The 57671-nt window shown below is 45.4% G+C and carries 52 protein-coding genes, 3 tRNA genes and 1 riboswitch (1 of these 56 running past the window's edge); of the genes, 43 read left to right on the top strand and 12 right to left on the bottom strand.

Going from position 1 to position 57671, the window contains the following annotated elements; translation table 11 throughout:
• The 3 genes from CD05_RS16730 to CD05_RS20805 all read right to left on the bottom strand — a co-directional run.
• On the bottom strand, positions 1–552 hold a 552-nt coding region (locus CD05_RS16730), incomplete at its 3' end, for a sigma-70 region 4 domain-containing protein (protein WP_278244785.1).
• Positions 553–628: 76 nt separating this feature from the next.
• Positions 629–958 carry a sigma factor gene (locus tag CD05_RS0100070; protein WP_028508784.1) on the bottom strand — a complete coding sequence of 110 codons (330 nt, stop codon included), beginning with the start codon at positions 956–958 and terminating at the stop codon, positions 629–631.
• Positions 909–1079: a hypothetical protein gene (locus tag CD05_RS20805; protein WP_198021554.1), complete on the bottom strand. Its 171-nt coding sequence runs from the start codon at positions 1077–1079 to the stop codon at positions 909–911. Before CD05_RS20805 ends, CD05_RS0100070 begins: the two co-directional genes overlap by 50 nt.
• 936 nt (positions 1080–2015) lie before the next feature.
• Here CD05_RS20805 and CD05_RS0100075 point away from each other — a divergent pair.
• The 21 genes from CD05_RS0100075 (at position 2016) to CD05_RS0100180 (ending at position 25591) form a co-directional block, all read left to right on the top strand.
• A complete protein-coding gene (locus CD05_RS0100075) occupies positions 2016–2309 on the top strand; it encodes a helix-turn-helix domain-containing protein (protein WP_028508785.1) in 294 nt (97 codons plus the stop codon).
• 229 nt (positions 2310–2538) lie between these two features.
• Positions 2539–2886 carry a plasmid mobilization relaxosome protein MobC gene (locus CD05_RS16735; RefSeq protein WP_242841211.1) on the top strand — a complete coding sequence of 116 codons (348 nt, stop codon included), beginning with the start codon at positions 2539–2541 and terminating at the stop codon, positions 2884–2886.
• The gene (locus tag CD05_RS0100085) at positions 2835–3914 is read left to right on the top strand and encodes a relaxase/mobilization nuclease domain-containing protein (RefSeq protein WP_084262050.1); all 1080 of its coding nucleotides are present in this window, start codon (positions 2835–2837) and stop codon (positions 3912–3914) included. The genes CD05_RS16735 and CD05_RS0100085 overlap by 52 nt, the downstream gene beginning before the upstream one ends.
• 143 nt (positions 3915–4057) lie before the next feature.
• Positions 4058–5254 (top strand): tyrosine-type recombinase/integrase, encoded by a 1197-nt coding sequence (locus tag CD05_RS0100090; protein WP_028508787.1) that lies wholly within the window; start codon positions 4058–4060, stop codon positions 5252–5254.
• Positions 5255–5922: 668 nt separating this feature from the next.
• Positions 5923–6063, top strand: coding sequence for a hypothetical protein (locus tag CD05_RS20460; protein ID WP_156947229.1), 141 nt, complete (start codon positions 5923–5925; stop codon positions 6061–6063).
• Positions 6050–9454, top strand: a complete 3405-nt coding sequence (locus CD05_RS0100100) for a sigma-70 family RNA polymerase sigma factor (protein ID WP_028508788.1) — start codon at positions 6050–6052, stop codon at positions 9452–9454. The genes CD05_RS20460 and CD05_RS0100100 overlap by 14 nt, the downstream gene beginning before the upstream one ends.
• Positions 9451–10104 carry an ABC transporter ATP-binding protein gene (locus tag CD05_RS0100105; RefSeq protein ID WP_028508789.1) on the top strand — a complete coding sequence of 218 codons (654 nt, stop codon included), beginning with the start codon at positions 9451–9453 and terminating at the stop codon, positions 10102–10104. The genes CD05_RS0100100 and CD05_RS0100105 overlap by 4 nt, the downstream gene beginning before the upstream one ends.
• A gap of 109 nt (positions 10105–10213) precedes the next feature.
• Positions 10214–10732 carry a sigma-70 family RNA polymerase sigma factor gene (locus CD05_RS19270; RefSeq protein ID WP_051588727.1) on the top strand — a complete coding sequence of 173 codons (519 nt, stop codon included), beginning with the start codon at positions 10214–10216 and terminating at the stop codon, positions 10730–10732.
• A 6-nt stretch (positions 10733–10738) separates the two neighbouring features.
• Positions 10739–11419: a DUF4367 domain-containing protein gene (locus CD05_RS0100115; RefSeq protein WP_028508790.1), complete on the top strand. Its 681-nt coding sequence runs from the start codon at positions 10739–10741 to the stop codon at positions 11417–11419.
• Positions 11420–11516: 97 nt separating this feature from the next.
• Entirely contained in the window at positions 11517–12596 is a 1080-nt protein-coding gene (locus tag CD05_RS0100120; RefSeq protein ID WP_028508791.1) for a hypothetical protein, read from the top strand.
• Between the two features lie 16 nt (positions 12597–12612).
• Positions 12613–14787, top strand: a complete 2175-nt coding sequence (locus CD05_RS0100125) for a hypothetical protein (RefSeq protein WP_028508792.1) — start codon at positions 12613–12615, stop codon at positions 14785–14787.
• Entirely contained in the window at positions 14759–15862 is a 1104-nt protein-coding gene (locus tag CD05_RS0100130) for a hypothetical protein (RefSeq protein WP_028508793.1), read from the top strand. The genes CD05_RS0100125 and CD05_RS0100130 overlap by 29 nt, the downstream gene beginning before the upstream one ends.
• Positions 15863–15958: 96 nt before the next feature.
• Entirely contained in the window at positions 15959–17107 is a 1149-nt protein-coding gene (locus CD05_RS0100135) for a hypothetical protein (RefSeq protein ID WP_028508794.1), read from the top strand.
• A 16-nt stretch (positions 17108–17123) separates the two neighbouring features.
• Complete coding sequence (locus tag CD05_RS0100140) at positions 17124–17984, top strand: ABC transporter permease (RefSeq protein ID WP_028508795.1); 861 nt, start codon at positions 17124–17126, stop codon at positions 17982–17984.
• A gap of 1 nt (position 17985) precedes the next feature.
• Positions 17986–18861: a hypothetical protein gene (locus CD05_RS0100145; RefSeq protein WP_037322695.1), complete on the top strand. Its 876-nt coding sequence runs from the start codon at positions 17986–17988 to the stop codon at positions 18859–18861.
• Between the two features lie 10 nt (positions 18862–18871).
• Positions 18872–19507, top strand: coding sequence for an ATP-binding cassette domain-containing protein (locus CD05_RS0100150; RefSeq protein ID WP_028508797.1), 636 nt, complete (start codon positions 18872–18874; stop codon positions 19505–19507).
• A gap of 125 nt (positions 19508–19632) precedes the next feature.
• Positions 19633–20742, top strand: coding sequence for an FtsX-like permease family protein (locus CD05_RS0100155; protein WP_028508798.1), 1110 nt, complete (start codon positions 19633–19635; stop codon positions 20740–20742).
• 1 nt (position 20743) lies between these two features.
• Entirely contained in the window at positions 20744–21883 is a 1140-nt protein-coding gene (locus tag CD05_RS0100160; protein WP_028508799.1) for a hypothetical protein, read from the top strand.
• Positions 21880–22554, top strand: a complete 675-nt coding sequence (locus tag CD05_RS0100165; protein WP_028508800.1) for an ABC transporter ATP-binding protein — start codon at positions 21880–21882, stop codon at positions 22552–22554. The genes CD05_RS0100160 and CD05_RS0100165 overlap by 4 nt, the downstream gene beginning before the upstream one ends.
• 106 nt (positions 22555–22660) lie before the next feature.
• On the top strand, positions 22661–23110 hold the full coding sequence (locus CD05_RS16745) for an SMI1/KNR4 family protein (protein WP_051588728.1): 450 nt from the start codon (positions 22661–22663) through the stop codon (positions 23108–23110).
• A gap of 495 nt (positions 23111–23605) precedes the next feature.
• On the top strand, positions 23606–25591 hold the full coding sequence (locus CD05_RS0100180) for a hypothetical protein (protein ID WP_028508801.1): 1986 nt from the start codon (positions 23606–23608) through the stop codon (positions 25589–25591).
• A 116-nt stretch (positions 25592–25707) separates the two neighbouring features.
• On the opposite strand, the gene CD05_RS0100185 is transcribed toward CD05_RS0100180, so the two are convergent.
• Positions 25708–25848: a hypothetical protein gene (locus tag CD05_RS0100185; protein WP_156947231.1), complete on the bottom strand. Its 141-nt coding sequence runs from the start codon at positions 25846–25848 to the stop codon at positions 25708–25710.
• A gap of 47 nt (positions 25849–25895) precedes the next feature.
• Positions 25896–26249 carry a hypothetical protein gene (locus CD05_RS0100190; RefSeq protein WP_028508803.1) on the bottom strand — a complete coding sequence of 118 codons (354 nt, stop codon included), beginning with the start codon at positions 26247–26249 and terminating at the stop codon, positions 25896–25898.
• A gap of 99 nt (positions 26250–26348) precedes the next feature.
• A riboswitch (Fluoride riboswitch) is annotated at positions 26349–26430 on the top strand.
• Positions 26431–26470: 40 nt separating this feature from the next.
• Here CD05_RS0100190 and CD05_RS0100195 point away from each other — a divergent pair.
• Complete coding sequence (locus CD05_RS0100195) at positions 26471–27673, top strand: cation:proton antiporter (protein WP_028508804.1); 1203 nt, start codon at positions 26471–26473, stop codon at positions 27671–27673.
• A gap of 33 nt (positions 27674–27706) precedes the next feature.
• Here the strand turns inward: CD05_RS0100195 and CD05_RS21250 are convergent, their stop codons facing one another.
• On the bottom strand, positions 27707–27841 hold the full coding sequence (locus CD05_RS21250; protein ID WP_278244755.1) for a hypothetical protein: 135 nt from the start codon (positions 27839–27841) through the stop codon (positions 27707–27709).
• Positions 27842–27937: 96 nt separating this feature from the next.
• Here CD05_RS21250 and CD05_RS21255 point away from each other — a divergent pair, with 96 nt between their 5' ends.
• From CD05_RS21255 to CD05_RS0100235, 7 genes are all read left to right on the top strand, one after another.
• Entirely contained in the window at positions 27938–28072 is a 135-nt protein-coding gene (locus CD05_RS21255; protein ID WP_278244756.1) for a hypothetical protein, read from the top strand.
• Between the two features lie 537 nt (positions 28073–28609).
• A complete protein-coding gene (locus CD05_RS0100215; protein ID WP_028508805.1) occupies positions 28610–29467 on the top strand; it encodes a phosphoribosylaminoimidazolesuccinocarboxamide synthase in 858 nt (285 codons plus the stop codon).
• Positions 29468–29553: 86 nt separating this feature from the next.
• Positions 29554–29697, top strand: coding sequence for a hypothetical protein (locus CD05_RS20465; protein ID WP_156947233.1), 144 nt, complete (start codon positions 29554–29556; stop codon positions 29695–29697).
• Between the two features lie 97 nt (positions 29698–29794).
• The gene (locus tag CD05_RS0100225) at positions 29795–30019 is read left to right on the top strand and encodes a helix-turn-helix transcriptional regulator (protein WP_028508806.1); all 225 of its coding nucleotides are present in this window, start codon (positions 29795–29797) and stop codon (positions 30017–30019) included.
• 49 nt (positions 30020–30068) lie between these two features.
• Positions 30069–30144 (top strand) — tRNA-Leu (locus CD05_RS20470).
• Positions 30145–30147: 3 nt separating this feature from the next.
• A tRNA-Glu gene (locus CD05_RS0100230) sits at positions 30148–30223 on the top strand.
• Between the two features lies 1 nt (position 30224).
• Positions 30225–30298 (top strand) — tRNA-His (locus CD05_RS0100235).
• Positions 30299–30362: 64 nt separating this feature from the next.
• On the opposite strand, the gene CD05_RS0100240 is transcribed toward CD05_RS0100235, so the two are convergent.
• Positions 30363–30812 carry a low molecular weight protein-tyrosine-phosphatase gene (locus CD05_RS0100240; protein WP_028508807.1) on the bottom strand — a complete coding sequence of 150 codons (450 nt, stop codon included), beginning with the start codon at positions 30810–30812 and terminating at the stop codon, positions 30363–30365.
• Positions 30813–31122: 310 nt separating this feature from the next.
• On the opposite strand from CD05_RS0100240, the gene CD05_RS16750 reads away from it, so the two are divergent.
• The 5 genes from CD05_RS16750 to CD05_RS0100260 all read left to right on the top strand — a co-directional run bounded on the left by CD05_RS16750 (position 31123) and on the right by CD05_RS0100260 (position 38486).
• Positions 31123–31419: an isochorismatase family protein gene (locus CD05_RS16750; protein ID WP_084262051.1), complete on the top strand. Its 297-nt coding sequence runs from the start codon at positions 31123–31125 to the stop codon at positions 31417–31419.
• An 86-nt stretch (positions 31420–31505) separates the two neighbouring features.
• Entirely contained in the window at positions 31506–31841 is a 336-nt protein-coding gene (locus CD05_RS16755; RefSeq protein ID WP_242841212.1) for an isochorismatase family protein, read from the top strand.
• On the top strand, positions 31834–32223 hold the full coding sequence (locus tag CD05_RS0100250; protein WP_028508808.1) for a hypothetical protein: 390 nt from the start codon (positions 31834–31836) through the stop codon (positions 32221–32223). The genes CD05_RS16755 and CD05_RS0100250 overlap by 8 nt, the downstream gene beginning before the upstream one ends.
• 18 nt (positions 32224–32241) lie before the next feature.
• Positions 32242–32664, top strand: coding sequence for a DUF3592 domain-containing protein (locus tag CD05_RS0100255; protein ID WP_028508809.1), 423 nt, complete (start codon positions 32242–32244; stop codon positions 32662–32664).
• A 59-nt stretch (positions 32665–32723) separates the two neighbouring features.
• On the top strand, positions 32724–38486 hold the full coding sequence (locus CD05_RS0100260) for a DUF3320 domain-containing protein (protein WP_028508810.1): 5763 nt from the start codon (positions 32724–32726) through the stop codon (positions 38484–38486).
• Between the two features lie 84 nt (positions 38487–38570).
• Here the strand turns inward: CD05_RS0100260 and CD05_RS0100265 are convergent, their stop codons facing one another.
• Positions 38571–39347, bottom strand: a complete 777-nt coding sequence (locus tag CD05_RS0100265; protein WP_028508811.1) for a putative ABC transporter permease — start codon at positions 39345–39347, stop codon at positions 38571–38573.
• A gap of 167 nt (positions 39348–39514) precedes the next feature.
• On the bottom strand, positions 39515–39826 hold the full coding sequence (locus CD05_RS0100270; protein WP_028508812.1) for a diguanylate cyclase: 312 nt from the start codon (positions 39824–39826) through the stop codon (positions 39515–39517).
• A gap of 168 nt (positions 39827–39994) precedes the next feature.
• Here CD05_RS0100270 and CD05_RS0100275 point away from each other — a divergent pair, with 168 nt between their 5' ends.
• The gene (locus CD05_RS0100275) at positions 39995–40960 is read left to right on the top strand and encodes a bile acid:sodium symporter family protein (protein ID WP_028508813.1); all 966 of its coding nucleotides are present in this window, start codon (positions 39995–39997) and stop codon (positions 40958–40960) included.
• 92 nt (positions 40961–41052) lie between these two features.
• On the opposite strand, the gene CD05_RS19275 is transcribed toward CD05_RS0100275, so the two are convergent.
• A complete protein-coding gene (locus tag CD05_RS19275; protein WP_051588729.1) occupies positions 41053–43137 on the bottom strand; it encodes an ABC transporter ATP-binding protein in 2085 nt (694 codons plus the stop codon).
• A gap of 29 nt (positions 43138–43166) precedes the next feature.
• The gene (locus CD05_RS0100285) at positions 43167–43970 is read right to left on the bottom strand and encodes a biosynthetic peptidoglycan transglycosylase (protein WP_028508814.1); all 804 of its coding nucleotides are present in this window, start codon (positions 43968–43970) and stop codon (positions 43167–43169) included.
• A 103-nt stretch (positions 43971–44073) separates the two neighbouring features.
• Here CD05_RS0100285 and CD05_RS19280 point away from each other — a divergent pair, with 103 nt between their 5' ends.
• From CD05_RS19280 to CD05_RS0100330, 8 genes are all read left to right on the top strand, one after another.
• Positions 44074–44874 carry a D-alanyl-D-alanine carboxypeptidase gene (locus CD05_RS19280; protein WP_028508815.1) on the top strand — a complete coding sequence of 267 codons (801 nt, stop codon included), beginning with the start codon at positions 44074–44076 and terminating at the stop codon, positions 44872–44874.
• 152 nt (positions 44875–45026) lie between these two features.
• The gene (locus tag CD05_RS0100295; RefSeq protein WP_028508816.1) at positions 45027–45470 is read left to right on the top strand and encodes a YaiI/YqxD family protein; all 444 of its coding nucleotides are present in this window, start codon (positions 45027–45029) and stop codon (positions 45468–45470) included.
• A 644-nt stretch (positions 45471–46114) separates the two neighbouring features.
• Positions 46115–52315, top strand: a complete 6201-nt coding sequence (locus tag CD05_RS0100300; RefSeq protein WP_028508817.1) for a hypothetical protein — start codon at positions 46115–46117, stop codon at positions 52313–52315.
• Between the two features lie 209 nt (positions 52316–52524).
• A complete protein-coding gene (hisS, locus tag CD05_RS16770) occupies positions 52525–53838 on the top strand; it encodes a histidine--tRNA ligase (RefSeq protein ID WP_037322698.1) in 1314 nt (437 codons plus the stop codon).
• Positions 53835–54143, top strand: coding sequence for a hypothetical protein (locus tag CD05_RS0100310; protein ID WP_028508818.1), 309 nt, complete (start codon positions 53835–53837; stop codon positions 54141–54143). The genes hisS and CD05_RS0100310 overlap by 4 nt, the downstream gene beginning before the upstream one ends.
• The gene (locus tag CD05_RS0100315) at positions 54144–54629 is read left to right on the top strand and encodes a hypothetical protein (protein WP_028508819.1); all 486 of its coding nucleotides are present in this window, start codon (positions 54144–54146) and stop codon (positions 54627–54629) included. It begins immediately after the preceding gene.
• Between the two features lie 412 nt (positions 54630–55041).
• Positions 55042–56814, top strand: coding sequence for an aspartate--tRNA ligase (gene aspS / locus CD05_RS0100325; protein ID WP_028508820.1), 1773 nt, complete (start codon positions 55042–55044; stop codon positions 56812–56814).
• Positions 56815–56847: 33 nt separating this feature from the next.
• Positions 56848–57225, top strand: a complete 378-nt coding sequence (locus CD05_RS0100330) for a metal-dependent transcriptional regulator (RefSeq protein WP_028508821.1) — start codon at positions 56848–56850, stop codon at positions 57223–57225.
• A 48-nt stretch (positions 57226–57273) separates the two neighbouring features.
• Here CD05_RS0100330 and CD05_RS0100335 read toward each other — a convergent pair whose 3' ends face one another.
• Positions 57274–57671, bottom strand: partial view of a hypothetical protein gene (locus tag CD05_RS0100335; RefSeq protein WP_028508822.1) — the end only. Its footprint extends 535 nt past the window's final position; only the last 398 of its 933 coding nucleotides appear in the window; its start codon lies off the right edge, out of view; its stop codon occupies positions 57274–57276.

Raw genomic sequence — 57671 nt, forward strand, 5'->3', positions numbered from 1 at the left:
GGTAGAGGCTTTTATATACTCTTTACCGACATCATCAAGCCCCTCAATAGCCGCAATAAATCTAAGCTGACCGTCTGTGTAGTCTTTAGTTTCAATTGTGATCCGAAAATGTTCATTCTCTGTTACATATTCTCCAAACTGAGCTGTCTGCTCTGATCTGCTGTCAGTAACTATATCTTTTTCGGGGCGGTAGTTACCCATATTATTATCAAGCCTTCCAAGCGCTAAGGGCACACCAAATGCCGCAACAGCGACAGCACCGGCAGTAACAAGCTTTACAGCGATACTCTTTCCTGCTAACCTTGCGGCACCGGATGCAGCAGCTTTGGCATAGCTTGCATCTGCCGTGTCTGAAAGCAGAGAATTTATTGGGAATGCCGCAAGCATACCACTGCCAAAAAGCTTTTCTATCCTTTTGCGGATAGTTTTTCTTGCCTTATATAGCTTTTGCTTTGCGTTGTTTTCATTCGTTCCGAGAGAGCCTGCCACCTCGGCAACAGACATATCTTCAAAGTAATACAGTATCACCGCCGAGCGCTGATCAGCAGGCAGCCGTCAATTACAGCCTTTAGCTTTTCTTTCGTGTCTTTGTTCACGGCATAGTCCTCGGGCAGCATGATAGGCTCATTCAAGCAGCATCAGCAAGGGTGCGCTCCATTTGCTCGTCGTCCTCAAAATGCTCAGACCCCGAGCTGTCCTTAATACTTTTGACGCATTTGCTGTAAGCAATCGAATAAAGCCACCCGATGAATGACTCACCCGAGCGCAGCTTTGATATATTTTCAAAGGCTGCGGCAAAGGTCTCGGAAGCGATATCCTGCGCCGCATCAGCATTTTTAACATTCCGCTTTGCAAAGAAAAACACCTTTTCATGAAACTCTCTATACAGCGTTTCAAAAGCTACCTTATCACCCTTCTGCGCTTTTTTTGCAAGAGCGCTTATCTCTGTTTTGTTCATCAGTGTCACCCACCTCTCTGCCCAATAGTCCTCGGTATGTGTCAAGATACTGCTCATCTGATGGGGAATCGTCAAATTGCAGGAGTATCCATTTTATCAGCTCATCAAGAGAAATCTCCATATCGCCGCCCCTTTCCTTTGCTCTCATAGGTATAGAGTTTTTTTAAGGAAAATGGTTAGCGGACAAATATATTTTTGTTATCATGTACAAGGCTGTGACCGTTTTATTGTGCAATTTGATGTCATAGATAACGATAGGATTATTATATCATAGATGCTTATATTTATCAAACAAAACGGACGCAATGCCCATAGCCGAGGAATGCGTCCGGTTTCATTTTTGTTAGGGTGTAATCCTATCGTAAATCTAAATATTTTGTAAACATGGGCGATTTTGCCTTAACTTTCGCCCGAAATCCTAGGTATAAGTGAGAGGCTTTTATTTTCGATGAAAAATATTTCTTGATGAAACCGCCTGCACCCTCTTTATCAGAATGCTGTGCAAGTCACACATTTTACATAGGTCTGATTTGTTGAATTCGGAGAAAATATTTTTGGAAGGCTAAATATCACTTAAAAATATACCGCATTATGTAGTGTCTTATGGAGGGAGTTTTACTAAATCATTATGCAGCCCAAGTACATTTAAGCAAAGCGACTATGCCGCAGCGTCTATATGCAAACCATACATTTTTCACAGGTCGGAATTGTTGAATACAGATATAAATATTACAACTTTACCGAAACCGCTTATATAATCATCTCTAAATGTCGGTACTAGTGAAGGCTATGCTACACCCTCTACTGTCTGCATATATTTTGCAATAACTGCACACCCTCAATGATTACCATTTGTGTAACCATACAGTTTTTCAAAAAACCATTAGCTTTTCCGCTCGTCATTCAGAATTAACTTATGAAAGGCACATATTTCTTCCTGCCTCGCCAGCAGAAGAAAAAGTGCAAAGTCACACACACAATCGTCCAGACACGAAAGGAGGAAACAGCAGCGTACATTAAAACCATACAAAACAAAAATCAGAGAGGAGAATGACATTTGAATTTAACAGAAAAGCAGCAGATCATTTCACAGATAGCCCAGCTATTGGAGCAGCTTATCGAAGCGGAAACGACCGAGCCTTCACCGCAGCAAGATCAGAGCAAAACTCATCCGCTTGAAATGCTCACAGTCAAGGAGTGTGCTGCACTTGTGAACGGCTTATCTGAGCATACAGTCCGTCAGCTTGTCGCACAGGATAAGATTGCCTATGTAAGAGCAGGCAGTGGTGTGAGGGGCAAGATACTTGTGAGCAAAGCGTCGCTGCTAAAGTATCTTGGAGTAGCAAATTGAACGTAAAAAAAATCGCCCTGCCGAGGGCAGCAGGGTGAAATGTGTAAATACGATTATTTAAATTTATACTTTACATAATTACGCAAGTACAGAAAGTCCCGGCAAAAAACCGGCACTTTCCCGCAGAGATCAACGTGGTTGACCTCTGCGGTGTTTAGAGGCTTTGCAGCTCTAAACGCAGGCTCGGCAAAAGCGAGCCGAATAGCAAAAACCAAAAAAGAAAGGACTGATGAAAATAGCAAGAAAAAACAAAACGCTCCGCCGCAAGGAGATAGTGTATTCAGCCGAGGAATGGGCACAGATCGAAAAGCAGGCTGCTGAGTGTCACTTGAAAACCTCTACTTTTATTAGGGCGATGTCGCTGAATGGGAAGATAAAAGTTGTTGACCTAAAAGAACTTGCACCCCTGCTCAATGGTATGAGAATCATCTCGAAAAATATCAATCAGGTGGCGAAGAAAGCAAACGAAACGTGCAGCATTTATGCCGAGGATATTGATAAGCTGAAAGGAGATGTTGCTGAACTTTGCCGTACTGTAAATCTGTGGCTGTCCACCGTAACGTCAAGCAAGCGCTGACCTACATTCTCAACCCCGACAAGACCGACGAGCGAGTTTTGACGATCTCGCTGAATTGCATGACCGAGCCCGATTTCGCCTACACGCAGATGAAGACGGTTTACGAGCAGTACGCAAGGCGCAGCTATGATGCCACTCCGAGCAAAAGCGGCAAAAGCCCCGTCAAGGCTATCCACTACATAATGAGCTTTGCCAATTCCGAGGGCGTTACTCCGGAGCTTGCCCACAAGATAGGCATGGCATTTGTCCGCAAAATGTTTGGTGACGATGTGCAGGCAGTCATTGCAACTCATGTCAATACTGATCACATTCACAATCATATACTGATAAATTCTTACTCGCTCACAGGTAAGCGGTTTTATGACAACAAGGCATCTGTCCGAAGAATGCGTGAGGTCACGAACGGGGTGTGCCGTGCTTTTGGAGTTGAGCCTGCACTCAACTTTGAGAACGAGGGGAGGTCTATTAGTTACTCCGAATGGCAGCACAAAAAGAAAGGCACTTCGTGGAAGGAGCATATTCGTAATGCTATCGACAGCTTGATACCCAGTGTCAGCAGCTTTGATGATTTGCTTGCGGAGCTTGAAAGGCTTGGCTTTACGGTCAAGCGTGATAAGAATTTTTTGATAAAAGCCCCCGGGCAGCAGCGTTCGGTCAGCTTGTGGAAGTTGGGGGAGGACTACACGGAGGAGTCACTCAATGCGAGAATAGGTATGATTCAGGTTTTTGCAAAGCCTATTAAAAAACAAGTTGATGTTTACAAACTCTCGGAGATGTTGTCTGTTATCAGCAAAGATCATATTTCATCAATCGGTGATCTGGAGGGGAGAATCATGCAATTGAGAAAAGAATATGAAAAGACTAAGGGTGAGGAATGTCGAGATAAGCTAAGAGTATATCAAGATATTAAGGATACATACAAGGAAATATCTCGGGGGGATTATATCTCCAAGCTTGTAGAGAAAGAAAAACTCCGCAGGGAGCAAGAACAGAAAAAGCAGCCACCAAAAAAGAAACACCACCGATAAATATTCAAAGATTTAACGCAACTTTTATATTGAACAAATCAGCGGAATGTGTTATACTGAATATACGATATATTCCGCTGTCGGAAAGGAGTTAAAATGATAAGACAGCAGAATAAAACCACCACACGAAAGGTGGTGGCAGAATGAATATACAGGAGCGCAAGAATAAAGAAGGCAAGATAACCTCGTTTCGTATTCGTGTTTTCGATCATCGTGACGCTCAGACGGGCAAGCAGGTGTTCAAAACTTTATCCGTAAAATACGATAATACTAAATCGGCTCAGTGGAATCGTAAGAACGCTGAAAAGCAGGGTGCGGTCTTTGAAAAAGGTGTGGAGGAACAGACAGTTTGTGATTCTCGTATCACGTTTGACAATTACTGCGAATACTTTCTGAGGATAAAGGAACAGCAGGGTATAAAAAGCTCGACACTATACAGTTATAAATACAGAAGGAATAAGCTCGCACCGTTTATCGGGCATATCCAGCTAAAAAATTTGCTGCCGAATACTTTGAACCGTGCTTATGCCGATATGGTTGACAGCGGCATCACAAGGAAATACATTCATGAGCTTCATATTTTTATCCATAACGTAATGCAGTTAGCTCTGCGTGAGGGAATAATCCCTCGGAATTATTCCGAAGCGGCACTTCCGCCAAAAAAAGAACGTCCGAATATATCAGCGATCGGTGAAGAAGAGCTTGGCAGATTTTTCGCTTGTCTGTACGCAGACAAGGAGCATTATATGTATCAGGTGTTTTTTAGTATGCTTTTAGCGACGGGCTGCCGCATTGGTGAACTGTGTGCGCTGACATGGAAAGACATTGATCTTGAAAAGAACAGGATACATATATGGAGGCATTTCGTTCAAGATCATAACGGCTGGCATATTGACGAGGGCTGTAAGACAACAGCAGGAGAGCGCTGGCTGTATATGGATAATGACACAATGAATATGTTGAAAGAGTACAGAGCCTATTATTTCCAGACAGGCAAGAAGTACGGAAGCAAGTGGGACTGGTTCAAAAATGCGGTATTCTTTACGCACTGTCATCACCCCGGAGATTTTACCAAGCCTAATACTGTCAGAATGTGGTTCCAGACTTTTCTGAAAAAGAACGGGCTACCGAATTATCACCCGCATCAGTTTCGTCATACTGCGATTAGTTTGCAGCTCCAGGCAGGGATAAGCGTACCTGATGTATCCAAACGTGCAGGACACGCACGACCGGACGTCACACTCTCAATATACGCCCACACGCTCAAAAACAACGATGTGCATTGCTGCGAAGCCGTTACGAAAGTTCTGCCGGATATGCCAAAGCATAAGACAGGTTAGGTCAAAGAAATGACAGAAACGATACCACTAACTTGTTGTATCTTAAAAGTTGACCAATTGTTGACCAAAGGGTTTATTCTATGGTGAAAAAAGTGCGGAAATGACGTAGATACGTGGAGTGATAAGGGAGTGTTGGCCTTAACTTGTCCTTTATTGGTATGAAAAACTGCCGCAAGTTAAGCAAATGTGATTAATGCATCTTTTTGCAAAATGGTGTATCTACGCAGTTTTACAAAAGATAGGCGAAGGCATAAAAGGCATCATCGGCTCTTCGATCCCTTCTGCCCCTGCCAGATCATGATCTCGCAAATTACGTAAATTCGTGGTTTGCGAGATTTTTTACGTTTTCTCTTTTGTTCTTTATTTGTAGTCACGATTCTCGCCTCGCTCTCCTTTTCAAAAAAAGGGAGAGCATTTTTTTACCTCTTCGAGAGTATAGATGTCATGTTCTTTGTCTTCCTCGGCAAATGTTGTTTTTTTGAGGGGCTACTTGTCCTCATCTCTTGAAAATACGATCAAAAAGGTATATAATCAAATAACAGATACCGAAAAAAATGCACAATCACCTACTTGCTATTTTGTTTAAAAGGTAGAAAAAGTAAAAGCGAGGGTAAGATAATCCGCCCTTGACCGACTATATAATATAAACTGATAAAAGGGGCGGTTTTATGATGGTTGATATTGATGACCTGATAAGCTGGCTGCTTGCACAGGGTGAAAAGGAGCTTGATTTCAGCGCCGAGCAGCAGCAAAGGATATATGAAAGGATTTTTTTAAAAAAGGAGGCGGACGAGCTTGGACAGGAATGATGTGGCTTACCTTGCCGAAAGTGCACGGGCAGGTGACAAGTCCGCCTTTGAAAAGCTATACTATGAATTTGGCAGAAAGGTGTATTATTTCGTAAGACAGAATTTAGGTGATGACGAGGGTGTAGAAGATGTTGTTTCCGAGATATTTATCGCAGCCTTTGAAAACATAAGTACACTAAGAAAGGGCGAATCCTTTGTGGGGTGGCTTTATTCTATTGCCTACAAAAAGTGCGCCGATCATATACGGGATAACTCGGGCAGGGAGCTGCCGCAGAGCCCCGAGCAGCTCGACACCCTCCTCGAATCCGCCCGCCTGAACGAACCCATCATGCTCCCCGACGACTACGCTGTCAACGAGGAGACAAAGGCGCAGCTTAGCGAGATAATAAACAGTCTGTCCTCCGATATGCGTGCGGCGGTGATAATGTATTACTACGATGAGATGACTGTCTCCGAGGTCGCCGAGGCTATGGGCACAAATGAAAACAACGTCAGCCAGAAGCTTTTCAGGGCTCGAAAGCGCATCAAGGAAAAGATAGAAAAGCTGCGCTCAGCTGATGGCTATTTCGCCGCCGCACCAATGGGCGCTGTGCTTGAAAACTTAAGCGACAGCGGCCTTTACATAGCCGCAGGAACGGCGATCGCATTCGGCCTTACGGTCGGGCTCAACAAGCTGAGCGACGGGGCGGCGAAGGTGCTTTTCTACATCACTCGCAAATACTGGTCAAGGCACAAGAAATCGCTTGCAGCGCTGCTGTTTTCGGGGGTGCTGCTTTGTGCGGTGGTGTGCTGTGCGTTTTTGATGCTGCGGCAAAGCTTTAACCGCTATCTAAATATGAATTATGACAATGCAGGCGGCTTTACATATATGCTTAACAGTAAATATGAAAAAGAAATAGAATTCCTTTCCAATGAAGACACGTTATGCGGCAAAGTTTACTGCTACGGCAAAACAGGCGCATTTGGCAAGCATTATACCTATGGCTCACTTGACGATCCCTATGAGCTTGCACATATTCCGATTGATAAAGGCAGACTGCCGGAAAATGAAAGCGAGATAGCTATAGATAAAACTACACTCAACAAGCTCGGCTTTTACGGCACTGTCGGAGATACGATCACCCTTGACATGGGAACGTATACCCTTGTAGGTATTATCAATGAAATGTACGGCAAATGTCGTCCGTTCTCTGAGATACAAGAGGAATTGCAGCACGAAAACGATCTGTATTATGGAGGTAGCGAAATATCCGAACCGTTTCCTATGATATTCATAGCACCCGGGCGGGAAAGCGATGCGTTATACTCATATACAATGCTTGATAATGACTACCCGTATTCAAATGATGAGCTTTATGCACTTCGTGAAGATGATGACGAAACATTTTTTCCCTCTGATATGGTACTGGTCAATTATGACAAGGCTTACTGCGCCGATATTGAAATTTTTCAAGACGGCTTTTATAAAGACATTTATCACCTATACTATATTTCCGGGATAGCTGCTTTTGTAGCTGTTTTGTCTGTAATAGCAGTGATGAGAAATATCTTTGCAGAGCGCGAAAACAGCATTGCCATGCTTCGCAGGATAGGTGTTTCAAAAAAGCAAATAAGAGTAATGTATACTATTGAGTGCTTGATACTTGGTGTCATACAGAGTGTCATCGGTCTCCTGCTTGGTTGTGCTGCTCATTTTGGAATATATAAGTTTCAGGTCTGCATTCTTGAGATGAGCAGCTACAGCGGTTTTACAAATGATGATGATGTGCTGCGCAATACTGTTTCTCCGTTTATTATAGCGATATGCTTTTCGTTTGCGGCATTGATAGTTGGATATATTGTATCAACAATCTTAACGTATCTTAAAGCATTTTACAGAAAAAGAAAAAAAGCCGCCTCACTTTACAGCTGCATTTCAAGAGCATTTGCAAACAGAGCAGTAACGGTAATTCAGACTTTCAGCCTTGCACTTATTTGCTTTGGAACTGTTTTGGGATATATGGTATGTCTTGAATACGGCTGGTATTATAACGAGGAAACCGGCGAATATACCGACCCGATAAACACACATTTCGGCGATAATGACAGGTTTGATTTTAATGAGGACAAAATCGCAGAATATTATAGTGTTCAGCCGCCATTAGATGTTGAAATCGGTTCATTTTCATTTGCAAGAGAAACTGAAAGCAACTTTGGAATAGATGACAGTACAGCGTCACGGCTTGAAAATGCGGTATCGACCGGTTATCTTCCGCAGACATTTATTATTTGTGATAGCCAAAACAGTTTAAAATATAGTATTACATACGGCACAGATGAGGAAAAGGAATTCTTTAAGCAGTATTCCTCGCAGCAAGGAAAAGCACTGATCGATTCAGGTAAGACACTGTATAAATGCCCGACTAAGTTAGCGGATATCAATACTATCGAGAGCTTATCGCAGTATGTTGTACAAGGGGAAATAAATGCTGAAAAGCTATTAAACGGTGACGAGGCAATTCTTGTTGTAAATACTGACGAAACGCCACTTGATTCGGGAATGACTATTACTCTTGGTTCATCAGCAACGTTAAATGGCTTTGGTATTGAAAGTGTAGTGACCAATGATGTTACAATCGGTGCTGTGATAGCTCTGCCTAAATCAATAGACCGAATATCAAAATATGCCACATTTGGAGGAAACGACTATTCTCTGCTGACGACCTGTGCCGGTGCAAAGAAGCTTGGCCTTCACAACGCCGCCTATACCGAAATATTTGCAAGAGAAGCACTTTCAAGCGGTTCAGTACCAATGGGCACGGGAATGACTATGGTCTCTTACCGACAACGCAGGCATGAAATATTGATAGCTGACCTTACCAAATATGGCTCGGCAGGACTTTTGATCATTGTAATGTCGCTGCTTGGCTTTGCAGCTTACTTCAATGGTATTGGCATGAAAATAAGATTAAAGGAATATCAGATTAGTGTAATGCGAGCTGTCGGAACACCACTCAAAAAGCTACGAATAAGATTGATTGTTGATTCTGTAAAGATACCAGTAGCTGCCTCAGCACTTGCATTCGGCGGAATAAAGCTTATCCAGCACATAACTTTTGTATCGGATAAATGGTATCGCAGCATTCAGCTTTCAATATACGATATTCCCGCTGAGCTGGAGGGTAACTGGTCGCTGATAAACGAATTCAATGACAAGCAGATGAAATGGGAGCAGAGCTATATAGCCTCGCATCTGATACATGATAAGCTGTGGCTTGTTCCGGTTTTAATGCCCACACTCGCTATCTTTACGGTAATGTGTATTATCACGATCTTGCTTACTCATAAAAGTTTAAGGATGTTTACCCCCGACATAGCGTCATCACTTTCAAAAGGGAGGAAAAGACAATGATAAAGACGGAAAATCTGACCCGAACCTACGGCAAAGGCGAAGGCAAGGTGGTTGCCCTCAAAGGCGTTGACCTGACAATAAATGATGGAGAAATGGTAGCCATAATCGGCAAATCGGGCAGCGGAAAAAGCACACTGCTTAACCTCATAGGCGGACTTGATGTGCCTACCGAGGGGAAGATCTTTTACAACGACACCGAGATCGGTAGAATGAACGACACCGAGCTGTCAAAATTCAGACTCAACAATGTGGGCTTTGTGTTTCAGTTTTTTGACCTGATACCTGAATTGACAGCCGAGGAGAATATCCTGCTGCCCTCACGCCTTGCAAAGAAAAAAGGCGAGGGCGCAGAAGGATTGTATTCCGCCCTCGACATAAACGACAGGATAAAGCACTACCCCTCCGAACTTTCGGGCGGCCAGCAGCAGAGGGCGGCTATCGCAAGGGCTCTGATAAACAGCCCCGATGTGCTGCTATGCGACGAGCCGACAGGCAACCTCGACAAGCGCTCGGGCGAGGAGGTAATGGCGCTGCTCAAAGAACTCAACGGCAAGGGCAAGACGGTCATTATCGTCACGCATGATGACGAAGTCGCAAGGCAGTGTCGGAGGGTCATTGAGATATCGGACGGGGAGATAGTTTCACAATAAATGAATTACAGCCTTCAAGGACGACCTGAGGGCTGTTTGTTATTCCTCTCTTGTCAAACTGCGCCCGGCGTGCTATAATAAAACTGATAAAAAACTAAGGAGAACCAAAATGCTTTCAGCTTGTATGGCGCTAATTGACAGTAAGGCGCAGAGAGAAGAATTTGAAATATTCTATAATGATAATAAAAACCTCGGGTACTCAAAGGCATATTCCATTCTGCATGACGAGCAGGCGGCGGAGGACGCTTTGTCCGAGGCTTTTCTGCGGCTTGCCAAATGTTTTCAAAAAGTTCACAACTTATCTTCTCACAAACTGCGTGCTTACTTCGTTATTATAGTCAAGAACGTTGCAATTGATATGCTCAGACATTCAGGCAGCGTTAACGAAATAAGGTTTGATGATGAGATCGACTATTCGGACTCTGAGATCGAGGACGTTAATATCGAAAGGCTTGAGGAATGCATTAAAAGGCTCTCGGAGGCTGACAGAGAGCTGCTTTATCTTCGTTATGAGCTGGAGCTTTCTCATATTGATATTGCAAAGAGCTTCGGTATAACAGAAGCTGCATCAAGACAGCGGCTGAGACACGCTAAAGCCAAACTCAAAGCCGAGCTTTTAAAGGAGTGAGATGATTTGGATAACAGAATTCTATGCGCCGCATTGTCAAATGTGTGCGAGGAGGAGCTTCTCGGTTTTTACGGGGAGAGTGCTTATGAAGAGCACAGATTCTCAAAGGGCTTTGAAGAAAAAATGCGCAACATCATTCACCCGAAAGAACCCGTTAATATCAAAAAGCGCATAAGGCTTGCATTTGTTGCTGCGGCGATACTGGCGGCAGGCTTCCTGCTCGGTATGTCATCGGGCGGCAAATGGGGCTTTGACATAAACAAGAATGAAGACGGCATTTATGCGAGCTTCAACGTTGATTCCGTCAAGGACGCCAAAAAGAAAGTCACCGACCGCTACGAGCTTGGCTTTGTGCCGCAGGGATACGAGCAGATCGAGGAATACATCCAGCCCTTCGGGCAAAGCATCTCATATATTTATGCAAAGGACACGGGCAGCGATGATGACTGGCAGACTGTCAGCTTTTGCTGCTGCACGCCCTATTATTACCGGAATATTCTTTTAGGCGACGAGGGCAAAAGAAGCATTATCGTTGAGGACGGCATTCAGTATTACATCAGCGAGCCAAGCGAGGGCTACACCGCCGTTATATGGTACCGGGACGGCTATGTAATGGTCGTTTCGGGCACAGTAGACAAAAACGAAGCACTTGATTTGTGCAGATCGGTGAAAATCAAAGAAGAATGATATTTTTATCTCACGTTTTGGGTGGGGGTTACGTTTATATGGGTGCAGGGTCATAAGGCTCTGCGCCTATTTTGATGTTTTGGGAGATGCAGTTTAAATGCTCAGAAAAATTACAGCAATAATGTGTGCGGTATGTCTTGCCACTTTTTCAGCGTGTTCATTTGCACAGGATAATAACGTAAACGACCGCAAGGTAGATGAGGTCGCTTTGAGCGCGGCAGAGGATATCGCAAAGGATGCCGCATCGGTCGCAGGAAAGGACTACGGAAACATTTCTATGCCCGAAAATATAAATATCCAGCAGCCCGAGGGTGTTTATATTCTTGAGACAAAGCTCGATATACCCGATAAACAGCAGACGGAAAGCAAGGGCAGAGCGTTGTTTGAAAAATACTTTGGTGACGAATTTGATGAAAGCTGCTTTAGTTTTTCTGATGGATCAGGGGCAGCCGGGTATGAGAACGGAGAACACGGCGGCAGCTATTCAGGCGACCTGAACATTTGCAAAAAGGATATACACTTTAACCAGTATGAGGTGCGCGACGGGGCAAGCTATTATGATCTGCCCGATGACTGTGATAAAGCACTTGGTGAGGGGTATTCCTTTAAGACAGCAGGTGATGCGTGTGATAATATCCGCGGCAGGCTTGGCGAGCTGTTAGGGGACACAAATGACCTTGAATTGTCGCTCTCATCACTTGCGGCTTTTGACAATGACGGGGACAAGCTGCTGTTTGTAAGCGGCGGCTATTCATACAAGGGCATTATGCTTGAAGAAAAACAATCCCCATATTTCAAAGATGACGGAGATAAAATGTCTTTCTATTCCACAGCAAATGTAAGGGCTGTTACGGATAATAACGGGGAGATATTATCCCTGTTTTCCGAAACGGGCAGAAAGGTCGTCTCGGCAAAGAAGCAGGATAGGCTGCTTTTGCTTTCCGATGCAGCGGAGCTTTTGCACAGCGAGCTGTCAGAGCTTTCGGATCACAAAATAAGCAGCATTGAGCTTCGCTATTGCTGCAGGGTCGATGATGATACCGATATGGATAAAAAAACGCTTGTCTATGAGCCGACGTGGATATTTGTCACCGACTCGGACGAGACGGGCTTCAACAGAAGTGATATAAAGGTCAGCGCCGTCACGGGTGAGATCTTCTTAGAAGTTGACAGATGATAAAAGGAGAACGCTTATGAAGTTAATACCCATAATAACCGCCGCACTTTCCGCTTGCCTTGTGCTTAGCCTTTGCGCCTGCTCGCTCATTAAAGATGATGAAAGCGATGCAGAGACAGGCTTTGTCAGTATTCCCGTATCAGAGCTTGAAGAAGATGCAAATGCCGCAATAAACAAAAGCTATGAGCAGTTTAAGTTTCGTGAGGGGATGACTGTCAGTGTTCCCGACGAGATAGAGCTGCTGTCATTTACTCAGACTGAGGGCTTTGAGAAGGAGCATACCGACATTTTCGGCAAGCTTTTTGACGGGGAAACACTTGAAAGGGTGACACCTGACAATACGCCGTTTATTACGCAGGGAGCTGACGAAAAATACGCTATACCCACCTACGGCTTTCATGATGAGGAGCTGAAAAAGCATTGCTATATACACAGCGACGGCTTTTTCGCTTTCTTTGTTGACGAGGCATTTACCGACCCCGAAAACGGCGAATGCATTGATCTTTGCTTTGTGGACAGAGAGGCTGACGCAGCCAAAAGTTATGATTTGGGCGGCGAGCAGGTGACTATCTCGCAGGCGGCAGAATTTGCACAGAGATGGTGTGATGAATACTATGCTCCCCTTGAACCCGACCTTGATATAAAGGTAAAATACATAGGCGTTTACCAAAACGACAGCGGCGTTATAAGCTATGATATGACCGCCGTAAAGCTTTACAAGGGGATAGAGCTTGAAAGCGATGTTACGATAATCAATGATGAGCATGACCTGATGAAAAACGTAACAAGCAAGCTTGAGCTTGTAATGCGCAAAAAGGACAGCATTTGTTTTTTTACTAACGGCAACGGCATAGTTATCCCGGAACAAAAGGGCAAGGTAAATGAGCTCATCTCGCTTTCAAGCATTTTGGACTACCTCTCGGCACAGCTTGCAGACCTTTACAATGACATAGAGATAACCGAGATAAGCCTGCGCTATACCCTTGAACCCGAGACCTATGATTTTGTGCACGGTGAGCAGTATTACTTTCCCGAAAACAAGTACAACAGCTCGCCCACTTGGGAGATACTCATTGACATTCCAAAGGAAAACAGACCTACAGGCTATCAGTCTGAGGACAGGCTTGTGGCATACTTTCTCGTAAATGCGGTGACGGGCGAAATAGTGTTTGATCTAGAGACGTGGAATGATGAAAAGGCGGTCATCGAAACACCCGAGATAACCTCAGGCAAGGGCTTGGAGTATAAGGCTGACAAGCAAAGCAAAACCGACACCCAAAAAGCCGAGCCTGCAAAGGCGGAGGATAAAAAAATCACTATCGAAGCTATTGCAAAGAGCTATGAGAATGAGCAGCTCACCTTTGAGTACGAGAGCAGCAGCTACACCCTGCCCCTGCCTAAAGAGAGATTTGCAAAGCAGGAAATGGGCATAAGCGAGTTCTATCCCGAAATAATAAACAATCGTTACGGCATAGAGGTCAAAGCCGAGCTTGTGGTGAATGAGGATATAACGGAAATAAAAAGCTGCGATGTTTACACGCCAAACGGCAAGGTATACAATATGCCCACAGAGTTCAAGCCCGACGGGAGCTTGGACACGTCTTATGATTTTACATTCCACAAGGGCAAGGGTTCGCAGTGCAGCTTTACAAACAAAAACGAAACAATAAATGCCGACCTTAACGACCTGCCTATGTACTTAAAGCTCGACTACAAGGACGGCACGACCCCCGTGCATTTTGACGGCTTTATGTTTAATGACGGGACGTTTATGATGCTGTCATTATATACAAACCGTGTGACGGACGCTGGCTATGAGTGGAGCGAAGAAGAGGTTGATTACGGCACCTGCTTTATCGGCACAGTCGGCAAAATAAAGAATGAGCGCACAGAGCTTACCCTTGCAGACGGCAGGACAAAGCTCGACATTCCCGTAAGCCTGAATGACGGTGAGGTCAGTGATGGCATGACGGTAATGGCTATGATTTATGATGAGCCGTCAGTTTACGGCAGCGGGGCGGCTAAGAAATATGACTATGCACTTATCTTCACTCACCCGAAGGATCATCTTATGCTGGGTGAAAAGCTTGATGATATGGCGTATGCAACTGTCGGGAGCTTGTATAACGGAGTGTTTCATTTTGTGAAAAAGGAGCAAAAAAATGGAAAAAACTATATTGGCAATTCTTAGCACAATACTTTTTCTGACATCGTGCAGTATCACATCAGATGAATCTGTAAATAACATCGAGGAAAGCGTAATAGATGTAACAGAAATAAAAGCAGATGATCAGGAGAAGGAGATAAAGGCTGCTTCATATGATAACATAACGGTCAGTGACAGTTTTAAGCTGACTGTTCCGGCATCTGATTCTTTGGGGATATATGAAGTAGTATATTCGGATGATTTTGACAAGAAGGGTGAGCTGCTGTTTAAGAAATACATATCGGATTACGATAAGAAGAATGCACAGGATATAGATGACAACAGCAGTACAAAGATCATACAGTATGATGACGGGAAAACCTTTTCTATGGTAACTTCAAAAGGCGGTTTTGTGCTTGCGGATAAGCAATACCTTAACAAAGTCAGGTACGGCGATTCAATACCGTTTATTCAGACCGATCTGGTTGATACGGCAGGTAATACGGAATACACGATCGGAAATAAGAGTGTTATACTAAATGAGCTTGTTTCGTCGTGTGATTCGTTTATATCGGAGTTTGTAGGCTCTGCCAACTATCCGAATACAATAAAGCCCTTTTCATTCTCAACACAAACAATTGATGACGGCAGCATAGCAGGGATAATGCATTGCAGGTATTATTATAAAGACCTGCCTGTTTTTGATATACAATCCATATATGATGAATACACAAATAAAATCGCTATGCTCACTCCGCCGACTATTACTTTTACTGACGGCGATAAGATAACACAGTTTGCAGCGATATGCGGTTTGTGTGACTACAAAACTATACAGACAGTTGATAAAATAGTATCGCCTGCTGATGCTGTTGCGCTGACAAGCAAAAAGCTGTCGGGCTATTTGGATTATGAGCTGCAATATGAAGAGTTAGTATATTTCCCGACCTGCAATGAAAACCGAAATGGAATTGAACCTCAGAATGGAAATGATGCAGGAGATGTTATCACTCTTACTCCATACTGGATCTTATATTTTGAGCCAAATTGGTGGCACGAGACCTTTGCGGCTGTTAATGCAGTTACGGGAGAAGTTGATTTTGTAAGGAATGTGAGGTAAAGCGAAGCACACATCTTAAGAAACGTTTAAGAAAAATCTCCGCCTTATCTTAAGAAGTATGTGGTATCCTTTTTGTAGTGAAAGGAGATGTCGCATATGACAAAGAAAAAAGCATTGGTATTAAGTGTGTTGGCAGCGGCGGCTGTGGCTGCTGCGGGGGTGCTCATTTTCAGGGGAAAGAGCATTAATACTGTTAAGGTGGAAGAGGTTGTAAAAGAACTTGAGAGCTACAAGTTTTCAAGCTATGAAAACCTTGAATTTGAATGTGATGTGCCGAGCATAAAGGCTGACAAACTCTATCAATTAAGAATAGAACGCTCGACAGCAATTGCCGATACAGAAAATGCCAAGGAAAATCTCTCGCAAATGGCAAGCGCTTTTTTCGGTGATGAGATAGATACTGCAAACATTATGGATACCGATAATAACAGCGTGAAATACGAGCATACCCCAATAGGCAGCAGTGATGAGGAGCAGGACAAGTATGCAGAGCTGTATGCATCGAAAACTTTTCTGCTCAATGATTCAAAGCTGCTGCGTGAGATAAGATATGAAAAAGAAGTGGCTGCAAAAGCGCCGTTTATCGATCTTTCGGATAATGCCGCCAAAAGCATTACAGTAAATGGCAAAGAGGTCGATCTGTCGGCGTTTGCCCAAAAGGCAAAAGGCGAGATAGAGCGATGCTGCGCCGATGTACTGAATAAAGATGAGCAGATAATGCCTTATGATGCGGTAATAATGGAAAGCTCCGTTGACGGCAGCGAATACGTAACACTCAGGTTTTCACATATAATTGACGGGATAGAGCGCAGCGTGGACGGCTTTGCGCCGACACCCGACGAGGGTGTTGGCACGCTGCCTTCATATATAACAGTCGAGATGACCGCAGACGGCGAGATAGCATCTATCCAGAATTACTATTATTTCAGCATCAAGGAAAAGAGCGAGATAGAAAAGATAGCTCCTCTTTCGGCTGCGACAGATACGCTCTCTCAACAGCTTGCGCCCAACTATAAGTACAAGGTCAGAAACGTTGCGCTTAAATATGTCGAGTTGTCGGAATGCGGGCAGACTGAAAGCGAGCTGCGCCCTATGTGGTGCTACACTCTTGATGAATACGGCGGCGGCTTTGGAGACCCTTCAAATTTCTTTCAAACCCAAAATGCTTATGTTGATGCACAAAACGGAAATGTATATTTAGTTGATTCAAAAACGAGAATGTTTGAATTGCACGAATACAAGTAAAGGTGATAAAATGCGTTTGATAAACTCCCTTCGTGGTGACCTAAACAAAACCCTCCTGAACATCGGCTTTTTAGGTGCTGTGCTATTAACAGCATTGCTCTGCTTCACCGCTCCAACCTACCACGACCTGGCAACCGACCGCAGCTATTCGGTCTTTGAGTCGTTCTTCTCGTTCAAGCGTGAGTTTATTGAAAGTGACCAGCAGTTTGCATCATTAAATGTGTTCCAAAACGGGCTTGGCGGATATATCACAATGTTCCTGCCGATAATCGTTGCCTTTCCGTTTATGGTCAGCTTCTGCGCCGAGCGCAACAGCGGACTTATGCGATTTACTATTTCACGCACAGGCTGTCTGCGCTATTACCTGTCGAAGTTCCTCTCTGTGCTTATCGGCGGAGGGCTTGCGGCGATGCTGGGATATGCGCTCTATGGGCTTGTGGTTTATGGCTTTTTCCCGAATATAAACACCTATGAGCTTGATGAATTCTACTATGAAATGCACCCCGACAGTCAGACCGTCGAGGTGCTTAAAATGCTGCTGAGTGCATTTATCTACGGTGCTGTTACAACGCTGCCTGCGTTCTTGATAAGCTCATTCTCACGCAACCCGTATCTTATCACCTGCGTGCCGTTTCTTATGGTGTATATATGGAATACGGCGATAAACAAGCTCGTTCTCAAAGCGTGGGAAACGGAAGATTATGAGCTCTCGGAAAAGCTCTATGACTTTCAGCCTGACAGCGCCCGTCAGCTTGTCTATATAACCGAATGGAACGAGAGCGCACAGCGTATAGTGCTTTTTAATACGGCGCTTGTTGTTGGTGTGATAGTGCTATTTTCGGTGATTATGAACTTACGCAAGGATAGGGGTGTGTGATATGTTCGGACGACTTAATTTACGCCAATGCCTTACCACCGCCAAGACCGAATACATCAAGTGGGTAAACGACGCTCGAATGATAATCCTCGCCGTGCTGCTGATATTCATTTACAGCTTTGCGATTGAGCCCTTGCTCAAAAATGCAGAGGAAATGGGCGAGCAGCTGAACACCTTAGAGCCGTTTATTGCCATAGCAAATTCGGGCGCAATTATGCTGATATTGCCGCTCGTGTTTCTTACCCTCATTGCAGACTTCCCGAAGATAGACACCAACACAGTTTTTTACATAATGCGTGTCGGGCGTTTAAACTGGATAGTCGGGCAGATGATAAAGCTCGTTTTTATGGCGGCATCTTACCTCGCGGTCATCTTTTTTGGTGCTGTTGTACCCATGCTCGGGCGCAGCTTTTGGAGTGATGACTGGAGCAAGGTCGCCACGCAGTACAAGATTATTTTTCCCGACAAGTCAGGTAATTTCGGCGTGCAATTATTGCCCGAAAACCTATATAATCAGCTGTCTATCTACAACGCAGCGATACGAAGCTATCTGCTTGTATTTGCCTATTTGATAATCTTAGGTTTGATACTTTTATCATTTTCTATCGTCAAGAAAAAGACCGCCGGCTTTGTAGCTTGTGCGGCGATAATCTCTATCGGCACAGCACTCTGCTCTATCAAAACAAACCTGATGTGGAGTATGCCAATGGCGAACAGTATCATATGGCTGCACTACACCAAGTATTTCAGGCAGCCTGTTGTAACTATGGAGTTTTCGATATTTTATCTTTGCACGATGATAGTCGGATTAACGGTGTTCTGCATTGTTGCAATTAAGAAATTTAACTATGATAATGTAACGGAGATAGCAATGTAAGGAGAAAAATATGAATATAATTGAAGTAAACAACGTATGCCTTACCCTTACCAAAACAGATATTTTAAAGCACATAAACGTCGGCTTTGAAGAGGGCAGAATACATGGGCTGATAGGGCGAAACGGCTCGGGAAAGACTATGCTTATGAAGTGCATATGCGGCTTTGTAAAGCCCACCTCGGGCGAGATAACAGTTGACGGAAAGAAAGTCGGCAAGGACATTGACTTTCCCGATGATATGGGAATCATCATTGAAACGCCCGGCTTTATACCTTACTATTCAGGCTACAAAAATCTTAAACTGCTTGCAGGGCTAAAAAACAAGATAGGGAAAAATGAAGTCAGGGAAAGTATGAAACAAGTCGGTCTTGACCCCGATTTGCGCAGGCACGTTCGCAAGTATTCTTTAGGTATGCGCCAGCGTTTAGGGCTTGCACAGGCGATTATGGAAAATCCAAAGATACTTATCCTTGACGAGCCCTTTAACGGGCTTGACAAGGACGGCGTCAAGGAGATGCGTGAGTATCTGCTTTCCTACAAAGAGCAGGGCAAGACGATACTTATCTGCTCGCACTCGGCGGAGGATATTGAGGTGCTGTGCGAGACGGTGCATGAGATGGATAAGGGGTGCATCGAGAAGATTTAGTCGTTCCGATGCACAAAACTGAATTGCTGTTTTTGTGCAGGCTTACAAAAAATCAAGAATAATGTAATGATTTGCTGTTCATAAACGTCTTATATTATTAGAGGTAAAAACGGGAGGAAATCAAAATGTATTATTCTTTGCTGAACATCAAAACGCTTGTTTCGCGCAGGCTGATATTGTCATTGATGATAGTGCTGTCGCAGATAGTGGCGATGCTGTCAGTATATCTGTCTGTGGGCTTTATCAATAATTCACTAAAGAGGAAAAGCGCCCCTACATATGACCAAAAGTGGTTTTACTTCGGGTTTTACTCTATATATGATGAGGAGGGAAAGCTCTTGCCTGAGGATACTGTTTATCCTGAGGGGGCTTTGGTGTCGCCGCGCTGGGGCGATATAAAGGGGGATATGTACGAGCTGCTTGCCTTTTTGGGTGATGAGGTAGAGGATATTCCCATTAACGGCTTTGGTATGAAAGACGGCTCAGACAGCAGCAAAATAGGTCTCAGCAGCGACCTTAAGCCTGGCGGCGGGAAAATAGTACAGGGACCGAGATTTTCCTGTTCCGATTCAAGTATGCGCGGTGCTGTGGGTGATGTATACCATATTGAGGGTAACGAATACACGGTAACAGAGGTCGGTGAGAACAAGGTGCATATCGCCATTAACATAGAGGATTACCCCGATAATGCAAGGATAAATTACTTTACGATAAAGCTGCGTGACGGCGCTGATGTTGACAGGATAAGTCAGATAAAGGACGAAATGACAGAGCTTTTCGGAACACCTATGGCGACTGAGGAGCCTGAGCCTGTTACTCTTATGAATTTGCAGATAGATAATATGTTTATATTCACATCAGCTGTTATACTGCTTATCGCGGTGGTGAATATAGGTGTGTATTTTCGCTATGTATTCAAAAAGCGCGAAAATCAGATAGCTGTTATGAAGATATGCGGTGCTTCAAGGCGGGATATTTTTCTCATTTCAATTATTGAGATGCTGGGGTCGTTTATTGTGAGCTTGACGGTGTCGCTTGTGATATTCACGGCACTTCTTCCCGGTCTGAAATTAAGCTATAAAGGCTTTTCGCTTTTTGATAACAAATCGTATCTCGCTGTATTTGCACTTGTGTACTTGGCGGTAGCTGCTGTGGTATCGGGTGTGCTTTCGGCAGTATACAGCAGCGGCTCGCCCTTTGACAATTACAGGCGTTCACAGAAGGGCGGTGTCTGATATGCGCGGGATAAGGTACGGCTTTTCATTTTTTGTAAAGAATATATGGTCAAATCTTTTTATAGCCTTTGAGATAGCCCTGCTTCTGGTCGCTTCAAATGCATTGCTCGGGTTTTATAACAATATATCTGTTTTATATACACCGTATCAGGATATATTTACTCACAAAGGGGTAATGTATTTCAGCTTTGCAGGTGCATCAAAGGACACCGAAGCGGCTTTGCAGCAGCGAGCGGAAGCCTTTGATAAGCTCAAAGGTGAGCCGAAGATTTATTACGCCAATACAAATGTGTATTTATACAATGACACTCCGCTGCTTGTGCATATCATAAATGATGAGATATATGACGCGTTTTGCTATGCTGTCAGCTCGGGAAGCTTTGAGCCCGGCTGTGCGGTAGTTTCATATATGAGCGGCTTAAAGCAGGGCGATACGCTAAAGACTGCTAACGGCGAGGTGCGGGTAAGCGGCGTTCTGACCGAGACAACATATTTCCCGCAGATAAACGGTGGTGAGTATATTGAAGACCTTTATGTGCCGTATAAATCGGGCGGCGAGGATAACGAGTTTATAATCATGAGTGAGTCATCTGCCGAAAAGCTATACGGCGAATTTGACTGGGTCACATCAGAGCTGATTGATACAGTTCTCATCTCATACAAGGGCTTGTCGGAAAAGGACATTGAGTATAACAATTCGGTGCTTGAACAAACAGGCGAGCTGCGCGAGATAGACAAAATGAACGAACGCACAGTAGCCAAGCTAAGAGAGCAGTATGCAAGATTTCTGCCGTTTATCTATATTATCTCAATAGCTGTTATCATAGGAATCATCAGCTTTTGTATCGTGACATCACTTGATAACAAGGCCGATATGGATATTCTGTATAACTGCGGTGCGGGATCTATTAGCTTGTTTTTTGTAATGCTCGGCAAGAATTTGTGCATAGTTATTTCCTCGGTGTTGTTTGCAGCTATTGCACTGATCGGCATGAAGCTCACAGGTATATTTGCCAATAACGGAATAAGGATAATGGATAATCTTCTGCCCTTATCTGCACTAATAATATGCGCCTGCATAGTGATGTGCCAGCTTGTTTCAACACTCTCAAATCTTACGTTCTGGAGGAAGGTAAAATGATAACTCTTACAAACATCAAAAAGGTATATAACCCAAAGAAAGCCAATGAATTTGAGGCTCTACACGGAGTATCGTGTGATATCAAAGACGGCGAGCTTGTGGCTATAATAGGCAAGTCGGGTGCAGGAAAGAGTACGCTTTTGCATATCCTCGCCTGCATTGACAGCTATCAGGACGGGGAATACAGGATAGACGACACGCTTGTAAAGGGGCTTTCCGAGCGCAAATATGCCCGTATCAGAAATGAGAAGATAGGCATGGTAATGCAGGATTTTGCGCTTGTGGAAGATTTCACCGCCCTTGAAAATGTGATGATACCGCTTAATTTCTCCAAGAAAAAGATCAAGGGCAAGAAAGAGAAAGCGCTTGCTGCACTTAAAGCTGTGGGCATTGAAGACCTTGCCAAAAAGCCCTGCAACAAGCTCTCGGGAGGACAAAAGCAGAGGGTGGCTATTGCAAGAGCAATAGTCAACGAACCGAGCATGATACTTGCTGACGAGCCTACAGGGGCGCTTGATACAAAGACGTCTTCTGAGATAATGGAGCTTTTCAAGTCGCTCAACGAGCAGGGGCGGACGGTGGTTATTGTTACGCACGACCCGAAGGTGGCAGAGCAGTGCCAGAGAGTCATTGAGATATCTGACGGTGAGATAGTAGGCGGCAATGAGTGAATTGACAGGAGTGTTGGGATGTGATATAATTTAACCAGCAGTATAGATAATACAACAAAGTGTTTTTTAGACCTGTTTATAACAAAAGTACTTGAAAGGATATAAAATGTATTTTGATAAATTTGCATATGAGTTTGAAATAAAACATTATAAAATGTTCCCCCCGTCAAATCCGGAATTAAATAAGATCTTTAATCAGTATGATAATCTTCCTAAAGCGTATATTGAGTTATTAGAGCTAATTGGCGCAGGCACTTCTGCACCTTTTTGGTCAGGATGTGAGTTTTTTATTCGGGATATTCCTCTATTAAAGAAATATGCCCAAGAAACTCTAAGTGACAATTCATCGACTGTTGAATTGAAAAATGACGATTTTGTTTTCTGGATGTCACAAGGTACTATTTTTTGTTTCTTTAACATCAAAGAAGGTGATGATCCTCCGGTTTATTTTTTTACTGAAGCTAATCCTAATGAGTATCAATGTGTTGCAAATAAACTGACTGAGTTTATCTGGAATTATTGTTTTAAACCACAGATCGCATTTAATAAAGTGTAATGATTGGTATTCAAGTATGTTTAATAAACATAGACATCTGTTCCGCCTTGATTCCCAACTCCTCTTTCTTCTTCCTTATCACCTGAGCCAGCTTAATGATGCAAGCGGGGTGAGGGATGCGGTATTATGTATAATAATCCATTTTACAATCAGTTTTTCGATCCCCTGTGTGTTAATCCGGAATACTATTATCAGCAGCAGGCTTTTTGTCTTGCACTTGCTGAAATGGCTGAGCAATTTGGCTTGGACAAGTGATCCCCAAAAACATATTTTGAGCCAAGCGGTTTGAGCGGTTCCATATGCTTTACGATAGGCTTTGATGTTTCCTAAGTTTTCGTACAAGAGTATGCCGTAGTTTCTGTCCTTTGCTTTTTTGTTTAAAATAATTTATTCTTTTGCACCCATTTGATATATTTGGACGGTATTACTAACAGAGAGCCGAAAACGGTTACTATGAATCTCTGAAAAAATGATTTAAAATATGGAGGAATCAATATGCCAAGCCCTGAAAAGAACAAGTACACAAGTGAATTAGGCCCTATCCCCGGCAAAAGGATCGAGGACGCAAGAAAGAGCTATGTTGAGCTGCCGGAAGATGACGACCGTAAGCTCGCTTATCTGAAGACGCTCCTTGCTACAACTATAGCGACCATACTGTTGCAGAAGAGCAACGACCCCGGCAAGCTGCTTGATGATTTTGAATTCAACAGAAAAATGATGGAGGTCATGGACAGCAAGGCCGTTGATCTTATGGCACAGCATTACAAGGATAAACCGCAGGAGCTTCTTGATCTGCTTGACTATGAGCCCGAAAAGACCAGACAGTTCTATAACCGCTGCAACGCCGAGCTGGGACCTGAAAACGACAAGTTTATGTTTATGACCGATCAACAGATCTTGGAATATGAGAATGAACTCAAAAGCAAGAAGAAGATCTACGAAAAGGGCGAAAAGACAATAGCGCAGATATCGGAAGCTGCCTCGCAGATTTTGCAAGATATGAGTATTATGCCTGAAAATATGCAAACCGATGCCTATAAAAAGCTGTATGATGCTGTGTTAAACCTAACTGATTTCGGAACGACAGACTTTAAATACACGGATGAAAATGGCAATGTAAAGAAAGCCAATGAGTTTACTAAGAACCACCCTCAGCTTGCTGTAAAGGCGATCAACAATGTCCATAAGCACGCAGATGAATACTATAAGGAAAACCCTGCATTTGCAAAGAAGGTGCTTGGAAAGCTTTGGAGCGCTCACAAGCAGCACGCAGAATATATTGATATGGACCCTTCGGCCTATAAGGATAACGTTGAAAAAGAGCTTGGTGTAATAGCTAAAGAAAAGCAGGCAAGAAATATAGCCAACAAGTTTGTAACGCCCCACAATGACTATATTCAGAGGTCTGAAAAGGCAATGGATATGTACAGAGACGTATTAAAGGGTCACGCAGACAACGAGCTCAGCTTCTGGAGAGGCAGCCCTGAATACAACAATGTAGGAAAATCGCTCCGTGACGTTCACAGAGCGTGGGTAGATATGCTTGATAAGGATCAGCAGCTTCGTGCCCGCCAGAAGCAGACAGGAAAGGCTGATATCAATGAGCAGAAGGCGCTTCAGGAAAAGGTCAAGAGATTAAGAGAGCAGATAGAAGATCTCAAGGAAAAGAATCAGAAGTATTTTGACCACAAGGTCACTGACGGTCAGTTCCTGAAAGGTACAAACAGCAACGCCGATAAGCGTATCGCAGCAGTTGACAACATTGACAAGTTTGCAGATTTCCTTCTTGAAACGATAGAGAGAAAGGAAAAGATAGTAGAGAACAAGATAAACGACATCTATCAGCAGAAGGCTGATGAGCTGGTGATAGAGGGACTTCCCGAGCAGAATATCAACAATTTGATAAAGAATGATGAAGTGATCATCGAACCTCCGAAGAACGATGTACAGATCAACAACGAGGAAATTAATAATAATGAGATAAACATAAATGAAGCAAAAGATGATCCTATCATCAAGGAGGAAAAGATAGAAGAACCCAAGACTGCCGCTCAGAAGGCACAGGAGTTTCTTGACAACAAGCGTGCCGAGGCACAGCGGAATATCCAGAATGCATCAGCTGACGGAAAGATACCCAACAAGGAGGAGATGCGTCAGAACTATGCGGCTATTGCAACATCGTTCTTTATTCAGGCAGCTATCAGCAGATCGGACAAGAACAAAAACATAAACCATATGAGCCCCGAGAGCCTGAATGAAAAACTCTACAACACCTTCTTAAGGAATACCCTTAAAAGCAAGTCCTTTAAAACTATGATGGACAAGACTTCTGACAAGGATCTTTTTGAGCAGGCATCACATGACAAGGGACAGAATCTCTGGTCAAACTATGACGAAAAAAGAAGAAACCCTGCTCCCGAGGCAGGCGGCCGCATAGGCAATAACAATAAACAGGTTGAAAAAATACTCGGAAACAACTGAGAATAATTAAAGCAGCACCGCATAAGACCGTTTTTTTACGGCCTTGTGCGGTGGTTTTAATATGCATCTATTGCAGCCATATCAAACGATCATATCTCCGGCTCAACAAAAAAATCTTATTCCTCGTTATATGTATCAAGGGCAGTCTCCCGTGGAAGCTGTCTCACCTTGTCGAGCACGTCACGGTAGATATCCGCTTGTCTGATGTACCCGTTGCGCTCAAACAGAGTGATGACTTCTTTTAGGCAACACCGCACAAAGACCGCCTGAAGGCTTTGTACGCAACTTACTTGCATCTTTTCCGTCATATTACACATTTTTTCCTTGAAATACGGTAGTATTCCTTCGGAAAATCTGTGCGATCTGACGAAAAAGCTGACTGCGCAATTTGCGCACAATCTTCGTGCGGTGTTGCCTTTATCTTTTTCCAAAGCGTCTCGGCGGTAGTCGGTCTGCAATAGTTTTCATGCTCGCAGAGGTCGTTCTCGCACCAGTTGTACAGCTCATAGGGAACACCGTCGCTGCAGATGCCCCATTCAAAAACTTCAAGCGGCCCGAATGACTTTATCTTGACGATAACTGTCTTTCCCTCGCTATCAGGGATAAGGTCGGGTATCTCGTAAAACCACCGGTCTATCTGCACGTCTTTTTTGCTCATGATATCACATCTAAAAAATTATACCAAACAAAGCCTTATCCGTCAAGACGCATCACCACTTGACAAACTCTCTCCAAAGTGCTATAATACTGACAGTGAATATTATATGGGAATGATGATCTCCCGAAGTGATATTTATCACTTGAACCGCTTATTCCGAGCTGATGACGTCTGCTTTACGCAGAAGTTGTCGGCTTTTTTATTTGGAGGGATATATATTTATGCTTTTGTCACTTGCGATCATTTTTCTTGTCGGGCTGTCGGCTGCGGCGATCATGAACAAGATAGGCCTGCCACGGATCATCGGTATGCTCGGTGTGGGCATCATTGTCAGCCCGTATTTGCTTGACCTGCTCGATGAAAAGATACTCGGCATCTCGTCCGAGCTTCGACAGACAGCGCTTATCATAATACTCATCCGTGCAGGGCTGACGCTAAATATCTCTGACCTTAAAAAAGTCGGGAGGCCTGCCGTGATGATGTCGTTTGTGCCTGCCTGCTTTGAGATAGCAGGGTATGTTCTGCTCGCACCATTGCTGCTTGACGTGACTCGTATTGAGGCGGCTGTTATGGGAGCAGTGCTCAGTGCAGTATCGCCGGCGGTGGTCGTGCCGAGAATGGTGCGGCTGATAGAAGAAAAGGCCGGCACAAAGAAAAGCATTCCGCAGATGATACTTGCAGGCGCTTCGTGTGATGACATTTTTGTCATCGTGCTGTTCTCGACGTTTGTGACTATGGCGCAGGGCGGCTCGGCAAAGGTGAGCGATCTTCTGGATATCCCAGTATCTATACTGCTTGGCGTTGTGCTTGGCAGTGCGGCAGGTGTGGTGCTGTTCTTTGTTTTTGAAGCTGCACACAAGCACGGCTCAAAGATACGAAACACCGCAAAGGTTATCGTGATCCTCGGCACGGCATTTCTGCTCATGTCAGTCGAGAGCCTTGCCAAACCCTATGTTGCAGTCTCGGGACTGCTTGCGGTAGTTGCTATGGCGTGTGTTATCAAGCTAAAAGGGAATAAGTCGGTATCCTCACGGCTGTCTGAGAAATTCGGCAAGCTGTGGATAGGCGCTGAGTGCCTGCTGTTCGTGCTTGTGGGGGCGGCGGTCGATGTGCGCTACACGCTGACAGCAGGAGTTTCGGCGCTGGCTATGATATTTGCAGCGCTCGCTTTCAGAGCGGTGGGTGTATGCCTTTGCATGACAGGCACAGAGCTTAATATAAAAGAGCGTGCTTTCTGCGTGATAGCATATCTCCCTAAAGCCACAGTCCAGGCGGCTATCGGCTCGGTGCCGCTGTCGCTGGGGCTTGACTGCGGAAAAACGGTGCTGTCAGTAGCGGTGCTTGCGATACTGATAACAGCACCTCTCGGGGCGATAGGCATTGACAAGACCTGCAAGAGATTTCTTGAAACGCCGAAGCAGTGAGCAGCCGACAGGCAGCTCATCAGTGCTCCGAGCTTACACGCCCTTGGCCTTTGGCTTGGGCTTAGGCTGCTCGGGCTTCTCGAATGTGGGCTTTACCTTTCTTCCCTTTTTGGTGTTCGGGTCGCCGTACTGCGACTTGACTCCTCTTATCTCGCCCTCGGTGAACATCTCAAATGTATCCCTCTTGGATTTGGCTGCGAGCTGTTCAAACTTGGCCTTTTCTTCCTCGGTCGCTCTGTTTTCGCTTACCTTAAGCAGATATATATGAACGTATACTACGGCAGGACATTCACAGAAACAGAAAAGCCCGTTGCAGGGCAGATAGAAGTCACAGCCGACAGCAAGGATTTCAAGCAGGCTTTCTACCGTGCTGTAAGCAGCGGTAAAAAGAGAGTATAAAAGGAGGTAGGCAATATGAATCTTGATCGTGTTATCGCTGTAAGAAATACCAAGACAGTATATCGTGACGGCGACAAGTGCATAAAGGTATTACCCACGGCGAAAAGAACAAGGCTCAGGTAGATGCATACGGCAGAGAGGCTCTTGAAAAGACTATCACCGATGCGGTGGTATAAATTGTTTATTCCTATCCTCAAATAGAATAAAATGCGAAAAGGCAATGCTGTGCTGACTGTGCGGTGTTGCTTTTTTGTTTGGAGTCCCCGGGGAAACGGGCAAGATGCCCCGTTCAGGTGTCAAACACACACATCTTAGCCGCCGTGATTTTTAACCGGCGGTAAAATTGTTAACAACTTTTCAAAAATTGGTTATTGAACATGGAGGTATACTCTGCTATAATATATATACAAGGGCAATATCGCCCGGAATATGGCTTTATCTGTATTTTAAAACGCATACAGTCTGTGGGCTAAGATGCTCATGCGCACTGTATAGCTGTATTGATAGCTGAAAAGAAAGGGTAAGAGGTGTTTTATCATGAAGAAGATCATTTCAGGCAAGGTCAGGGAAGTATACGAAACAGACGGCGGCGAGCTTGTGCTCGTAACAACAGACAGGATCTCGGCTTTTGACGTTATACTTGATTCTACTGTTCCCGGCAAGGGCAAGGCGCTCAACCAGATAGCGCTTTACTGGTTCGACCTTACAAAGGATATTATCCCCAACCACATAATCTCCGACAAGCTCGAAGATATGCCTGCTGAGTTTGCTGACAAGGAAAAGTATGAGGGCAGGACAATACTAACAAAGAAGCTGAAGATGCTCCCTTATGAATTTATCGTAAGAGGCTATATGTTCGGCAGTATGTGGGAAGACTACAAGAAGACCGGCGCTTACTGCGGCCAGCCTATAGAGGGCGAGTATCAGCTTGCACAGAAGCTCGCAGAGCCCATGGTGACACCTTCCGTAAAGAACAGCGAAGGCCATGACGAGAACATAACTCTCGACAGGCTCAGAGCTGAGATAGGCGAGGATGAAGCAAACAAGATAGCTGACATCTGCGTAAAGATATACAACACCTGCTATGAGGACGCAAAGAAGAAGGGTCTTATCATAGCTGACACAAAGTTTGAGTTCGGTTATGACGAGAACGGTGTGCTTACGATAGGCGACGAGGTAATGACACCTGACTCCAGCCGTTTCTGGGCTGCTGAGGATTACAAGACAGGCGTTTCACCGAGATCCTACGACAAGCAGTTCGTTCGTGACTGGCTTATCGAGAATAACCTTAAGGGCGTAACACCTGCACCCAAGCTCCCTGACGAGGTAGTTGAAAAGACAGCTGCTCTCTACAAGGAGTGCTTCACAAAGATCACAGGCAAGGCTGATTACTGATACTCAGGATATACCTGCGGTTTACTTGACGTATAACGAGAGTTATGCTATAATAATGACAACATCAAAGAAAGGAGCGAACTGAAATGAGCAAGCTGATAAAGTTAATGATGTATTACATGAACGGTCTGCATATTGCTGTAATAAAGAGCCTTTTCCTCGAACCGGAAGAGACTGACTTTGTGCTGCGTGCAGATAAAAAGTGTTTGCATTTCAGGGCGCTCGCTTAGTGCGTTGTTCTGATATGTCAAAACACCGTCTGCGTGCTGCGCAGGCGGTGTTTTTTTGCGTCTTTGATACAACATACTAAGAAAGGAGATGTCTGATATGCCGGTGATAGATACTCAGGCAACAGGTATTAACATAAAGAACATGATAAAAGCCAGAGGCTTCAAGATAGCCGATGTACAGCGCAGGTGCGGATTCAACACTCCGCAGGCCATTTTCAAGTGGATGCGTGGCGACGCTGTGCCGACTATCGACAACATGGTGATAATAGCCGAGATGTTCGGCGTGACCATCGACGAGATAATCGTCGTAAAAATGATCTGACTGCGTGTTTTTAGCAGCTATAGCCGCATATTCCGTGCGGCTTTGATATGTCCGTGTGGTGAAATGGCAGACACACCCGGCTAAGAACCGGCACACTCGGAGTTTTGATCTCCCCACGGACACCATACGGCGGATTCGTCTAACAGGACAGGACACAAGACCTTCATTCTTGTAATACGGGTTCGACTCCCGTATCCGTTACCAGGTGATCGTCGTCCAGTGGCAGGACGTCAGTTTGTGGGTCTGAAAATGAGAGTTCGATTCTCTCCGATCACCCCACCATATAATAAAAAAAGCCTGATCGTGCAGGCTTTTTTTATTTGCAAGGCTTTGAGTGCAAAGCTCAGATAAGAGATCTGAGAAGCCCCTCGCAGCCCTGCATTATATCATCGAATGCAACATCAAATCTGCGTGAATACCACGGGTCTGAGACATCACGGGAGATGCCTGCATATTCCATGAGCATATGCAGCTTGCCCTCACTGTCGCCGCCCAGGATATCCCTTGCACGGCGGAGGTTGCTTTTATCCATGACCACAAAGAGGTCGTAGTTTTCATGATCAGAGTGCTTAAGCTGCACAGCGTAGTGCTCGCTAAACGGTATGCCCCGTCTTTTGAGTTCGTTCTTTGCAGGGGGATAGATACCGTTGCCTATCTCCTCGGTGCTGACAGCGCACGAGGCTATCAGGAAGTCGTCTTCCAGCCCCTCACGCCGCACCAGTTCTTTCATTATGAATTCTGCCATGGGCGAACGGCAGATATTACCGTGGCAGACGAACATTATCCTGATCATTGCTGTTAAGTTCCTTTCTTTTCCGATATTTCAGGCTTTTCTGTGATTTCTGATTTGTGCAAATCAAGCGTTTTTTCAATTCTTCTTGTATTATCTCAGCAATTAATATCTCCTATTCTATTATTAGTATAACATAATATCATTGCATTTTCAATCCCTTACAAGATTCTGCCGTTTAAAAAGCATACGGTCGTCTATTGATAAATGCAGCCAAGTGTGGTATAATTGGAATTGACAGAGCGTTTCCTGCCATTTTGGGACGTGATCTATTATTACAGTATTCTTCATACAAGGAGATAAGGAGAAACACATGATACTATTGGTTGTAGATACACAAAAGGGCTGTTTTAACGAAAGGCTGTATTCGTTTGAAAGGGTAAGAAACAACATTAAACAGCTAATTGCAGCGGCAAGAGAAAACAATGTTGAGGTCGTATATGTTCAGCATGATGACGGCCCGGGTACCAGTCTTGACAAGTCTGCGGACAACTATGAGATATACGAGGAATTTGCTCCGAGAGACGGTGAAAAACGTTTTGAAAAGAATGTAAACAGCGCTTTCCACCCGATGACAGTATTAAGGCAACACCGCACAAAGACCGCCTGAAGGCTTTGTACGCAACTTACTTGCATCTTTTCCGTCATATTACACATTTTTTCCTTGAAATACGGTAGTATTCCTTCGGAAAATCTGTGCGATCTGACGAAAAAGCTGACTGCGCAATTTGCGCACAATCTTCGTGCGGTGTTGCCTTAACGGAATACCTGAATTCTAAAGGTGAAAAAGATATCATAATCATCGGTGTATCGACAGACTATTGTATGGACGCAACAATAAAAAGCGGTTTTGAAAAAGGGTTTAATATGATCGTTCCTTCATACACAAATTCGACCTATGATAACCCATATTTTGATAAGGAAACTGCCTACAGGTATTTTAATGAATTTATGTGGAAAGATCGTTACGCAAAGACAATTACAGTTGAGCAAGCGATACAGCTGTTACAAGGAGACATAGACGATGTTTGAAAGTGAATACGCAAAAACCGAATATATTGAGAAAGACAATGCGGTATTTCACGTCTGGAAGAAAGAAGCCCACTTTGACGATTACCGTGAGCCTGTCAATGCATCGCTTAAATTGCTAAGAGAACATCAGGGCAGCATTTTCATAGTCGATGCAAGGAACGGATTTGAAGATGTAAAGGAAGATGTCGAGTGGGGTTTTACATACTTTCTGCCCGAATTAAAGAAAACAGGCTGTAAGATATGGGGCTTCATACTGCCCGAAGTATCCGATATAGAGGGCGAGATCGACCTGTGGACTGCTGAGATAAAAAAGAATTTCAAGGTCATCAGGGCTTGTTCCTATGAAGAAATAGTGAAAGAGGCAGATAGTAAACTATACTGATTTAAGGAGTTAAAACCTATGGGAGTTGTTGCTGTTTTAGCAGGATCAGTTTTGGCAATCTTTCAGGTGTTGACCTTGTTCGCTATTATCAGGGATATCAAAAGAATGATTGTGTGCACAGAAAAAGTTGATGCCCGGGTAGAGTCTGTAACAGAGAAAGAGAAAGAATATAAAGATTCTAAAACAGGTAAAGTGAAACGTAAATACAGTTATAGAGTTACGTTTAGATTTGAATATAATGGTCAGACTTATACGTCAACTCATGTTTACGAAAAGCGTTGCAGCTATTTCAAAAATCAGGATACAGAGATCAAAATAAATCCACGTAAACCAGGTGAAAGCTGGACAAAGGGCGAGCTTAAGGATCTCTTATCATTATTCTTATTAATACCGCTTTATGTGTTTTTTGATTATCTGTATGTAATATGTGTGTTTAAATAAAGCGTCATGCTGAGCTTGTGGAAAAGAGACCTGCGAAAATCAGATGGAGGTGAATATCAATGGAGCCTGAGCTGAAAATACGAATGGACTGTAAGGCACAGATAAACCTTGCAATGCAGCAGAATTATATTCCTTTGATAAGATGTATATATATCACCAATCAGGGAGAACAAGCTGTCGGGAATATACATATAAAAATATCATTCTCGCCTGAATTTGCAAAAGAGTTTGAAGCGGATATAGCTGCAATAGAGCCCGGAGAGACCATTGAGATATCACCTGTAAGGATAATCATATCACCTGATATGCTGTCAGATCTGACTGAACGTATGTCGGGAACGATCAGCATAACCGTTACCGGGAACGGGAAGATAATAGCGACAGATACAGCTGATATAACGCTGCTCGCTGCCGATCAGTGGATCGGTATGAATATCATGCCTGAGCTTACCGCAGCATACATTACACCAAATCACCCTGCGGTGCTGCAGACAGTAAACAAAGCCGCACATTATCTTATGAAGTGGACAGGCAGCCCTTCCTTTACAGGTTATCAGACACAGGATCCCAATGCTGTAAAGCTGCAAATGGCTGCGATATACGCTGCGTTACAGGAGGAAAACATCGCATATACCATGCCGCCTGCAAGCTATGAACTTACAGGGCAGCGTATCCGGCTTCCATATACGGTTATAGAGCAAAAATGCGGCACCTGTCTTGATCTTTCGCTGCTTTTTGCATCTTGTGCAGAAGCGGTCGGGCTTTACCCTGTGCTTATATTTATAAAAGGCCACGCATTTTCCGGCTGCTGGCTTGAAGATGAGACTTTTTCAGATTGTGTCATTGATGATATTGCAGCAGTATCAAAGAGGATGGCAGACGGTATCAATTCCATATGCCTTGTGGAATGCACCGACTTTGTTGCCGGAAAGAATTATGATTTTGACAGGGCTGTAAAGCACGCAAATGATGCTCTGCTTATCCCTGAAAACTTTGCTATCGCACTTGATATACAGCGCTGCAGAGGCAACGGCATCAGACCGCTCCCAGTGCAGGCAGACGGGAAATACTCTTTTGCAGGCTTTGGTGAAAGAAGCGAAAGCTCCATTACATCTACACCGTCGCTTATTGATCTTGAAAACCTGAGAGTTGCTGATACACAAGCAAACAAAAACGTGACCAAGCAGGACATATGGGAGCGCAAGCTGCTTGATCTTTCGCTTAGGAACAGCCTTATCAATTTCAGGCCACGCACATTAAGCATACAGCTTGTGGCAGCCGATCTCTGCAGACTTGAAGACGAGCTTGCAAGGGGCGAGACTTTTAAAATAATGCCTGCGCCTACCGAACTCAGCCTTGCTTTATCCGATGCTAAGATATATGAGATCGAAAATGAAAAAGATCTTGTTATGACCATTGCAGAGGCCGAATTCAAAAACCGAAGGATAAGAACGTTTTTAAAGGGATCTGATCTTGATACGGCGCTTAAAAGCCTGCATAGAAAAGCCAGACTCTCTCTTGAAGAAAATGGTGCGAATACCCTTTATCTTGCACTCGGATTCTTACGCTGGTATGAGACCGATAAAAGCATAAAGAGCAGATATGCGCCTTTAGTGCTCGTTCCTGTTGATATTATCAGAAAAATATCCGACAATGCATATTCGATAAGGATAAGAAGCGAAGATACTCAGATGAATATAACCCTGCTTGAAATGCTAAGGCAGGATTTCGGAATAAATATCGGCGGTCTTGACCCGTTGCCTACAGATGAGAGCGGCGTGGATCTTCAGCTGGTATTCAACACCATACGCAGGGCTATAATCTCACATGACCGCTGGGACGTTGAGGAGATAGCTTTCCTCGGGCAGTTCTCTTTTGGCCGCTTTATTATGTGGAACGATATTCGCAACCGAAGTGAAGAACTCAGGAATAACAAGGTCGTTTTATCACTTATAAACGGCAAAATGGAATGGCAGGCAAAGAACACAGAGATATCACCGTCCGAGATAGACGACAGGATATCTCCTGATGAAATGGCTGTTCCCACCAGTGTTGACTCATCACAGCTTGCGGCGATATATGCTGCCGGCGAGGGTGAGAGCTTTGTGCTGCACGGACCGCCCGGAACAGGCAAATCACAGACTATCACAAATATGATAGCAAATGCTCTTTATCACGGCAAGTCGGTTTTATTCGTTGCTGAGAAAATGGCAGCTCTTTCTGTTGTTCAGAACCGTTTGAAAAACCTGGGGCTTGACCCGTTCTGTCTGGAGCTGCATTCAAACAAAGCACAGAAACGTGCCGTGCTCGATCAGCTTGAACAGGTGTTGTCTTTAGGTCATATAAAAAGTCCTGCCGAATATGAAGAACAGGCCTCACGGCTGAAAGCAGAGCGTCAGGAGCTCAAACAGATAATGACGGCGCTCCATCAGCCCCGGCCTGTCGGAATGTCGCTGTATAATGCAATAGTTTCGTTTGATAATAATAAAATATATGACGGCAGGATCACTCTTGAAAACAGTTTCAGCGAGACAATAACAAGCGAGAAGTATCAAAACGCAATTGAGCTTATAAGGCGGATATCCGTAGCAGGCAAAGAGATAGGCGGCCTTGCTTCATCACCGCTTAAGCATTATTGCAGGATAGATTATTCTTTTGATATAAGAAATGAGTTTTCTGCCGATGCTGAGATGCTCTTACAGCTTACAGAGACTTTTGAAAGATCGTTTGATTCTTTTTTTGCTTTGACGGGCATAAATGGTAATAAGAGCTATGGATACATAAAGAACATAACTGAGCTGACAAGGCTTATACTTACAGGCGAATACTTTGTCTCTGCAATTAATGAAGACACACCTGTAACGGAATATACAGAAGATCTTGATATGCTTATCAAACGCCTTAAAGAATTACAGGAGCTAAAAAGCACACTTATTGCAGCGTTTGATCAAAGCATACTCACGGCCGATGCAGAAAGCATGAGGCTCAGTTGGAAAACCAACGAACAGAAATGGTTTATTCCCAAAGCACTTGGAAGAAGAAAGCTATTAAGGATACTGAGAGCATATGCAAAAGATGCAGGCAGCGTTAATGCTGATAACTATCTTGAAATATGCGACAGAGCGGCAGCTTACCAAAGCACAGCAAAAGATATAGCTGCGATAAGCGGAAAATATCTGCCGTATTTCGGGCAGCTTTGGCATGGCGAAGAAACCGATGCAAACAGGCTGACAAGATACAGGAACAACACAGTCAATATCCGCAGTATTATAAAACAGCTTGGCGATAATACACTTACAGATAAGCTAAGTATTCTGACCGGGCATCCAGGCGAAGCGCATAAAGCGGTAAACGACTATGATGAAGCAGTCAAGTGCATAAATGCTATCAAGGAAAAGTACACTGTCGATACAGCACATCTTGAAAAAGCGGGTGACTGGTTTGAGGGAGTTAAAGCTCTTGCAAAAGGCTTTGCTGAGAATGCAGATCATTTAAGAGAAAGGTCTGTGCTTGAAGGTCTGCTGGCTCAGATAGATGCTTATGCACTTGGTGATATATCTGCGGCTTACCGCAGAAATGATATTGATGAAGATAGCATTGAAAACGCTTTTGTCTGTGCAGCATCAAAGGCTACCATAGTTTCAGCTATGGCGCAGGACACAAGGCTGTCATCGTTTCAGGGGGCACAGTTTGAAGTATCACTGAACAGATACAGGGAAGCGACCGAGAACTTCAGAAGACTTACCGTATTAGAACTCATATCAAGGCTCAGTGCCAAGATACCTACTTCGGCTGACGGATTAAGACAGGGCAATTCAGAGCTTTCCACCCTGCAAAAGGCAATAAAGAGCGGTGGGCGTATGCTTTCGATAAGAGCGCTTTTTGATAGTGTGCCTACACTGCTGAGAAGGATATGCCCGTGTATGCTGATGAGCCCTATATCTGTGGCGCAGTATATAGACCCTAAGTTCCCGAAATTTGATGTTGTAATATTTGATGAGGCATCACAGATGCCGACAAGTGAAGCGGTAGGAGCTATCGCAAGGGGCGACAGCGTGGTGATAGTAGGAGACCCCAAACAGCTTCCGCCCACATCATTCTTCTCGACACAGCACACTGATGAAGAGAACTATGACAAAGAAGATCTTGAAAGTGTGCTCGATGATTGTCTTGCACTTTCAATGCCGCAGAAGCACTTGCTTTGGCATTACCGTTCAAGGCACGAAAGCCTTATCGCATTCAGCAATGCAAGGTTTTATGAAAACAAGCTGCTGACATTCCCCTCGCCTGATGACAGAGTCCGCAAGGTGACAAGAGTTCAGGTCGATGGCTTTTATGACAAGAGCCAGACAAGGCAGAATGTTGCCGAAGCAAAGGCTGTTGTTGATGAGATAGTCAGAAGATTAAGCGATGATGACCTGCGTAAATTCTCTATCGGTGTTGTAACTTTCAGCGCAGTTCAGCAAAACCTTATTGACGATATGCTGTCTGAAAGGTTTGTAAAAGACCCGAAGCTTGAAGATATAGCTGATAAGATGTATGAACCTATATTTATCAAAAACCTTGAAAACGTGCAGGGCGATGAACGTGATGTTATTTTGTTCAGCATAGGCTACGGACCTGATAAGAACGGCAGGGTATCTATGAATTTCGGGCCTATCAATCAGGACGGCGGTTGGAGAAGGCTTAACGTTGCAGTATCCCGTGCGAGGTATGAAATGATAGTATATTCTGTACTCAGACCCGATCAGATAGATCTGTCACGCACTCGTGCAGTCGGTGTTGCAGAGCTTAAGAGCTTTCTTGAATTTGCTGAAAGAGGCACACAGTCGCTTGCAAGAAATGCTAATGACATAAAGCATAAAAATGATGATCTTGCCAGAATAATTGCAGGCAGATTGAAAGAAAAAGGATATGATGCAAAATGTGACATTGGCTGTTCGGGTTACAAGGTGGATATAGGCATTACCCATCCCGAAAACAGCGACCGTTTTGCCTTGGGTCTGATACTTGACAGCTACACCAAATACTGCAATTCCTCTGTTGATGATATGAGGATAACACAGCCTTCTGTTCTTAAAGGGCTTGGTTGGTCGATAATGAATGTTCATATACTTGACTGGCTTGACAATCCTGATAATGTCATCAGCAAAATAGAGGAAAGACTTCATCAGGCGATTAAAGACGCAAAAGAGAATATCAAAGCAGATATACCGGCAGCTGTGAAAATAGATGTATCAGATCTGCAAACGGCTCAGCCTGATGAAGAAAACGCTTTGCTGACACCGTTTACACCTTGTATTCTGCCGATACAGGGCACACCCGATAGTTTTATAGAGTATGAAAATATCGGCAGGGTAATATCGGCGATGCGTCAGGTGATAGCAGCAGAAGCACCTATAAGCTGCAATGCGCTTATAAAGAAAGTAATGTCCGCCTGGGGCATATCACGCAAGAGCAAGGCTGTATTATCGGTGATCGAAAAAGCATTGAGCATGATCCCACACCGGCTTACCGAGCAGGACAGCATCATTTGGAGAGAAGATCAGACACCCGATGAATACAACATCTTCAGGACAGGCGTTGGTGAGAACAAGCGCAGGATAGAAGATGTTTGTCTGGAAGAAATATCTGCTGCGATAATGTATGTCCTAAACGCTCAGATAAGCCTTCCACGAAACGATCTGATACTTGCAGTTGCAAGGCTGTTCGGCTATGCAAGAGCTTCGGCGGTAGAGGAAAGAGTTTCAAGCGGCATTGAATTTGCCGGGCAGCGGGGGCTATTGACAGTTAATGGTGATAATATATCTGTAGTCAGCTGACGATGTGCCATGAATAACATACAAGCGGTACTCCCACATTCGGGAATACCGCTTTGTTATCTATATTTTTTGTGCATTGATGCTTCATAACGGCCTGTGCTTTTCGATGAAGTCGTTTATCTTGCCGCTGCGAGCCTGTTCGAGCTGCTTTTCCATGTATTCACGCAGGTGATCCATAAGGCTGCCCTCCGACTCGAAGGCTTTGAGGAACCTGTATTTCTCCCGGCGCTCTGCAACTGTCATGCGAATATACTTTTTCAGCTCCTCGTAGCGGATTATCATCTCGTTTTCCTCTGCAAATGCCTTGATCTTAGCCGTCAGCTTGAAGGAGTATGACAGGTCGATGATGAGTATGCCGTAGAACATCCCGATAACGAAGGAGAACAGCAGATTATGCGAGAACCATTCAAGACCGTTTAATATCCTCGGGTGGATCAGAAAATAATACACAGCACCAAGCAGCGCCCAGTATACCGAGAAGCGCAGGCAGATGATGCCCTTATAGTTAAAACGCATATTGGTGTAGTCCCATAGCTTTAAGTGCCGGCGGATAATGAATATCTCACCTGCGATAAGCTCAATAAGCGTCATGGCGACAGCCATTATCGTAAACAGCACAGCTTTTCGCAGTATGTCGTTGTCGATGCCGATGTGATCTTCCACAAGTGCCAGCAGGTAAAGCAGCGTCAGCCCGAAGCCGTAGAGCGGCAGACACGGGCCGCATAAATAGCCGGGGTTTATCCACACCCTTTCTTTGTTGTCCGGCTTGAAGCGGCGGTAGAATACCTCGATGCTCCAGCCGATCATGCTGCCTGATGAGAACAGCAGCAGAAGGGTCATAAATTCATATACTATGCTCATTGTCTTTGTCCTTTGTGTCCAGATAAATCAGGTGGTGTTTTGCCGGTGTGAGTCCGGCTTATATAATTATACACTAATAAGGCTGCAAAGTCAAACGAAAAAGGCAGATAAGCATAAAAAACCAAGCGGTACTCCCACATTCGGGAATTCCGCTTGTTATTTACATATCAGATAATCTTTCGCCAGTTTTTCTCGGGGTGCTGACGGTAGAATTCTTCCTTGTTCAGGTACATATTCTGGTCGGCAGCCTGCATTACGGCGTGTATGTCGTAATCGCCCTCGACACATTTCGTGCCTGCTGCAAAGCTGACATCGGGCGTGTTATCAGCAAGCGCATGAAACCTTGCTATGCTCTCATCAAGCTGCTGTGAGGTGATTCCCGGACAAAGGACAACAAACTCATCGCCGCCCGAGCGGTAGATCTCATAGTCGCCGAATGCAACCTTAAGAAGCGCTGCGGCATTTTGCAGCAGCTGCACCTGAATTCTAAAACGGACATCTTCTCGCCCTCCTCACGTTTTTAATAATATCATATGACAGCGGAAAAGTCAATCGTGACACAGAAAAGCCGCCTGCCAACTTGACGGGGGAGTTATGATGTGATATAATGAGAAAAACCAATTTGTGTAAAGTGAGGTAGTAAAGTAATGAAAGTTCTTGAAAGCATCAGTGCTTTTTTAGGAAAATATATGGCGGTCATTGTGCTGGCAGTCGCCGCTGTATCATTGTTTTTGCCGGGCAGCGCTTTGTGGGTGCAGACAACGTGGATAAACTATCTGCTAATGGCGGTAATGTTCGGAATGGGGCTTACGCTCAAAAAGGACGACCTAAAATGCGTGTTCACCGACCCTAAGGGGATAATCATAGGCTGCATTGCGCAGTTTACGATAATGCCGACGCTGGCGTTCTGCCTTGGCAAGGTGTTCGCTCTCGACACAGCGTTGCTTGTCGGCGTGATACTGGTCGGCACCTGCCCGGGAGGAACTTCAAGCAACGTCATAACATATCTTTCAAAGGGCGATGTTGCACTGTCGGTAGGCATGACGAGCGTCAACACACTGCTTGCGCCGCTGCTCACCCCGGCGGTGACATATCTGTTTTTAAACACAAGCGTCAAGGTCGATATAAAAAGCATGGTTATATCCATAGTTCAGGTCGTGATAATACCTATACTGCTTGGCCTTGTTATCAATATGTTCTTTAGCAAGTTCACCGAGTCGGCCGCAAAGGCGCTGCCGCTTGTCTCGGTAACGGCTATCTGCCTTATCATAGCATCTGTGGTGTCTCACAATTCCGAGAAGATACTTACCACAGGCGCTATAGTGTTCGTGGTCGTGATACTTCACAATCTGCTCGGCTATCTGTGCGGATATGCTGTCGGAAAGCTGATAAAAGCAGACCTGCCAAGGACAAAGGCTCTGTCTGTAGAGATAGGTATGCAGAATTCCGGCCTTGCGACCTCGCTTGCAGGAACAGCTTTCCCTGACCTTGCAATGGCGACTGTCCCCGGTGCGATATTCTCGGTATGGCATAACATCTCAGGCGCTGTGCTTGCAAATATCTACAACCGCCTTGATGAAAGCAGGGAAGAAAAGAATAAAGCGCAAAAATGAAATGACATGAAATAACGCCCCGAAAAACTTCGGGGCGCTTGCTTTTTTAGGAATGTGTGCTAATGCACCGCAGCTGTCAGTTGGCCACGGTATTATTCGGCGTCTGTTATCTCCTCAGAATACAGCTGCCTGTATTCGGGGCAGTTTTCGAGCAGCTCCTGATGCGAGCCCTCGGCCAGCACTCTGCCCTCGGAGATGAAGAACAGGTGCTTGCAGTTGATAACAGTCGAGAGCCTGTGCGCTATCATGATGATAGTGCGGCTGCCCTGCATATCGTCTATCGCCTCACGTATCTTTGCCTGAGTGATGTTGTCAAGCGCAGATGTCGCCTCGTCGAGCATCATTATCGGGTGGCTGCGGACGATACTCCTTGCTATTGCAAGCCTCTGGCGCTGGCCGCCCGAAAGGCTTATGCCGCCCTCGCCGACAACCGTGTCATACGTCTGCGGCAGCCTCATTATGTCGTCGTGTATGCAGGCTATCTTGCAGGCATTTATCATTTCCTCGTCTGAAAGGTCGTCCTTGACTACGGCGAGGTTGTCTCTTATACTCATATTGAAGATATACGGCATCTGGCTCACCATCTGTATGCTGCCACGCACGGTGTCCTGGTCAAGCTCTTTTATATCGCAGCCGTCAAGGGTTATCGTTCCGCTGTCGGGCTCGTACAGACGGGATATGAGCGAGAGTATCGTGCTCTTTCCGCAGCCGCTCTGGCCTACGAAGGCTACGAACTCTCCTGCCTTGATGTGCAGGTCGATGCCGTTTAAAACTGACACCTTAGAGCCGTTTGCACGCCTGTAGGAGAAGTGAACATCGTGCAGCTCGATATCGCCTTTGACTGTATCAAGGTGCTTGTCACCGAAGACTTCCTTTTCATAGTCGTCGCTGTTCATCAGCTGGAATATACGCTCTGATGCGAGCCCCAGGTTGTAAACAGAGGACATCATCGAGGATATCGACTGCGAGCAGGTGTAAACTCTGCCGTTGTAGTTATAGAGTATCAGCGCAGATGAAGGTGACATCTTGCCGAGCGACATCTGAAGCGCAAGAAGTGCCATGTACATAAAGTTAGTCCAGCCGACAAACTGTGTCCTCAGCAGGATAAACCGCATAGACCGAAAACGCATATCCGAAACAAGGTCTACGCTTTCGTCGATGCTTGAGCGCAGCTTTGTCATAAAGCTCTGCTCGCAGTGCATCAGCTTTATGTCACGGTGAGCACGCACCATTTCTCCGGTAAAGCTCGTGTGCCTTTCGATAGCGCTGCTGCAGCGGCGCATATCGTCAGTCAGGTTGATGTGGTGCGACCTCTGTATCAGGAAGTAGATAGTAAACAGCACTATCTCAAATACGAGCATCTTTACCGACACGAGCGCAAACGCCGCAAGAAGGCTTATGAGCCGCAGAAGCTCGGTGCTTGCAGCAAGTATCTCGTCGATGCTGTCAACTACCTTCTCAGTCTCGTTGATAAGACGCTGGGTGAATACGCCGGTGCCGTTCTCGTCCATGCAGTCTGTCCTGACACGCATGATGTTTTCGGTGAGGTCGTATTTCATCTGCTTTATCATCTCACCGTATGAGGCTCGCAGCATCTTGCTCGTGATGTAATTGAGAAAGCTCGCAGCGACCGCCTGCAACAGCAGCAGCCCGGCAGCGAGGTATATCTTCTTTATCTCAGAGCCTGAGTATGCAATGATTATCTGTGCCGAGATTATCGGCTCCAGCACGTTGAAAAACATCTGAAATGCACGAAGAATGCAAGCAGCAACAAAGCTCTTTTTCTTTTTCATCATGTATTTCAGTATCTCTTTTGTCATTTTGAAATCTACGTGCGGCACCTGCGGAGAGTATACTATGACGTTCTTTTTACCTTTGAACTCCCAGGTGGGAGGGCAGTCAAGAGATGACATTATCCTGCTCTGTATCTTGTTTCTGCCTTCTGATAAAAGGTCACAGCTCTTGCCGTCAACTGTTACACTGACAGATATCTTTTTAAGGCGGCTCTTATATACTATCCTGAATTCTTTGCTGCCGTTTATGCTCATGTAATCGAGCAGCAGCTCTTCAAGCAGCAGCTTGAACCTGAGCCTGGTCTTTGCATCTATTCCGCTTCTTTCAAGAAAGCTGTAGGCTTCCTCGGAAGCTGATGATATGTTTTTGCGGTTAAGTTCCATAATAACACCTTATCTTTGCTGTCTTACGCTTATCCTGCGGCCTCTGGGCCGAAGCGTTCGTTTATAAGCGGTATCGTCTGCGGAAAATCCCTTGTGGTCTCGTCGTTTTCATGAAGCTCGGGGTCAAGCCTCACGGCGGTGTACTGGCGTATCACGGCAGCATCTTCTTCGGGAACGACGTGGCGGCCGTCCAGCACAAGGTCAAGCCACCTGTTGCGCAGGCGCTCAAACACCTCGGGGTGCTGCACGGGGTTGCCGGCGGTGGGTGCTGAAACGACGCAGGCGAGAATGAACATCTGGTTTATGCTGAGCTTGCGCACGTCCTTGTCAAAATAAAACCTTGCTGCATCGCAGATGCCGTATTTGCCGTTGCCGTAGTATATCATGTTGAGATACAGCTCGAGGATCTTTTCCTTGCCAAGTATCCGCTCGGCTTTGACGGCGATAATCAGCTCTATTATCTTGCGGAAGTAGCTCTTGCGGAAGTGAAAGTATATGTTTTTCACAAGCTGCTGAGTTATCGTGCTGCCGCCTATGACTATCCTTCTAACCTTGCGGTTGTGGCGGAATGCGTTTTTTATAGCTTCTTTTCTGTAGCCCTTGTGCTCAAAAAAGTGCTCGTCCTCAACGATAACTATGTATTCTTTCATTTTGTCGGGGAGCTGGTCGTAGGGGCAGTAATCTGCCTGAGCGCTTCTTTCGTTGTAAAAGCTCATAAGCGGCCTTTTTTTCATGAGCATATGTGCATAAATAATGAAAAACGCTGCCGCAAGGAGCACAAGTGCCGCCGCCGAAGCTATGGCAATCAGCAGGGCAAACAGTATCGTATGCATGGATATTTACCTCTTTATAAAAATTGTTGCTTGCATTAAATCTGAAATGATGTTATAATAGTAAAAAACCACCTGAGTGATGATGATTTTACAGGAGGGAATAATGGAACAGAAAAACATGGTGCCGGAATACAGAAAAAAAGTATCAGCGCTTTACAGTGTCGGGCAGGGGAAGTATCTTCTTGCTGACAGTATCAGCGCACGCATATACCCTGCGAGTGTGACAAAGCTGCTTTGTGCCTGCACGGCCTTGCAGTTTCTCTCGCCTGACGATGTGATAACGGTAGGCGACGAATATCACCTGATAGATGAGCATTCAAGCCTTGCGCTGGTGTTCCCCGGCTACAGGGTGTATCTGAAAGACCTGCTCGCAGGGGCGCTGCTCTCCTCGGGGTGCGATGCGGCGTATACGATAGCCGCTGCTGCTGCAATGGCAGCCTTTCCTGACAGAGAGATGAACGCTTTGCAGGCGGTCGAATGCTTTGTCTCGCTCATGAACGAATACGCCGGAAAGATAGGCATGAATGACAGCCGCTTTGTCACCCCCGACGGTCAGGACGACGAGGGGCAGTATGTCACCGCAGCTGACCTGATAAAGCTCGGTGTTCACGCTCTGAATATCCCGGCTATCAGGGAAACGACCGTGCTCTCGAATAAAATAACCGACATCGTATCGGGCGAGCATTTAGTGTGGCTCACCACCAACCTCATGCGTGACACAGGCTCTGAGTATTATCTGCCTGACTGCATAGGGCTAAAGACCGGAACCACGACCGGCGCAGGAAGCGGCTTCCTCGGGGCGTTTGAGCGGGGAGGGGACACATATATCTCCTTCGTGTCGGGAAATGACACGAGGGTGGAGACCTTTGAGCGCACTATGAATATGCTGAAAGAGTACACATGACGCATTTTGTAAAGCAAGCATAATCAATATGCATCTGTTACAACAATCGGTAACAATCAATAAATATATTATAGCACATTACCCGACCGATTTCAAGACCTGAGAGAAAAAAGCCCCGAGCCTTCGGGGCTTTTATAATAAGGAATGATGACATGACCATATACATTGACGCTGATGCCTGCCCTGTGACACGCATTGCAGAAAGAGTTGCAAAAGAGAAAAGCATACCTGTCGTGCTGCTGTGCGACACCAACCATGTGCTGACATCTGACTACAGCGAGGTGAAGATAATAGGTGCCGGGGCTGATGCCGTTGACATAGCCCTGATAAACCTCTGCCGGGCTGGAGATGTCGTGATAACGCAGGATTACGGCGTGGCGGCTATGGCGCTCGGCAAGGGGGCGAGGGCGCTTCATCAGAGCGGCAGGGTATACTCGGACGACAACATCAGCGGCCTGCTCGAAAGCCGCCACATAGCCAAAGTACAGCGCAGAAAGAGCAAGAACCACCTCAAAGGCCCACGCAAACGCACCCACGAGGACGACAAAAGATTTGAGGAGAGCCTGAGAAGGCTGCTGGCAGAGGAGGGGGTATAGCGCCGGATTTTGTTATTTGTTTTTGCCATTAACCAATATGGGCTGTTTGGGAATATTGCGTAAATAATGTTAAGATAATTATCTAAAAAATGCATTAAAAATGTGCCGAATGTTACGAGAAAATGTACAACGAGGGTGAAAAAGCGCCCTACAAACGACAAACCCAGAGTTTGGCTTCCTATATCTGTAAATAATATGTATAAAAAGTAAATTCTACCTATATTTCCGGAAAGATATTGATTATTTGTGAAATTTGTGGTATAATATCCATATAGTTACAAAAACTATATATACATTGTGTAAAGCATATGTAAATTTGCACCGGAAAGGGGTTGGCGAAAATGGCAGGCAGAGCTATGTTGTTCACAGCAGAGCAGAGCACAGCTGCGCATTCTCATCGCACCGCCAACACAATATGTCAGATATACGCCGCTTTGCGGGTTTAGCTTCGCTATGCCTGCAAGGCGGCGTTTTCTATGCGGTTTTTCCCGGCCAATGTGCGCAGGCCGGGCAGAGCCAAATAACACACAGGCTGCCGAAATGGCCTGCACATTTTTTACCGGGAGGAACTTGGTATGAAAACTGGATCAATTGCAGCGGCAAGCTGCGCAAACTTATTGAAAAAAAGATAGGGGGAAAAAATAATGGCAAGAAATTTAAGCAACAACATGAAAAGAGCAGTCGCAGGTGTCTGCGCAGTTCTCGTTATATCCGGCGCTGCACCAGTGCAGCCTATTGTGGATTTTGTGAAGGATAGTACTATTTTGGCGAAGGCTAAGGACGAACCTTCGGCAAATGACTTCAACTTTTCGCCACCCGTGGATCTGTCTTATAGCAATGAGAATAAGGTGGCGACCGTCACGTCTAACAAAGAGGGCATGGGTGTTATATACGTTAAATATTATTCTGATGCTTCCTGTACTTCTGAGGTTACTGACAGAAAAAACGTAGGTACATATTATGTCGGTATCACTGTTTCAGAGGGTGGTAACTATCTTGAAACTACAAATGTGCTGCATAATGAAGATTGGCAGTTCACTATCGAACAGGCAACTACTTCTGGCGTTACCGTAGCAGCAAAAGATGTTACATATACACCTGACACTGAACAGGATCTTGTCACCGTAACTAATACCTACGGTGCAACTGTTCACTATAGAGTCGGCAATGGCACATGGGGTACAACGATACCCCAAGCTATCAATGCAGGCGATTATACGGTACAGTGGTATTCTGATGAAACTACTAACTATGCTGCGAGCGGTTCACAAACCAATCCAAATACTGTTGAGAATGTAAAGATCAAACAGGCCCCTGATACTTTCACAAATGCACCGGAATTCGCAGTAGGTCTTACGCCTGAAGGCACGGCTCAGCCGCTCGTATTTGATTCACCTGCAACAGAGCATGGTCATTTTGAGTACAGCATGGATTGGGATGGAACAGACGGTACTTGGGATACGGCAGTGCCTACCGGTACAGCTGCAGGCAACTACACTTTCTGGTACCGTGCTAACGGTGATAATGAAAATGGTGTAGATAACTACGGGCCGTCCGATCCGGTTCAGGCAACGGTTTCTATCTCAGCTCCGATAACAAATTCTGCCATTACTGATTTCAATAATGGTTCCTCCGACATACTGAAATTGACCAGTAATCTGAACGGAACAGTAGTTATCACCCGTAATAAAACCGGTATAATTGATCTGAACGGTTATACTATTTCTACACTTCATCTGCGCAACAAAGGTGGAGATAATGCGAAGATAACCGTCATCAACGGTACAGTCGGCACTATTGATGATATCGGCGGCAAGTCCGGCGGCTACACCGGAACTATCGTTCTTGGTAATGTGAGAGTGACCGGGGCTGCATATATTTGTGACCGACACCTTTATCAGGCCGGTAATACATCTATCCAAAAACCGGTTTGCGAACAAGCTGCAGGCTACAGTAACGGTGTAAACCACCCTGCCGGATCCTACGGCTGCAATGCGATTTTTGATCCTGTTGCGAAAACCGATATGGTATATACCGGGCAATCGCAGCTGCTTATTGAGCCGAATACTATCAACGGTCTGTTTGGCTGTACTATAGATTCAAGCTATTTTACATACTGGTATACACGCACAGCTCAAAATGCAAATGACTATGTAGCAGGAAGCACAAGCAGCGGCGTTGTCAACGCTTCCTGTGCTCCGCTCTATGCAACAGATGCCGGAACATATACACTTTACTATATGTGGGACAGCGATTCAAGCTATATTGATACAACGGTACACGGCAGCCGTACAATTAACATCAAGGCTAAGCTCGACCTCGCAGACGATCAGAGCGCAACCTATGCCTCGGGAGATAAGGTAACTAAGGCTATCACCAAGATAGAGTATGATGCAGACGGCAACGACACTATCGCTGATACTGATGCAGAGACATTCACATACAACGACACTAAAAATGAGAAGCCTGCCCCTGCTACTGCACTCTATTACTTACAGGGCAAGACAATAAAGATATACTCAAATGCAAAGCTGGTATTCACTGTTACTAAATCGGGCAATGTTGCAGGAACAAGCAGTGATCTTACAGGCTTTACTCAGACCTTTGATAATAAAGGCTATGTATACACATTCAAGATACCCACAGGCGTGAATGTCGTTACTGCAAAGCGTGTGTATGACTATACACTCGCCGTAGACGGCAACAAGCTGGTAGGTCACGACAAGAACACAAGGCCTGTGCAGAATGATTATACTGTTGCGACATTAGTGGCAAACGACCGTGAGTATCTTGTGCCCCTGACCGGTAATGCTACTGCAAGTGAAGATACAAATAAATATAATGTCAGGGTAGATGTGGACGCTGCTTATGAGCTTGCTAACCGCTCGACGATCAAGTATTATGCTCCCGATGAGGAAGGCTTTGAGAAGGAGACTACACCGGTCAATGTAGGTACATATACAGCTCGTGCAGCAGTAAGCACAAGCGCACAGGAAGCGTCGTATGAGCTCACCAAGTCATTCAACATCACACCGAGAAACTATGCAAAGCATCAGACCAATGCTGATGATAAGATCACAGCTGCGATAACGAACTTTGGCGGCGACAACATAGTCACATATGACGGCAATAAGCAGACACCTCAGGTGACTATCACCGATACAAAGATATCCGGCAGCGATAAGACCCTCAAACGTGGCACAGATTATGAGCTGTACAAGAAGAATACTGACGACACATATACTTTGGTAACAGCTGCTAATGATGCTAAATACCTCGGCCAGACAAATGCAGGCACATATAATGTATATGTGAAGTTCATCGGCAACTATATGAATACTGGTGATGCGTATGTTCCTGTAGAATGGACTATCGAGAAGGCTACACTGCCTGTGCTGACTATCAGTGCTTCTGATTCAACATTTAATTATCAGCCACACCCTGTGACTGCTGCACCGACAAACGAAGCAGAAACGCTCCCCAGCGGCGGCGTTATCAAGTATGAGTATAAGGTGAAAGATGCTGCTGACACTACATACTCAACAACAGCACCCACAAATGCCGGAGCTTATACAGCCAGGATAACTGTCCAGAACAGTAACTATAAGTTTGCAGAGAATCAGACTACAACTAAGGACTTCACGATAGCTGCTAAGAATATAGATACTCTTCTTACAGCAGATAGTGTTAAGGTGACTGTTACCAACGGCAGGCCGGTTGTTTCATTCAAATTCACTGATCCTCAGAAGTCCAGCACAAGCGCTTATCAGAAGGTAACTCTCGTAGAGGGCACAGACTTCACGACAGCTTATTCACAAGTGGCTGGACAAGAAAACACTTATCAGTTCGCTGTAGCTCCTAAGGCAGGCAGCAACTATACATTTACAGCAGATACAGCAAACACCAAAAAGACTTTCACTACCGAAACAGCCTTAACTACAGCAACAGTTACGCTGGCTTCAAATGATGATATAGTTTACGACGGAACAGCAAAGAAACCTGATGTTGTTGTCAAGTTCGGTGATACTGTACTGACCAAAGACACTGACTATACTGTAAGCTATTCAAACAATATAAATGCCGGAACTGCTACAGTAACTGTTTCAGACGGGACTAGCGCAGCTTTTGTAACAGGCAGCACAACATTTACTATCCAGCCTAAGAGCATTGCGGACGTTACCATAACAGTGGATGATGAGACCCTTGCTGCTGACGGAACAGCTAAAACACCTGCTATCACTGTAAAAGACGGTGAAACTACACTGACCAAAGACAAAGACTATACAGTAAGCTATTCAAACAACGTCAATGCAGGCTGCGACACCGGCGTTATCACTCTCAAAGGTAAGGGCAACTACACAGGCACTAATGCAAACGGCACTTTCTCTATCAAGTCTACACTTGATATCGAAGCTGTAAAGAGCATGATAACAAAGATAGAGTATGATGCAGACGGCAACGGTGAGTTTGTAACAGGCGAGACTATCGCTCCGACAACATTTGAAAACACATACAACTTTATCCCGACAAAGAAGATAAGAATTACATCAAACGGCAAGCTCAGCTTTACAGACGGCCATACAGTTGTTGCGGCTGAAAATCAGACAAGCAGCGGCTATGTCTATACGTTATCAATTGACAACAATACAAACAAGGTAACTGCTACACACGTATACGACTATACAAACCTCGTGGGTACGACCGACGGTCAGAGTGTGACGATCACAGGTATTGATACTAATATCATTAATAATACCACACCTACCAACTTAGCATCTGTTACTATCGGAGATGTGTATTTCCTTGATGATATCTCTACCAAGATCACGACACAGGCAGTCAACGCTCCCGGTACTACAGTATCCTATGGCACTATTACTTACACCGCATTACCTTTAACCGGTGCTGCACTCAATAACCGACTCCCGTATTCAGCGGGCAAATACAAAGCTGCTCTCACAGTTACTCTGACTGACGACTCCGGTACTGAGACATTCAGGATAACCGATCTGCAGTTTGAGGTCAAGCCGAGAGTATATAACAATAATACATCGGAAATCGGTATAGCTGTTACCTACGGCGACAGCACTACTACTACACCTTTTGTACAGGACTACACAAATAATACTGTCTTTGTGCCCACAATAACAATTACTGATTCAAAGATCGGTGCTACAAACAACATTCTTAAACGTGGCACGGATTATGATCTGTGTAAGGCGAACGGTGATGTGGTAGCAGCTGCCGGAGATAAAGACGCATTTGGTCAGTCGGCTGCAAACAATTATAGTAACATATATGTTAAGTTCAAGGGCAACTATGTAAATGATGCGACTGATGTAACTGCATTAAAACCAGTATCATGGACTATCGAAGCAAAGGCTACGCCGACAGTAACTCCGCCGTTAGGCCTGACGCTCACAGACAACCACACACCTCAGGTACTCATATCGGCAGGCTCGACGACCGGCGGCACATTGTATTATGCACTCGGCACAGATTCGACAACTGCTCCGACTGGCGGTTGGACGGATAAAGCCACTGATATAAAGGGTCAGGCTGCCGACACATACTATGTATGGTATAAGGTAGTCGGGAACGACAGGGTCAAGGATGTAGCCCCCGCTTGCGTCACCGCCAAGATCAATGAATATGTTCCCGAAAAGAAAGATCAGACTTGGACCGTAACAGTGGACAACTATGTATATGACGGCACAGCACACAATCCGAAGATCAACGGTACATTATACGGCGATCGGACCGACAGGTACATCAACACTGATACCAACGAGGTGCTCGCAGAGGCTCCTACAGAGATAGGCAACTACGAGCTGGAGGTAACAGCAGCCGGCACAAGCACATATAATCCCAGAACATGGTCAACAACATACTCTATCCTTGAAAAGGCAGACTATTCTGTTACTGGTGCAAGATTCCACACCGCTAACACTGTCAGCTTCAAGGAAAAGGTAGAGTTCAACTTCCTCGTTGAGACCAAGGACGTTTATACCGCAGAGGGCGCTTATGTAGTATTCACATATAACCACTACGGCAAAGATGTAACTGTTACAAAGCAGATAAACAAGGCCGACAAGAACGGCAAGTACTACAGAGTAAGACTTCCGCTGACGGCTTCCGAAATGGCTACCGAGATCACGGCAGAGCTTTATCTTGCAAACTCTGAGACCCCTGTTGACATCAAGACAAGAAGCATCAAGGACTACGCTGAGGCTGCTATCGAGGCAGGCCTTGACGGCTCAGACGTTCTTAAGGCAATGCTCAACTACGGCGGCTATACTCAGACAGCACTCGGCAACAACATTGATCTCCTTGCTAACAGCGGTGAGGGCATAGCAGTTGACGTATCAGGCGTAGCTCCCAAGAGCGCTACTACATTTGTAAGACCTACAGCTGCTGAGGGCGCTAAGGTAACATATAAGGGCTCTACAACAATGACTACGAGCGACCTGTATGTACGCCACTACTTCACAGTTGACCCGAGCCTTACTGCATCAGAGCTTAATGCAGTCAAGGTAAAGGTAGGCGAAAACGATCCTGTATCTATGAGCAAGCTTAAGAAGAACAGCATAGGCTATTACTGCGAAGCATCTCCCGAGCTCGCATACGAGCTTGACAGAGAGAATGGCAGTATCGTTGTATACGGCTTTGAAGGTGCAGAAACGGCTGACAGCCCCAATGCAATAAGAATTGAAAACTACAACGTTATCGACTACTGCGAGGCTGTAGCAAACAGCAGCACGCATACTGTTGAAGCTAAGAACATGGTCAAGGCACTCTACTCTTACTACACAGCTGCAAAGGCTTATGTTGAAAGCAGAGTATGATGATTTCTTGCCAAACGGCATAGCACCCAAATAATTAAAGGCACCGCCGCTCCTCCCCCTGGAGCGGCGGTGTTCTTTGTCTGTTAATTGTTGCAAAAGTGTAAAACTGCAGCAAATGAGTGTAACCCCTTGCAATTCCTGTGAAATAGTGCTATAATAATAGAATAAGTGCATTTTTGTGTGAAGATATATTGAAAGGACGTATAATAATGGCTTTGACCGTGAAAAGACCAAAGGGCACGCAGGATATAACCCCTGCTGAGATATATAAGTGGCACACTGTTGAGCGTGTGGCTAAGGAATCCGCCGAGCAGTTCGGCTTCCGTGAGATAAGGATACCTACATTTGAGGATACAGGGCTTTTTGTAAGGTCGGTAGGCGATACTACCGATGTAGTGCAGAAGGAGATGTATACCGTTTCCGCAACGGGCGATTCGACATTCACACTGCGCCCGGAGGGTACTGCCGGAACTATAAGAGCTATAATCGAGAACGGCATACTCAACGACGGCTTTCCGCAGAAGGTGTTCTATATGCTCTCCTGCTTCAGACACGAGAAGCCGCAGGCCGGGCGCTTAAGAGAGTTCCACCAGTTCGGCTGTGAGATGATAGGCGCTCAGAACGCAAGAGCCGATGCCGATATCATAGCTCTCGCAAAGAGCGTTATCGACAGGGCAGGGCTTAAGAATATACAGCTCAATATCAACTCTATCGGCTGTAAAAAGTGCAGGGCTGATTTCCATAAGGCGCTTGTCGATTACTTCACGCCCCGTAAGGCTGAGCTCTGCGAGACCTGCCAGGAGCGTCTGGACAAGAACCCCATGAGGATAATCGACTGCAAGTCACCCATATGCTCTGAGATAGCAAAGGACGCACCTGTGATACTCGATTACCTCTGCGATGAGTGCAAAGAGCACTTTAACGAGCTTCAGGAAAACCTTAAGGCTATGAATATAGAGTATTCGATAAACCCCAAGATAGTAAGAGGCCTTGACTACTACACCAAGACGGTGTTTGAATTCATAACTACAGATATCGGCGCACAGGGTACAGTGTGCGGCGGCGGACGCTACGACGGTCTTATCGAGACTTTGGGCGGAGCACCCACACCGGCGCTCGGCTTCGGCATGGGCTTGGAGCGTCTTATCCTTACAATGGAGAGCCAGGGTGTAGAGTTTGAACAGCCCTCGGGCTGCGAGCTCTATATCGCACCTATGGGCGACAAGGCTGCAAGAGCTGCCGCCTCTCTCGTGGCAAGGCTGCGTGAGGAGGGCTTCTATACCGAATATGACCTTATAGGCCGCTCGCTCAAGGCGCAGATGAAGTATGCTGATAAGATAGGCGCTAAATTCGTCATCGTGCTCGGTGACAATGAGCTTGAACAGAAGACCGTTAAGGTCAAAAATATGACTACAGGCGAGCAGACAGAGCTTGCGCTTGATGACAGCTTCGGTGATAAGTTCTCCGACCTTCTCATGGCAAGTATCTTTGATAAGCTCGATAGGGAGGAAGAACAGAAATGAGATGCCCTATTTGCGAAAACATACCTCTTATAGAGTTTAAGAACCCTATGGAATATATCATGGCGGTAAATGCTGTTACGAATATGCTCGTGCAGGGCAATGTCGAGATGCTTTACCAGACCTGCCCACTTGACAAGGTGGTAGACCAGGACGGCAAGTTCTATTCCGGCAGGATATTTCACCAGTTCCAGTGCGCTATGTGTGGCACTATCTACGGAATGCTCGCAAATCCTCTTGCAGGCGGCGGTGAGATAAGGATAAATGAAAAGCCCTTCCGCCCTGAGGACTATGAGGACAAGGAATAAATGCTTATAATATTACCCGTCTCCTTCGAGCATGAGAGCTCAGGCTCAGTCAAGCAAATAGCAAGGAAGCTCGACGGCGAACTTATACAAAAACGCCCGAGCGCCAACGTCATGGCAAACTCGAGATTCATCAAGAAGTATAAGACCCAGTCGGTGTTTTACGGCTGCCGCAGCGGCGAGGACAGGTTCAGCGTCTTCTACCACGAGGCAGGCAAGCGTGATACCGGCTCGGTGGGCTTTTACGGGAAACTCACAAAGAACGGCAAGGGCACAAAGATATCCGGGCATTTCAGAAAGCCGCTTTCCGCCTATATTTTCGGGGCGGTGTGGGTAGTTATAACTTTTATGTTTGCACTGATAGCCCTGTCGCTTGACAATACGGCTGCGTTTATCGCAGGGACAGTTCTGCTGCTTCTCGGCGTGTTCGTGCTTTTCTTTGACAAGGGCAAGAAAAAGGTGATAAGGGCGTTTATCGAGAGCCTGTAGCATAATTTGACAAAAAAAGACACCTGTGGTATAATTATAGCACGGGTGTCTGGAGTGTCCTTAACGGACACTCCAGAGTTTTACTTCGCTGATCTGATCAGCGATTTTGCAAGCAAAACCGTAAAACTCTTTATTTTTTGGCGGTCAGATTTTTCCTCCGCAAGGAGGTGAGCAAGAATGTCAGTAATAGAGGTACTTACGTTACTTTTATTGATAGCCACCATAATTGATATTGTGGTCGGTATTTGCAATAACAAAAAGAAATAACCGCCTTACTCCGAATAAGGCGGTTACTTATAAAAACCAGTCTTTGGAGGAGACCGCTTACCGCAGGCACCTCTTTGTTACTTATATTATAGCATTTTAAATAACGATTGTCAATAGTAAATTTACCGAAAGGAAGTAAAATACAATGAACGACACTATGAAGGGTCTGAAAAGAACACATTACTGCGGCGAGGTGCCGAATGACGAGCAGGAGGTAGTTGTCTGCGGATTTACAGACAGAGTAAGAGATATGGGCAACCTTATCTTCATCAACCTGCGTGACAGGACAGGCCTTGTGCAGCTGACCTTCAATGACGAGACAGACAGAGAAATATTTGCAAAGGCACAGACAGTAAGAGCTGAGGACGTGCTTATGGCAAAGGGCGAGGTCAAAAAGCGTGAGAGCGTTAATGACAAGCTCAAAACAGGCCAGATAGAGATACACGTTACCGACCTTCGTGTGCTCTCCCGTGCTGAGACAACACCTTTTGAGGTGACAAACTCTGATAAGGTAAATGAGGAATTAAAGCTCAAATACCGCTACCTCGACCTGAGAAACCCGAGGCTCCAGAACAACATCATCACAAGACATAATATAGCCAAGGTCGCAAGAGACTATTTCTACGAGAACGGCTTTATCGAGATAGAGACACCTATGTTTATGAAGTCCACCCCCGAGGGTGCAAGAGACTACCTTGTTCCTTCGAGAGTTCACCCCGGCAAGTTCTACGCTCTGCCGCAGTCTCCGCAGATATACAAGCAGCTGCTCATGATATCCGGCTTTGACCGCTATATCCAGCTTGCAAGATGCTTCCGTGACGAGGACTTAAGAGCAGATAGACAGCCTGAGTTCACACAGATAGACCTTGAAATGTCCTTCGTGGATCAGGAGGATATACAGGAGTGCATCGAGGGCTTCGTAAGCAGGCTCTTCAAGGAGGTTCTCGGCAAGGACGTAACACTTCCGCTCCCGAGACTTACATTTGCAGACGCTATGAACCGCTACGGCTCGGATAAGCCTGACACACGCTTCGGCATGGAGATACAGGATATCTCTGACTGGGCAGGGAAGACTGATTTTGTAGTGTTCAATGGCGCAGTACACAACGGCGGTTCGGTAAGAGCAGTCGTTGCAAAGAATGCAGCATCAGTTTATACAAGAAAAGAGATAGACAAGCTCACAGAGCACGCAAAGGGCATAGGCGCTAAAGGCCTTGCTTATGTAAGGTGGGTCGAGGACGCACCGAGCTGCTCGTTTGCCAAGTTTATGAAGGAAGGCGAGCTCGAAGCTATGCTCGCAGCTGTCGGTGCAGAGAAGGGCGACGTTGTTATCATCGTGGCCGACAAGGATAAGGTGACTCTGCCGACACTCGGCGCACTGCGTCTTATCATGGGCAAGAGATTAGAGCTTATCGACGAGAGCAAGTATAATTTCCTCTGGATAACAGAGATGCCTTTCTTCGAGCTTGATGAGGAGACAGGCAAGTGGGTAGCTATGCACCACCCCTTCACCATGCCTATGGAGGAGTGCATCGAGTATCTTGAAAGCGACCCCGGCAAGGTAAGAGCAAAGGCGTGGGATCTTGTTCTCAACGGTGTCGAGCTCTCATCGGGCTCTATGAGAATAACCGACTGTGCATTGCAGGAGAAGATGTTCGAGCTGCTTGGCATGGGCAAGGAGGAGATCGAGCAGAAGTTCGGCTTCCTTGTTGATGCGTATAAGTATGCAGCACCTCCGCACGGCGGCATGGGCATAGGCCTTGACAGAATAGCTATGATAATCTGCGGCACACAGAGCTTAAGAGACGTAACTGCATTCCCGAAGGTGCAGAATGCAAGCGAGCTTATGAGCCAGTGCCCGGCAGTGGTAGATGAAAGCCAGCTTGAGGAGCTCCACATCAGAACTGTGGAGGAATAATTACTCTTGCTGTAAAGAAAGGGATGATCGGTAATGTCACTTCGTAAATCGGGCGAGGATTATCTTGAAGCGATCCTCGTGATAGGAAAGCGCAAGGCGCAGGTAAGATCAATAGATGTTGCAAATGAGCTTGGTTTCTCAAAGCCGAGCGTAAGCAGGGCAGTCTCGCTCCTGAAAGAAGGGGGATTCATTACCGTCGAGAAGGACGGCTCGCTGCTGCTCACAGATGTAGGCAGAGAGAAGGCAGAGGACGTTTACGGCAGGCATTGTCTGCTGACGGAGTTCTTTAAGGATATCCTTCATGTCAGCGAGGAGAACGCCGCTGAGGACGCCTGCCAGGTCGAACACGTCATATCCGCTGAGACCTACAACAAGCTCACGGATTTTGTAAAGAAGTATAACAAGCAATAAACAAAAAAGGAGCTGTGAAAGCTCCTTTTTTATATTACCGTATAAGTGTTATTTGCTGTCGCCATTTTCGTGATCGAGGATATCCTCGCCGTTTTGCATATCGTACACCGCAGCATATAACGGCAGACCGTCGTATTTTGTGCAGGCAGGGGTGTCGGTCAGGCTTGTGACGGTGATATCGGCTGTACCCTCGGCAAGCTCTGTACACTGCACACCGCTGTCGTTTATATAAAAGCAGGAGTCAAGCCCCCACACAGGACTATAGCTGCCGTCGTTGAGCTTTGTCCCCATAACGAGCATACGCCTGCCCTTTTCAAAACGTATGCTGTCGGTTTCCCAGCCGAGATTCAGGCTGAGGGTCACGGTCATTTTAGGACTGAGCTCGCTGTTTTTATCTTCAATGTCATATATCACCTCGGCCTCGGTGTATAGGATATTGTCGTTTG

Source organism: Ruminococcus sp. NK3A76 (assembly GCF_000686125.1).
In the GTDB taxonomy this organism is placed as follows: domain Bacteria; phylum Bacillota; class Clostridia; order Oscillospirales; family Ruminococcaceae; genus NK3A76.

Excerpts from the sequence above, each read along its gene's own strand:
- CD05_RS0100070 (WP_028508784.1), bottom strand. The coding sequence starts at position 958 with ATGAACAAAACAGAGATAAGCGCTCTTGCAAAAAAAGCGCAGAAGGGT.
- CD05_RS20805 (WP_198021554.1), bottom strand. The coding sequence starts at position 1,079 with ATGGAGATTTCTCTTGATGAGCTGATAAAATGGATACTCCTGCAATTT.
- CD05_RS16735 (WP_242841211.1), top strand. The coding sequence starts at position 2,539 with ATGAAAATAGCAAGAAAAAACAAAACGCTCCGCCGCAAGGAGATAGTG.
- CD05_RS0100090 (WP_028508787.1), top strand. The coding sequence starts at position 4,058 with ATGAATATACAGGAGCGCAAGAATAAAGAAGGCAAGATAACCTCGTTT.
- CD05_RS20460 (WP_156947229.1), top strand. The coding sequence starts at position 5,923 with ATGATGGTTGATATTGATGACCTGATAAGCTGGCTGCTTGCACAGGGT.
- CD05_RS0100105 (WP_028508789.1), top strand. The coding sequence starts at position 9,451 with ATGATAAAGACGGAAAATCTGACCCGAACCTACGGCAAAGGCGAAGGC.
- CD05_RS19270 (WP_051588727.1), top strand. The coding sequence starts at position 10,214 with ATGCTTTCAGCTTGTATGGCGCTAATTGACAGTAAGGCGCAGAGAGAA.
- CD05_RS0100120 (WP_028508791.1), top strand. The coding sequence starts at position 11,517 with ATGCTCAGAAAAATTACAGCAATAATGTGTGCGGTATGTCTTGCCACT.
- CD05_RS0100125 (WP_028508792.1), top strand. The coding sequence starts at position 12,613 with ATGAAGTTAATACCCATAATAACCGCCGCACTTTCCGCTTGCCTTGTG.
- CD05_RS0100130 (WP_028508793.1), top strand. The coding sequence starts at position 14,759 with ATGGAAAAAACTATATTGGCAATTCTTAGCACAATACTTTTTCTGACA.
- CD05_RS0100135 (WP_028508794.1), top strand. The coding sequence starts at position 15,959 with ATGACAAAGAAAAAAGCATTGGTATTAAGTGTGTTGGCAGCGGCGGCT.
- CD05_RS0100145 (WP_037322695.1), top strand. The coding sequence starts at position 17,986 with ATGTTCGGACGACTTAATTTACGCCAATGCCTTACCACCGCCAAGACC.
- CD05_RS0100150 (WP_028508797.1), top strand. The coding sequence starts at position 18,872 with ATGAATATAATTGAAGTAAACAACGTATGCCTTACCCTTACCAAAACA.
- CD05_RS0100155 (WP_028508798.1), top strand. The coding sequence starts at position 19,633 with ATGTATTATTCTTTGCTGAACATCAAAACGCTTGTTTCGCGCAGGCTG.
- CD05_RS0100160 (WP_028508799.1), top strand. The coding sequence starts at position 20,744 with ATGCGCGGGATAAGGTACGGCTTTTCATTTTTTGTAAAGAATATATGG.
- CD05_RS0100165 (WP_028508800.1), top strand. The coding sequence starts at position 21,880 with ATGATAACTCTTACAAACATCAAAAAGGTATATAACCCAAAGAAAGCC.
- CD05_RS16745 (WP_051588728.1), top strand. The coding sequence starts at position 22,661 with ATGTATTTTGATAAATTTGCATATGAGTTTGAAATAAAACATTATAAA.
- CD05_RS0100180 (WP_028508801.1), top strand. The coding sequence starts at position 23,606 with ATGCCAAGCCCTGAAAAGAACAAGTACACAAGTGAATTAGGCCCTATC.
- CD05_RS0100190 (WP_028508803.1), bottom strand. The coding sequence starts at position 26,249 with ATGAGCAAAAAAGACGTGCAGATAGACCGGTGGTTTTACGAGATACCC.
- CD05_RS0100195 (WP_028508804.1), top strand. The coding sequence starts at position 26,471 with ATGCTTTTGTCACTTGCGATCATTTTTCTTGTCGGGCTGTCGGCTGCG.
- CD05_RS21250 (WP_278244755.1), bottom strand. The coding sequence starts at position 27,841 with ATGTTCACCGAGGGCGAGATAAGAGGAGTCAAGTCGCAGTACGGCGAC.
- CD05_RS21255 (WP_278244756.1), top strand. The coding sequence starts at position 27,938 with ATGAACGTATACTACGGCAGGACATTCACAGAAACAGAAAAGCCCGTT.
- CD05_RS0100215 (WP_028508805.1), top strand. The coding sequence starts at position 28,610 with ATGAAGAAGATCATTTCAGGCAAGGTCAGGGAAGTATACGAAACAGAC.
- CD05_RS20465 (WP_156947233.1), top strand. The coding sequence starts at position 29,554 with ATGAGCAAGCTGATAAAGTTAATGATGTATTACATGAACGGTCTGCAT.
- CD05_RS0100225 (WP_028508806.1), top strand. The coding sequence starts at position 29,795 with ATGCCGGTGATAGATACTCAGGCAACAGGTATTAACATAAAGAACATG.
- CD05_RS0100240 (WP_028508807.1), bottom strand. The coding sequence starts at position 30,812 with ATGATCAGGATAATGTTCGTCTGCCACGGTAATATCTGCCGTTCGCCC.
- CD05_RS16750 (WP_084262051.1), top strand. The coding sequence starts at position 31,123 with ATGATACTATTGGTTGTAGATACACAAAAGGGCTGTTTTAACGAAAGG.
- CD05_RS0100250 (WP_028508808.1), top strand. The coding sequence starts at position 31,834 with ATGTTTGAAAGTGAATACGCAAAAACCGAATATATTGAGAAAGACAAT.
- CD05_RS0100255 (WP_028508809.1), top strand. The coding sequence starts at position 32,242 with ATGGGAGTTGTTGCTGTTTTAGCAGGATCAGTTTTGGCAATCTTTCAG.
- CD05_RS0100260 (WP_028508810.1), top strand. The coding sequence starts at position 32,724 with ATGGAGCCTGAGCTGAAAATACGAATGGACTGTAAGGCACAGATAAAC.
- CD05_RS0100265 (WP_028508811.1), bottom strand. The coding sequence starts at position 39,347 with ATGAGCATAGTATATGAATTTATGACCCTTCTGCTGCTGTTCTCATCA.
- CD05_RS0100275 (WP_028508813.1), top strand. The coding sequence starts at position 39,995 with ATGAAAGTTCTTGAAAGCATCAGTGCTTTTTTAGGAAAATATATGGCG.
- CD05_RS19275 (WP_051588729.1), bottom strand. The coding sequence starts at position 43,137 with ATGGAACTTAACCGCAAAAACATATCATCAGCTTCCGAGGAAGCCTAC.
- CD05_RS0100285 (WP_028508814.1), bottom strand. The coding sequence starts at position 43,970 with ATGCATACGATACTGTTTGCCCTGCTGATTGCCATAGCTTCGGCGGCG.
- CD05_RS19280 (WP_028508815.1), top strand. The coding sequence starts at position 44,074 with ATGGAACAGAAAAACATGGTGCCGGAATACAGAAAAAAAGTATCAGCG.
- CD05_RS0100295 (WP_028508816.1), top strand. The coding sequence starts at position 45,027 with ATGACCATATACATTGACGCTGATGCCTGCCCTGTGACACGCATTGCA.
- CD05_RS0100300 (WP_028508817.1), top strand. The coding sequence starts at position 46,115 with ATGGCAAGAAATTTAAGCAACAACATGAAAAGAGCAGTCGCAGGTGTC.
- hisS (WP_037322698.1), top strand. The coding sequence starts at position 52,525 with ATGGCTTTGACCGTGAAAAGACCAAAGGGCACGCAGGATATAACCCCT.
- CD05_RS0100310 (WP_028508818.1), top strand. The coding sequence starts at position 53,835 with ATGAGATGCCCTATTTGCGAAAACATACCTCTTATAGAGTTTAAGAAC.
- CD05_RS0100315 (WP_028508819.1), top strand. The coding sequence starts at position 54,144 with ATGCTTATAATATTACCCGTCTCCTTCGAGCATGAGAGCTCAGGCTCA.
- aspS (WP_028508820.1), top strand. The coding sequence starts at position 55,042 with ATGAACGACACTATGAAGGGTCTGAAAAGAACACATTACTGCGGCGAG.
- CD05_RS0100330 (WP_028508821.1), top strand. The coding sequence starts at position 56,848 with ATGTCACTTCGTAAATCGGGCGAGGATTATCTTGAAGCGATCCTCGTG.